At 37.9% G+C, this 41,054-nt stretch carries 47 protein-coding genes, 1 rRNA gene and 1 riboswitch (1 of these 49 only partly in view); of the genes, 16 read left to right on the top strand and 32 right to left on the bottom strand.

Features of this window, described 5'->3' with window-relative positions; translation table 11 throughout:
• A 16S ribosomal RNA gene (locus M3225_RS23670) occupies nucleotides 1-118 on the bottom strand; the annotation flags it as partial.
• Nucleotides 119-471: 353 nt separating this feature from the next.
• The gene (locus M3225_RS23665) at nucleotides 472-1,338 is read right to left on the bottom strand and encodes a nucleotidyltransferase-like protein (RefSeq protein ID WP_251398396.1); all 867 of its coding nucleotides are present in this window, start codon (nucleotides 1,336-1,338) and stop codon (nucleotides 472-474) included.
• 222 nt (nucleotides 1,339-1,560) lie between these two features.
• On the opposite strand from M3225_RS23665, the gene M3225_RS23660 reads away from it, so the two are divergent.
• Entirely contained in the window at nucleotides 1,561-1,920 is a 360-nt protein-coding gene (locus M3225_RS23660; protein WP_014461817.1) for a YgzB family protein, read from the top strand.
• Nucleotides 1,921-1,942: 22 nt separating this feature from the next.
• Here M3225_RS23660 and perR read toward each other — a convergent pair whose 3' ends face one another.
• The 6 genes from perR to M3225_RS23630 all read right to left on the bottom strand — a co-directional run bounded on the left by perR (nucleotide 1,943) and on the right by M3225_RS23630 (nucleotide 6,250).
• Nucleotides 1,943-2,377, bottom strand: coding sequence for a peroxide-responsive transcriptional repressor PerR (gene perR, locus M3225_RS23655; protein WP_013055172.1), 435 nt, complete (start codon nucleotides 2,375-2,377; stop codon nucleotides 1,943-1,945).
• Nucleotides 2,378-2,632: 255 nt separating this feature from the next.
• Nucleotides 2,633-3,103 (bottom strand): thioredoxin-dependent thiol peroxidase, encoded by a 471-nt coding sequence (bcp, locus tag M3225_RS23650; RefSeq protein WP_251398393.1) that lies wholly within the window; start codon nucleotides 3,101-3,103, stop codon nucleotides 2,633-2,635.
• Between the two features lie 69 nt (nucleotides 3,104-3,172).
• Complete coding sequence (locus M3225_RS23645) at nucleotides 3,173-3,565, bottom strand: ion channel (protein WP_045291958.1); 393 nt, start codon at nucleotides 3,563-3,565, stop codon at nucleotides 3,173-3,175.
• Nucleotides 3,566-3,657: 92 nt separating this feature from the next.
• A complete protein-coding gene (locus tag M3225_RS23640; RefSeq protein ID WP_251398423.1) occupies nucleotides 3,658-4,443 on the bottom strand; it encodes an ABC transporter permease in 786 nt (261 codons plus the stop codon).
• 9 nt (nucleotides 4,444-4,452) lie between these two features.
• The gene (locus tag M3225_RS23635) at nucleotides 4,453-5,244 is read right to left on the bottom strand and encodes an ABC transporter permease (protein ID WP_251398390.1); all 792 of its coding nucleotides are present in this window, start codon (nucleotides 5,242-5,244) and stop codon (nucleotides 4,453-4,455) included.
• Nucleotides 5,237-6,250 (bottom strand): ABC transporter ATP-binding protein, encoded by a 1,014-nt coding sequence (locus tag M3225_RS23630; protein ID WP_251398385.1) that lies wholly within the window; start codon nucleotides 6,248-6,250, stop codon nucleotides 5,237-5,239. Before M3225_RS23630 ends, M3225_RS23635 begins: the two co-directional genes overlap by 8 nt.
• Before the next feature lie 202 nt (nucleotides 6,251-6,452).
• On the opposite strand from M3225_RS23630, the gene M3225_RS23625 reads away from it, so the two are divergent.
• The gene (locus tag M3225_RS23625) at nucleotides 6,453-7,751 is read left to right on the top strand and encodes a glutamate-1-semialdehyde 2,1-aminomutase (RefSeq protein WP_251398376.1); all 1,299 of its coding nucleotides are present in this window, start codon (nucleotides 6,453-6,455) and stop codon (nucleotides 7,749-7,751) included.
• 326 nt (nucleotides 7,752-8,077) lie between these two features.
• The gene (locus M3225_RS23620; RefSeq protein ID WP_251398374.1) at nucleotides 8,078-9,166 is read left to right on the top strand and encodes an FUSC family protein; all 1,089 of its coding nucleotides are present in this window, start codon (nucleotides 8,078-8,080) and stop codon (nucleotides 9,164-9,166) included.
• Nucleotides 9,167-9,201: 35 nt separating this feature from the next.
• On the opposite strand, the gene M3225_RS23615 is transcribed toward M3225_RS23620, so the two are convergent.
• From M3225_RS23615 to fabL, 5 genes are all read right to left on the bottom strand, one after another.
• A complete protein-coding gene (locus M3225_RS23615; protein ID WP_251398372.1) occupies nucleotides 9,202-10,953 on the bottom strand; it encodes an ABC transporter ATP-binding protein in 1,752 nt (583 codons plus the stop codon).
• Nucleotides 10,954-11,124: 171 nt separating this feature from the next.
• On the bottom strand, nucleotides 11,125-11,661 hold the full coding sequence (gene ntdP / locus M3225_RS23610) for a nucleoside tri-diphosphate phosphatase (RefSeq protein WP_013055163.1): 537 nt from the start codon (nucleotides 11,659-11,661) through the stop codon (nucleotides 11,125-11,127).
• A gap of 195 nt (nucleotides 11,662-11,856) precedes the next feature.
• Nucleotides 11,857-12,117, bottom strand: a complete 261-nt coding sequence (locus M3225_RS23605) for a YgaB family protein (protein ID WP_251398370.1) — start codon at nucleotides 12,115-12,117, stop codon at nucleotides 11,857-11,859.
• Nucleotides 12,118-12,306: 189 nt separating this feature from the next.
• Nucleotides 12,307-12,600 (bottom strand): gamma-type small acid-soluble spore protein, encoded by a 294-nt coding sequence (locus M3225_RS23600; protein WP_045291963.1) that lies wholly within the window; start codon nucleotides 12,598-12,600, stop codon nucleotides 12,307-12,309.
• A gap of 97 nt (nucleotides 12,601-12,697) precedes the next feature.
• Nucleotides 12,698-13,447, bottom strand: coding sequence for an enoyl-[acyl-carrier-protein] reductase FabL (gene fabL, locus M3225_RS23595; protein WP_016762867.1), 750 nt, complete (start codon nucleotides 13,445-13,447; stop codon nucleotides 12,698-12,700).
• 116 nt (nucleotides 13,448-13,563) lie between these two features.
• Between fabL and M3225_RS23590 the strand changes: the two genes are divergently transcribed.
• On the top strand, nucleotides 13,564-13,788 hold the full coding sequence (locus M3225_RS23590; RefSeq protein ID WP_251398366.1) for a hypothetical protein: 225 nt from the start codon (nucleotides 13,564-13,566) through the stop codon (nucleotides 13,786-13,788).
• Between the two features lie 33 nt (nucleotides 13,789-13,821).
• Here the strand turns inward: M3225_RS23590 and mutY are convergent, their stop codons facing one another.
• Complete coding sequence (gene mutY / locus M3225_RS23585) at nucleotides 13,822-14,916, bottom strand: A/G-specific adenine glycosylase (protein ID WP_251398363.1); 1,095 nt, start codon at nucleotides 14,914-14,916, stop codon at nucleotides 13,822-13,824.
• Nucleotides 14,917-15,155: 239 nt separating this feature from the next.
• Between mutY and M3225_RS23580 the strand changes: the two genes are divergently transcribed.
• Nucleotides 15,156-16,136: a metal-dependent hydrolase gene (locus M3225_RS23580; protein WP_285885986.1), complete on the top strand. Its 981-nt coding sequence runs from the start codon at nucleotides 15,156-15,158 to the stop codon at nucleotides 16,134-16,136.
• Nucleotides 16,137-16,199: 63 nt separating this feature from the next.
• Here M3225_RS23580 and M3225_RS23575 read toward each other — a convergent pair whose 3' ends face one another.
• Nucleotides 16,200-16,469, bottom strand: coding sequence for a YfhJ family protein (locus M3225_RS23575; RefSeq protein WP_013055156.1), 270 nt, complete (start codon nucleotides 16,467-16,469; stop codon nucleotides 16,200-16,202).
• A 135-nt stretch (nucleotides 16,470-16,604) separates the two neighbouring features.
• Here M3225_RS23575 and M3225_RS23570 point away from each other — a divergent pair, with 135 nt between their 5' ends.
• Entirely contained in the window at nucleotides 16,605-16,760 is a 156-nt protein-coding gene (locus M3225_RS23570; RefSeq protein WP_251398357.1) for a small, acid-soluble spore protein K, read from the top strand.
• A gap of 79 nt (nucleotides 16,761-16,839) precedes the next feature.
• Here the strand turns inward: M3225_RS23570 and M3225_RS23565 are convergent, their stop codons facing one another.
• On the bottom strand, nucleotides 16,840-17,154 hold the full coding sequence (locus tag M3225_RS23565) for a YfhH family protein (RefSeq protein ID WP_129705912.1): 315 nt from the start codon (nucleotides 17,152-17,154) through the stop codon (nucleotides 16,840-16,842).
• Nucleotides 17,155-17,236: 82 nt separating this feature from the next.
• On the opposite strand from M3225_RS23565, the gene M3225_RS23560 reads away from it, so the two are divergent.
• Entirely contained in the window at nucleotides 17,237-17,890 is a 654-nt protein-coding gene (locus tag M3225_RS23560; protein ID WP_251398355.1) for an SDR family NAD(P)-dependent oxidoreductase, read from the top strand.
• Between the two features lie 28 nt (nucleotides 17,891-17,918).
• Here M3225_RS23560 and recX read toward each other — a convergent pair whose 3' ends face one another.
• Complete coding sequence (recX, locus tag M3225_RS23555; RefSeq protein ID WP_251398353.1) at nucleotides 17,919-18,728, bottom strand: recombination regulator RecX; 810 nt, start codon at nucleotides 18,726-18,728, stop codon at nucleotides 17,919-17,921.
• 97 nt (nucleotides 18,729-18,825) lie between these two features.
• Here recX and M3225_RS23550 point away from each other — a divergent pair, with 97 nt between their 5' ends.
• The 4 genes from M3225_RS23550 (at nucleotide 18,826) to M3225_RS23535 (ending at nucleotide 21,951) form a co-directional block, all read left to right on the top strand.
• Nucleotides 18,826-19,728, top strand: coding sequence for a TIGR01777 family oxidoreductase (locus M3225_RS23550; RefSeq protein WP_251398350.1), 903 nt, complete (start codon nucleotides 18,826-18,828; stop codon nucleotides 19,726-19,728).
• Between the two features lie 61 nt (nucleotides 19,729-19,789).
• Nucleotides 19,790-20,917, top strand: a complete 1,128-nt coding sequence (locus M3225_RS23545) for an amidohydrolase (protein WP_251398347.1) — start codon at nucleotides 19,790-19,792, stop codon at nucleotides 20,915-20,917.
• A gap of 255 nt (nucleotides 20,918-21,172) precedes the next feature.
• Complete coding sequence (locus M3225_RS23540; RefSeq protein WP_251398344.1) at nucleotides 21,173-21,733, top strand: GNAT family N-acetyltransferase; 561 nt, start codon at nucleotides 21,173-21,175, stop codon at nucleotides 21,731-21,733.
• Nucleotides 21,734-21,834: 101 nt separating this feature from the next.
• Nucleotides 21,835-21,951 (top strand): YfhE family protein, encoded by a 117-nt coding sequence (locus M3225_RS23535; protein WP_013055148.1) that lies wholly within the window; start codon nucleotides 21,835-21,837, stop codon nucleotides 21,949-21,951.
• A gap of 423 nt (nucleotides 21,952-22,374) precedes the next feature.
• Here M3225_RS23535 and M3225_RS23530 read toward each other — a convergent pair whose 3' ends face one another.
• The 6 genes from M3225_RS23530 to M3225_RS23505 form a co-directional block, all read right to left on the bottom strand.
• Nucleotides 22,375-24,516, bottom strand: a complete 2,142-nt coding sequence (locus tag M3225_RS23530; protein ID WP_251398341.1) for a PAS domain-containing sensor histidine kinase — start codon at nucleotides 24,514-24,516, stop codon at nucleotides 22,375-22,377.
• A gap of 332 nt (nucleotides 24,517-24,848) precedes the next feature.
• The gene (locus M3225_RS23525; RefSeq protein ID WP_251398338.1) at nucleotides 24,849-26,201 is read right to left on the bottom strand and encodes an amino acid permease; all 1,353 of its coding nucleotides are present in this window, start codon (nucleotides 26,199-26,201) and stop codon (nucleotides 24,849-24,851) included.
• A gap of 158 nt (nucleotides 26,202-26,359) precedes the next feature.
• Nucleotides 26,360-26,440, bottom strand: a riboswitch (glycine riboswitch).
• A gap of 266 nt (nucleotides 26,441-26,706) precedes the next feature.
• Nucleotides 26,707-28,092 (bottom strand): 23S rRNA (uracil(1939)-C(5))-methyltransferase RlmD, encoded by a 1,386-nt coding sequence (gene rlmD, locus M3225_RS23520; protein WP_251398335.1) that lies wholly within the window; start codon nucleotides 28,090-28,092, stop codon nucleotides 26,707-26,709.
• Between the two features lie 162 nt (nucleotides 28,093-28,254).
• Nucleotides 28,255-29,064 (bottom strand): delta-lactam-biosynthetic de-N-acetylase, encoded by an 810-nt coding sequence (gene pdaA, locus M3225_RS23515; RefSeq protein WP_251398332.1) that lies wholly within the window; start codon nucleotides 29,062-29,064, stop codon nucleotides 28,255-28,257.
• Between the two features lie 94 nt (nucleotides 29,065-29,158).
• Nucleotides 29,159-30,700: a fumarate hydratase gene (locus M3225_RS23510; RefSeq protein ID WP_285885941.1), complete on the bottom strand. Its 1,542-nt coding sequence runs from the start codon at nucleotides 30,698-30,700 to the stop codon at nucleotides 29,159-29,161.
• Between the two features lie 163 nt (nucleotides 30,701-30,863).
• Complete coding sequence (locus M3225_RS23505) at nucleotides 30,864-31,049, bottom strand: SE1561 family protein (protein ID WP_251398329.1); 186 nt, start codon at nucleotides 31,047-31,049, stop codon at nucleotides 30,864-30,866.
• Between the two features lie 203 nt (nucleotides 31,050-31,252).
• Here M3225_RS23505 and yfkAB point away from each other — a divergent pair, with 203 nt between their 5' ends.
• Nucleotides 31,253-32,371 (top strand): radical SAM/CxCxxxxC motif protein YfkAB, encoded by a 1,119-nt coding sequence (gene yfkAB, locus M3225_RS23500; protein WP_251398326.1) that lies wholly within the window; start codon nucleotides 31,253-31,255, stop codon nucleotides 32,369-32,371.
• Nucleotides 32,372-32,405: 34 nt separating this feature from the next.
• Here the strand turns inward: yfkAB and M3225_RS23495 are convergent, their stop codons facing one another.
• The 3 genes from M3225_RS23495 to cax all read right to left on the bottom strand — a co-directional run bounded on the left by M3225_RS23495 (nucleotide 32,406) and on the right by cax (nucleotide 34,703).
• A complete protein-coding gene (locus M3225_RS23495; protein WP_251398323.1) occupies nucleotides 32,406-33,206 on the bottom strand; it encodes a YfkD famly protein in 801 nt (266 codons plus the stop codon).
• Between the two features lie 188 nt (nucleotides 33,207-33,394).
• Nucleotides 33,395-33,529 (bottom strand): hypothetical protein, encoded by a 135-nt coding sequence (locus M3225_RS29690; protein ID WP_285885940.1) that lies wholly within the window; start codon nucleotides 33,527-33,529, stop codon nucleotides 33,395-33,397.
• Nucleotides 33,530-33,647: 118 nt separating this feature from the next.
• Nucleotides 33,648-34,703: a calcium/proton exchanger gene (gene cax, locus M3225_RS23490; RefSeq protein WP_251398320.1), complete on the bottom strand. Its 1,056-nt coding sequence runs from the start codon at nucleotides 34,701-34,703 to the stop codon at nucleotides 33,648-33,650.
• Nucleotides 34,704-34,903: 200 nt separating this feature from the next.
• Between cax and M3225_RS23485 the strand changes: the two genes are divergently transcribed.
• Nucleotides 34,904-35,317, top strand: coding sequence for a pyridoxamine 5'-phosphate oxidase family protein (locus tag M3225_RS23485; RefSeq protein ID WP_251398316.1), 414 nt, complete (start codon nucleotides 34,904-34,906; stop codon nucleotides 35,315-35,317).
• Between the two features lie 19 nt (nucleotides 35,318-35,336).
• On the opposite strand, the gene M3225_RS23480 is transcribed toward M3225_RS23485, so the two are convergent.
• The 4 genes from M3225_RS23480 to M3225_RS23470 all read right to left on the bottom strand — a co-directional run bounded on the left by M3225_RS23480 (nucleotide 35,337) and on the right by M3225_RS23470 (nucleotide 37,043).
• Complete coding sequence (locus M3225_RS23480; RefSeq protein WP_251398313.1) at nucleotides 35,337-35,720, bottom strand: OsmC family protein; 384 nt, start codon at nucleotides 35,718-35,720, stop codon at nucleotides 35,337-35,339.
• 70 nt (nucleotides 35,721-35,790) lie between these two features.
• Complete coding sequence (locus M3225_RS29685; protein ID WP_285885380.1) at nucleotides 35,791-35,925, bottom strand: hypothetical protein; 135 nt, start codon at nucleotides 35,923-35,925, stop codon at nucleotides 35,791-35,793.
• A gap of 148 nt (nucleotides 35,926-36,073) precedes the next feature.
• Nucleotides 36,074-36,562 (bottom strand): phenolic acid decarboxylase, encoded by a 489-nt coding sequence (locus tag M3225_RS23475; protein WP_251398296.1) that lies wholly within the window; start codon nucleotides 36,560-36,562, stop codon nucleotides 36,074-36,076.
• 25 nt (nucleotides 36,563-36,587) lie between these two features.
• On the bottom strand, nucleotides 36,588-37,043 hold the full coding sequence (locus M3225_RS23470) for a DUF3237 domain-containing protein (protein WP_251398294.1): 456 nt from the start codon (nucleotides 37,041-37,043) through the stop codon (nucleotides 36,588-36,590).
• A gap of 181 nt (nucleotides 37,044-37,224) precedes the next feature.
• On the opposite strand from M3225_RS23470, the gene M3225_RS23465 reads away from it, so the two are divergent.
• Nucleotides 37,225-38,409 carry an MFS transporter gene (locus tag M3225_RS23465; RefSeq protein WP_251398291.1) on the top strand — a complete coding sequence of 395 codons (1,185 nt, stop codon included), beginning with the start codon at nucleotides 37,225-37,227 and terminating at the stop codon, nucleotides 38,407-38,409.
• A 15-nt stretch (nucleotides 38,410-38,424) separates the two neighbouring features.
• Here M3225_RS23465 and M3225_RS23460 read toward each other — a convergent pair whose 3' ends face one another.
• The gene (locus M3225_RS23460) at nucleotides 38,425-39,351 is read right to left on the bottom strand and encodes a cation diffusion facilitator family transporter (protein ID WP_251398288.1); all 927 of its coding nucleotides are present in this window, start codon (nucleotides 39,349-39,351) and stop codon (nucleotides 38,425-38,427) included.
• Nucleotides 39,352-39,365: 14 nt separating this feature from the next.
• Nucleotides 39,366-39,683 (bottom strand): ArsR/SmtB family transcription factor, encoded by a 318-nt coding sequence (locus M3225_RS23455; RefSeq protein ID WP_251398285.1) that lies wholly within the window; start codon nucleotides 39,681-39,683, stop codon nucleotides 39,366-39,368.
• A gap of 208 nt (nucleotides 39,684-39,891) precedes the next feature.
• Here M3225_RS23455 and M3225_RS23450 point away from each other — a divergent pair, with 208 nt between their 5' ends.
• Nucleotides 39,892-40,041 carry a BH0509 family protein gene (locus M3225_RS23450; RefSeq protein WP_013055132.1) on the top strand — a complete coding sequence of 50 codons (150 nt, stop codon included), beginning with the start codon at nucleotides 39,892-39,894 and terminating at the stop codon, nucleotides 40,039-40,041.
• A gap of 224 nt (nucleotides 40,042-40,265) precedes the next feature.
• Nucleotides 40,266-41,054, top strand: partial view of a heavy metal translocating P-type ATPase gene (locus tag M3225_RS23445; RefSeq protein ID WP_251398282.1) — the 5' end (the start) only. The gene runs 1,131 nt beyond the window's last position; only the first 789 of its 1,920 coding nucleotides appear in the window; it begins with the start codon at nucleotides 40,266-40,268; its stop codon lies beyond the right edge, outside the window.

Here is a 41,054-nt window from a genome sequence, read left to right as displayed (position 1 = left end):
TTACTCACCCGTCCGCCGCTAACGTCATAGAAGCAAGCTTCTAATCAGTTCGCTCGACTTGCATGTATTAGGCACGCCGCCAGCGTTCATCCTGAGCCAGGATCAAACTCTCCGAAGAAATGTTTGACTTGCTCAATTAAAAAATAAAATTTAACGTTGACGTTTGTCGCTTTGTTCAGTTTTCAAAGTTCAACCGCCGCTCTTAAGCGACTTTTTAATCTTACCAGTTTACCTCTTTCTTGTCAACAACTTTTTTAAGAAGTTTTTTCAAGTTTTTGATAAATTTAGTATCGCTCATCAGCGACGTATATAAATTTACCACGGATATTTTAAAGCGTCAATAGATTTTTTAAAATAAATCTTGTTTTTTTAGAAAAACCTTTTATCAAGAATAAATCAAGGCTATAAAATCATACGTTAGGGTATCTATACGTCATAACCACACCGTATCAGATACCCCTTATCTCTCTATCATTTCGCCACATAGTGTCTATGGTACAAACTCTTTCCTTTTGTTTCTACTTTTTTTACCATAATGATGTCTTTTTCAATTAAAAACTCAAGCAGTATTCCTAAATCAATAGCATAAGGTCGTATGTCGGGATGATGAACAAGTTCATTAAACGTCCATTCCTGCTTTTCACTTTTCATAATATGAACAAGATGCTTCGCACCCAATTCAGTTTTTTTATTTACTAGAAATTCACTCGCTAAGAAAAGCAGCTCTAAACGCTTACTAACCTCTTCTTGGCTAATAATTAGCTCTTCGTAAAGACGATGGATTTCAGGTTCTATTTTTTTCACTTGGTTCCACACTGTCACTTCTGGGTGAAATCCGTTTTCCAACACAGACAGTCGTGCTAAATGATGAAGAGCATGAATGACATGATTGAATGCATCTAAATAATGATTAGACGTATAAAAGTCTTTTCCTTCTTTAAATCGGCGAATCAACTTAGCAAACTCGACCCCTATTCTCTTTGTCCGATCTTCTCTCGGGAAATCAATCAAGCGTTTCTTTAAGTTTTCCATATATTCATTTCGATCAAATAGCACTTTACCATTTAAGATCCAATCAATAATACGGCGGTTCGTCCCATTCATAATCCATTCACTCATTTGCTGTTCAGAAGCCATATAAAGTGCTGCACGCTCATTTTCATATTCGTATTGTTTAATAAAAAGAGAAGTTTCTGTAGTTTTGGTCACAATAAATAAGATAGCATCCAAATTATCCGTCACTGGAGATTCTGATTTCTTTTTTTCAATCAGTAAAATACCTAGTGTGTCTTTATTGCTAGCTCTTTCTTGATATATTGGCCGTAAAACATCTTCCATTTTGAGCTCTCCTAACTGTAATAGACAAATATTTTTCAAAAATTTAAAGGCTATGGACTAAGATTTCTTTTTTTATTATATACGATGTATAACGGATATCCCACTCAGAATTATAGAAATCATTCAGAAAGCTCAAAAACCAACGATAATTTTCCGAAGATTCATTTTTTATCAACATTCACTGTCTCACTCTGTGATATATTGGTAACAGGGGGGATACTGATGGGGATAAAGTATTCAAATAAAATTAACAAGATTCGCACGTTTGCACTCAGCCTGATCTTTGTTGGTTTCATTGTTATGTATGGGGGAATTTTCTTTCGGTCTTCAGTCTGGCTAATGACTATTTTTATGCTCTTGGGGTTACTGTGCATCGTAGCCAGTACCGGCGTTTATTTCTGGATTGGCATGCTTTCTACGAAAGCGGTTCAAGTAACCTGCCCTACATGTCAAAAGCAAACAAAAATGCTAGGGCGCGTAGATATGTGTATGTATTGCAACGAGCCGCTTACGCTTGACCGGTCTCTTGAAGGAAAACAATTCGATGAAAAGTATAATAGAAAAAAACAAAAAGAAAGCTGATAGTATCACTACTATCAGCTTATTAGTGCGCTTTTTTAGCTGTACAATCAGGACACGTTCCGTAAATCTCCATTCGGTGATGACTAATATCAAAGTCAGTAATATGAGCAGCCAGCTTTTCTACTTCGTCTAAACCAGGATAATGAAAATCTACAATTTTTCCGCAGCTTTCGCAAATTACATGGTAATGCTCTGTTGTAACGTAATCAAACCGGCTTGATGCATCACCGTATGTTAGTTCCTTTACAATACCTACTTCGCGAAATACTCTTAAATTATTGTAAACGGTTGCTACACTCATATTTGGAAACTTACCTTCCAGCGCTTTATAAATATCATCTGCTGTTGGATGTGTCATGGAATTGATTAAATACTCTAAAATAGCATGACGTTGTGGTGTAATACGAACGCCAGTACCTTTTAACGTTTCAAGGGCTTCTTGTAAATGATTTGACACGTCATGCACCCCTCTTCTGTAAGTATTATTACTTTATAATTCTTATAATTAGTCTACATGTTTTACCCACGTTTTGTCAACTTGATGCCTATTCCTATTTTATGTAATAAGTAAAAATTATTCATATATTTTATGTAAAAAAAAGAAGTGTGGAAATCTATCCACACTTTTAAATATATTAACATCTGAGGAGGTATGCCCTACACTGATATTGTATGTTCAAAGACAAAAACTGCTCTAGTTATCTGCCTGTTTTTATGCCATTTTTTCTTTAATAAATGATAAAGCTTCTTCTACATGCCCTTTCACTCGAACCTTGCGATACTCTTTTACGAGCATTCCTTCTTTATTAACGATAAAAGTGGAGCGCTCAATGCCCATATATTCTTTTCCAAAGTTTTTTTTCAGTTTCCATACTCCATACTCTTCAGCTACGCTATGATCTTCGTCAGCTAAAAGTAAGAATGGAAGGCCGTGCTTATCAATAAACTTATGGTGTTTGTCGATTGGATCAGGGCTCACTCCTAGAATCATTGCATCTAGCTCTTCAAAATTTTCATGCTGATCTCTGAAATCACAGGCTTCTGTTGTACAGCCTGGCGTCATATCTTTCGGATAAAAATACAGCACAACGTTTTTCCCTTTCATCGACGCGAGTGATACTTGCTCTCCATTTGTAGACATCAATACAAAATCGGGTGCTTTTTCTCCGACTACAGCTGTCATATTTATCTTCTCCTTTACGCTTTTCATTTTCTTTGAATAGCGTACCCAATATTAGATAAGATGACAAGTTTAAGTGCGGGTAACTGTTCGCATCACAAAGATTGCAGGCATAATATAGCCGATAAACGCTTCAAAAGTTGCAAATAATTTCCCAACTCCAACCGGATACATATCTCCGTATCCTACTGAAAATAACGTCGCTGCGCTGAAATACATGCTGTTAAACAGCGTGTAAAAATAATGACCTTCATGCTCAAACCCTCCGCTTAACACCGGAATACTTCCCATTTCACACACCGTGTAAATAAGGCTAAATCCCAATAAAACTGTGATATATGAATAAAACAAGACAAAGAAATGACCAATTGAGAAAAAATGAAATTCTCCAAGTTCTTTTTCAAAGAGAAACTTCATACTACCAATTACAAACACAATGATAACGAGGATTAGAAAAATAACCATCATTCTACTCCTTTAATTTATACTCTATTACCACTATACGCGCGTTCTTGTCCGTTCATTACTACTCCGAAGCCACGAAAAAGAGCAGGCATTTAATTACCTGCTCCTCTGTATTTTTTGACACCTGTATTCCATAAGAAAATAGAGATTACAAAAAAGACGATTCCCATCACTGGGGTTAAAAATGCATATCCGTACCATTCTGACCTTCCTAAGAAATAAGCAGCTGGATATACGCCTACAAATGCAAAAGGAAGAATCCACGTTAAAACATATCGGATGACATTATTATAAATATCTACGGGATACCTTCCGTAGTTTCCAATATTATAAATAGTAGGCATAATAGAGGTTCTTGCATCCGACCAGAAGCCTATGCTTGCTAAGGCGATGAAAATCCCTGCGTATACAAGCGCTCCTCCTAAAATAAATAACAGAAAAATAAAAACATCATACCACTGGAAATGAAGATGTAAAGAAGACGCAGCGTAAGCCATTACTGCAATCCCTGTGATACCACCAAACAATGATTCTAGTTCTATCCGCTCTAAAATAACTTGAAACAAACTATGAATCGGCCGCGTTAAAATTCGGTCCATTTCTCCTTTAACAATGTAGCGCTCGTTGAAATCCCAAATGTTAAAGAAAGACGAAAAAATAGCAAAAGGGACTAAAAAGAAACCATAAATAAAGATAATTTCCTCTCGTGACCATCCGTGCAGTGACTGAGTATGACCAAATACAACTAAAATAAAAATCAAGTTAACTGTTTGAAACAATAAGTCTGATATGATTTCAACTACCATGTCCGTACGATACTGAAGCCTTGTTTTCATATATTGACCAATGTATTGAAAGAAAATCGAAAAATAAAACATTTTCATAGACTACCCTCCTTGAATGACCATTTTTTTCTTCGCTATGCTCCACAAACATGCAATAGGAATAAATAGAAGTCCTGACCAAACTGCCTGTGTGATAAGAGCATTTATTACTTCCTGCCCTTTAAATCCATTTGTGAAAATCATGCTCGGAATATAACTAATGGCCTGAAAAGGGAAATAGCTCATAATATGTTGCGCCCAGAAAGGATAGAAACTGATGGGCAGAAGAAGTCCTGAAAACAAATCAATGACCACTCGCTTCGCTCGAATGAGCCCATCATTATTAAAGAGAAAGAAAGTCGTAATACCCGTTAATAAATTAATTTGTGTGTTAATGATGAAACTAAAAATTAAAGACAGTTCAAAATAAAGCCACGTTGCTGCATTTGCGGAAAACTGAACTGGAAATAAAAACGCGACAATAATCATGCCGGGCACTGAGAAGAACAGCAGCCGAAAAATCCCTTCTCCCAGTCCTTGCATTGTTTTCATACCAAGATAGCTATATGGCTTAATTAACTCCACAGCCACTTTGCCATCTTTAATTTCTGTTGCCATTTCACGGTCAATGTTATTAAAATAAAAGGCTCTTGCCATCCATGAAACTGCTACATACGTTGTCATTTGGGTAATGGATAACCCTTGAATATTCTCTTTTCCTCCATAAATAGCGGACCATAAAAAGTAGTAAGCACCAATATTAATCGCATAAATCAATATTCCACTGTAATAATTCGTCCGATACGCCAGCATCATTAAAAAGCGAATACGTATCATCTCTATATATTTATCCATTCACAACACCTTCTTCATAAATGTTGCGAATGATTTCTTCTGTCGAAATTTCTTCAATGTTAATATCACTGATTTCATGCTTTGCCACCACTTTAGCAATCAGCTGTGACATTAAGTCTCCTTTATTTTGAAGCTGCGCTGTCCACAAATATTTTTGATCACCTTCAATCCAGTTAACAGGCATCCCTTGCGTCAATAGCTTCAACTGCTCTTTATTTGGAGCAGTTCCAAATTCAAACGTAATTTGTTTAAGATCTCCCCAATTCGAACGCAGCTTTTGCAGCGATCCGTCATAAATAATACTGCCTTCATCCAGCATTACAACGCGTTCACATAAAGCTTCAATATCTGCTAAATCATGAGTCGTAAGCAAAATCGTCGTATTATATTTTTCATTAATTTCTTTTAAAAATTGGCGAATTTTTAATTTAACTAGCACATCTAAACCGATCGTCGGTTCATCTAGAAATAGAAGCGGCGGATTATGAATAAGAGCAGCAGCCAGCTCACAGCGCATTCTCTGACCTAGAGAAAGCTTTCGCACCGGCTTATCTAGTAACGGTCCAATATCTAAAGTTTGAATAACGTGCTCCATATGAGCGTTATAATCTTCATCTGACACTTTGTATACTTTTTTTAACAAGCGAAAAGATTCTTGTACGGCAATATCCCACCACAGCTGAGAGCGTTGACCAAAAACAACTCCAATCGTTTGGGCAAACTTCTCCCTTTCTTTATGAGGGTTCATTCCATTTACGGTAATGTCGCCTGAAGTAGGAGTTAAGATTCCCGTCAGCATTTTGATTGTGGTCGATTTCCCCGCTCCATTTTCTCCTATATACCCTACCATTTCCCCCTGTTTTACGGTAAACGAAATATCGTTCACAGCTTTCATGACTCTATAATTACGGGTAAATAAATCCCGGAACGCCCCTTTAAGGCCAGAGCGGCTAGAGTAGGCTTTAAATTCTTTCCGAAGTTGATTCACCTCAATAGCATTTTTCATTGTATTCCCTCCGTTACGTCGACGTATTAGTGGTCTCTTTTATTGTTTCCGGTGTCTTTGCTAGCAACTCCTCCAAGAGATGAGGAACTATTTTCTAGCAGTCAGCTCACAAATTTCTATCATACACGTTCTCGAATGTTTTTCAAGAAACAAATAAGTTTGATAGAATAAAGAAGTTGAACTTTTCATTAGGAGGCATAACATGCAATTTATAAAATCAGAACAATTACACGCTGAAGCGCTCGAACATATTGTAGGCGGCGTTAACAGCCCTTCACGTTCATATAAAGCCGTAGGAGGCGGAGCACCTATTGCAATGGAAAAGGCAAGCGGAGCTTATTTCTGGGACGTCGATGGAAATAAATATATTGACTATTTAGCAGCTTACGGTCCTATTATTACGGGACACGCTCATCCTCATATCACGAAAGCTATTACAAAAGCAGCTGAAACAGGTGTTCTTTACGGTACTCCAACTGCTCATGAAGTCACATTTGCTAAAATGCTCAAAGAAGCGATGCCCGCATTAGATAAAGTGCGCTTCGTCAACTCTGGAACAGAAGCAGTTATGACAACGATCCGTGTAGCACGTGCTTATACTGGACGCGATAAAATCATTAAATTTGCAGGTTGCTATCATGGCCATTCTGACCTTGTGTTGGTGGCAGCTGGATCTGGCCCTTCTACACTCGGAACTCCTGACTCTGCAGGTGTACCAAAAAGTATCGCTAATGAAGTAATCACAGTTCCTTTTAACGATATTGAGCCTTACAAGGAAGCATTAGAAAAATGGGGCGATCAAATTGCGGCTGTTTTAGTAGAACCAATCGTTGGAAACTTTGGAATTGTTGAGCCGGAACCTGGCTTTTTAGAACAAGTCAATGAATTAACTCACGAAGCTGGAGCACTTGTTATTTATGATGAAGTTATTACAGCGTTTCGTTTTATGTACGGTGGAGCTCAAGATTTACTTGGTGTAAAACCTGATCTGACTGCCTTTGGAAAAATCATCGGCGGCGGTCTTCCAATCGGAGCCTACGGCGGTAAGAAAGAAATCATGGAAAAAGTGGCGCCACTTGGACCCGCTTATCAAGCAGGTACAATGGCAGGAAACCCAGCTTCTATTCTTTCTGGGATTGCTTGCCTGGAAGTACTAAAGCAAGAAGGCGTTTATGAACAGTTGGATAAGTTAGGGGCGATGCTCGAAGAAGGTATTTTAAAACATGCTCGTACATATAACATGCCTATTACTATCAATCGATTGAAAGGCGCTCTTACTCTCTACTTTACAACAGAAACGGTTAAAAACTATGAACAAGCAGAAAATACAGACGGCGAATTATTCGCACGCTTCTTTAAACTCATGCTTCACCAAGGCGTCAACTTAGCTCCTTCGAAGTATGAGGCATGGTTCCTTACTACAGCTCATACGGAACAAGATATTACCGACACATTAGAAGCAGTGGAAAAAGCATTTAAACAGTTAAGTGAAGAACGCTAATTTTTACTCTAAAGCACTCGTTTAAAAATGAGTGCTTTTTGTCTTACCTTTGGGTTTCCTTATAGAACATTCCTATCTTTCATAACCATTTCTTACGCGTCATCTCCTTTTGGTCAGCCTGTCGAAAAATCCCGAGAAATACCCTTATTTTTCTGCTTGTTTTCTCTTGATATCCATTCTTAAACCTTGTATAGTATGTTATTGTTTATATTATTTCCAACAGGTTATGTAATAAAGAAGGATTGATTTTTGCAATTTATCATTTGTTTTGGGGAACATTCTTCATAACGAAAAAACTTTTTTACAGAAAGGAACTACGAACGCACATGAAACTTGGTGCCCGCATCTTAAAAACGGGAATTGCCATTACACTTTCATTGTTATTAGGTGAATTTCTAAGTTTACCATCTCCAATATTTGCGGCAATTGCGGCAGTTTTTGCAATTCAACCGTCTATTTACAGATCTTATTTAACGATATTGGAGCAAATACAGGCGAATGTGATTGGAGCTGCTTCTGCAGTTTGTTTTGGACTTATTTTTGGTACCCATCCCATCATTATTGGTTTTACCGCTGTTGTTGTCATCGCAGTCAACTTAAAATTACGTATTAATAATACAATTGGGCTTGCGCTTGTGACAGTAATTGCAATCATGGAAAATCCAGGAGATAATTTCGTTGAATATGCACTTATACGCTTTGGTACAGTGTTACTTGGAGTATTCTCAGCATTTATTGTCAATCTTATTTTTATTCCGCCAAAGTATGAAACAAGATTGTATTATAAAATTGTAAGCACAACGGAAGAAATTATTAAATGGATTCGCATGAATCTTTATCACGCATCTGAGCACACATTGTTAAAAGAAGATATTGAAAAAATGAAAGACAATGTGGCTAAAATGAATCAAATCTTTGATTTTTACAAAGAAGAACGCACTTATTCAACCAAAAAACGTTTTGTTAAGTCACGCAAGCTCGTTTTATTTCGTCAAATGATTACCGTAACAATACGAGCTCTTACAACCTTGAAACTACTCCACCGAGTAGAAAATGATCTTCAAGTCATGCCGCAGCAATTTCAAGATTTAATCAAATCTGAAGTTGAGTGCCTGTTAATGTATCATGAGCAAGTATTATTAAAATTCATTGGGAAATTACGCGTACAGCCAACCACTACTGTACCAAACGAAGCCTGCGTTGGAAAACGAGCTTTAATCGATAAATTTATGCAGTACAAAATATACGATAATGATGAAGAGAATAAGGTTATTTATCATATCTTCCCTTTAATTTCTGTCATCATTGAGTATAGTGAAGAGTTAGAGCATCTTGATAAGCTGATTGATACGTTCCAAAACTATCACAAAGATGATAACTCATTTGATATTAATCATCAGCGACAAGAAGATTAAAAACACCACCTATTGTTAAACAATAGGTGGTGTTTTTAAAATGTATCAAGCTGCTGAACGTTAAAGAGCTGATAGTAGTGACCTTTTTTCTTAATTAACTCCTCATGAGAACCTCGTTCGACTACTCTTCCATTTTCTAAAAGTACAATTTCATCAACATGAGTAATTGTAGATAAACGATGGGCCACAATGAAGGTCGTACGGTCTTTTGCCAGTTCAGCTAATGCTTCTTGAATATAGTGCTCACTTTCCAAATCTAGAGCTGAAGTGGCTTCATCAAAAATAAGAATAGCTGGATTTTTTAAAAATACGCGCGAAATGGAAATGCGCTGCTTTTGTCCCCCTGACAGCTTCATTCCTCGCTCTCCCACTTTTGTATCATATCCTTCGGGCAAATTCATAATAAAATCATGAGCATTTGCGGCTTTTGCCGCAGCGATTACTTCTTCGTCTGTCGCTCCTGGCTTTCCAAGCAGTATATTGTTTTTAACCGTGTCACTAAACAACACCGTATCCTGAAGGACGATTCCAATCTTATCTCGCAGGCTGCGTACTTTATAGGTTTTGATATCAATGTCATCAATGAGAATTTTCCCCTCTGTTACATCGTAAAAGCGCGGAATTAAGCTAATAAGCGTGGATTTCCCTCCCCCGCTCATTCCAACAAACGCAACGGATTTTCCTTTTTCTACATCTAAATTAATATCATGAATCACAGGTTTTTCTTCTTCTTCATAAGCAAATGAAACGTGCTCAAACTGAACTTTCCCGTGAAGCTCAGTACATTCTTTTGCATCTTTTTTATCTGTAATATCGTATTCTTCATCAATGAACTCAAATACCCGATCCATAGATGCAACAGACTGCGTGAGCGTAGTCGATGAATTGACCAAACGGCGAAGCGGATTATACAAACGATCAATGTAGGCAACAAATGCTACCATAGTTCCTACGCTAAGACTTTCTGTGATGACTTGATATCCAGCAAATGTAATCACGATTAAAGGCGCTAAATCGGTAATGGTATTCACTACTGCAAATGTTTTTGCATTCCAATTCGTGTGATTGATTGCTTTTTGTAGAAAATTTGAATTTTGCTTATCAAATTGTTTCTGCTCATGAGGCTCAATAGCAAAGCTGCGAATAACAGAGATCCCTTGAACCCTTTCATGTAAGTGACCCTGCACTTCCGCCAAAGCCTGCGAACGAACTCTTGTTAAATGGCGAAGACGACTGTAAAAATATTTTACAGAGAACGCATAAACCGGCAACAAAATAATCGATACCAGTGTTAAAGGTACATTCATCGTAAACATAATCACAATGGCTATTACAATCGTCATCATATCAAGCCATACATTCATTAAGCCTGTGATAACAAAGTTTTTTGTTTGCTCCACATCATTAATGACTCGTGAAATCACTTCGCCCGCTCGAGTATTCGTATAATAACGTAAGCTAAGCTTTTGAATATGGCTAAACAACTGATCCCGAATATCATATAATACTTTGCTCGATACCCACTGAGCATAATACTGCCTGTAATATTCAATGGGCGGTCTTAACACTAAAAATATAACAAATGAAATCCCCATAATCGTCACCATTTTATGAATTTTTTCAGAGGAAGACATGCCATGTCCATTTACGATATCGTCTAAAACATATTTCAAAAGCAGCGGAATTAATAAAGGAATAGCAAATTTAATAATACCAATTAATACAGTGCCGACAATTTGCCATTTGTATGGCTGTACAAACTTCATGTAGCGTCTTATACTTCCCATAAAATCTCCCCTTTCTATCTATGAGGGCAAGCTTTCTTAGTATATATACATGCGTCATTTTTTTAGTGCTTTTATCTCTTCTAAAAGATGGTGAGCATAACGCCAAAAAGAACATTATATCAAACAGTCAGCTTTAGACGGCCTAACATAATGTTCTCTCTAGATCATTCATCAAGAATGCCGATATGTTAAAAAGCGCTCATACCAAATGTCAATGAAATCTGGAGCAAACGGGCCTTTTCGCTGTCGAATCCAACCTTTTAACTCCTCTACGTGATTATGTAAAATACGGTCAATTACTTCTGGATAATTCATTTCTTTTCGATGCTTCTCATATTCATCTTCATCAAGAAGTGTGTATGTCATATCTGGATAGACTTTGATATCTAAATCATAATCAATATATTTGAGCGCTTCATTGTCATCATAAATGAACGGCGAACTGATATTACAGTAATAATAAATTCCATCTTCACGAATCATCCCAATGACGTTAAACCACTGCTGAGCATGAAAATAACAAATTGCAGGCTCTCTTGTGACCCATGTTCGTCCATCTGATTCTGTAACGACCGTACGATCATTTCCTCCAATCACTAAGTTATTGGTTGCTTTTAATACGGTTGTCCGATCCCACACGCGATGAATATGTCCATTATGCTTGTAGCTGTGTATTTGAATTGTTTCTCCTTCCACCGGAATTCCCATCTCCAATACCTACTTTCATTTTAGCACTTAAAAAAATTCATATAACGTCTCCATTTGTCTTATGTTTATTATAACGGTTTCTCTCTCATTTTAACACAAATGTGCTAACCTCCTTGAGTTCAAAAAAGTCACTTCCCCTACTTTTCCTTTGCTTGACAGCCTTAAAAAAGAGAGGAAGTGACACATCAATGTTCATTAAGCAAGTGTAGAGCAAGCCCCTTCACTTTTATATGTACGAATAATGTCTTCGGTTTGTGCTTCAAACGTCAATTGAATCTCTTTTAATTTTAGCTTCATTTTACTAATTTCATCTTGCACAGAATGAAGCTCTGCTTCTTCATGAAGTTTTATTAGTTCACCTTCGATTTCCTGACAGCGCTCAATCTCAGACTGCAAAAACAGAAGTTGATCCATGGTCTCTAATTGTTGAGTCACTAGCTGATCAAATTTTTTCATACGATAGCTCCTCCCTATTTGCTTTAACCATACACGCGGCACTTCTGTTAACATTCTGTTTAGATGATCCAGATTCCTTTGACGAGTTGTGTAAAGTTTCAAGAAGTTTTGTCATACTTTGTTGCTTTTTATATAAGAAAAAGCGAACTTAACATCGCCGTATAAAAGACGTTAAGTTCGCTTTTGTTATTAACCTTGGTATTTACCAGAGTTTTGGTTTTTCTTTGCTTCAGCTTGTGCGTTTTGTTGTCTCACTTCTTGAGCACTTGTTTCGCTAGCAAATTCAGTACCGAAGTTGTTTTTAGATGCTTGAGCATTTTGGCTTTTGTTTGCCGCAGCTTGTGCATTTTGTTGTTTCACTTCTTGTACATTTGTTTCGCTACCAAATTCAGTACCGAAGTTGTTTTTAGATGCTTGAGCATTTTGGTTTTTCACGTGTTGTGTGCTTGTACCAGATGCTGTTTTGTTTGTTTGTTTTGCCATTGTAATCACCTCCACGAAAATTAATATGCCCGGGAGGTAAATAGGGTATGCAAACTTTTTTCAGTATTTTAAAACGCAAGCACAAAACACATTTACCTTACATTAAAAGTGAACGCCCTCCGTCAATAATAAGCGTTTGACCGCAAATCATATTTGCTTGATCGGACACTAAGAACATAACTGCATCTACCATGTCTTTTGGCTCCACCATACGACCAGCTGGAGTATGCTTGCGTGCATCATCTAGAAGCTCATCGCGATTTGGGAAATGTTTTAATGCTTCCGTATCCACAGCTCCTCCAGATACGGCGTTTACCACAATATTCTTTGGAGCCAGCTCCACTGCTAAATAGCGGGTCAACGCTTCTACAGCAGCTTTTGACACGCCTACTGTTGTATAATTTTCCAAATAGCGAATAGACCCAAGCGAACTGATGGTAACAATCTTTCCTCCGCCTACTTTTTCCATACGTTTAGCTGCTTCTTGTGCACAGAATAAATACCCTTTACTATTGATGTCCATTGTCCAATTCCAGTGAGTTTCTTCTAATTCCATAATAGGACGTAAAACCCCTGAAGCCGCATTACTTACAAATACGTCTAAGCGACCGAATGCTTCATCAATTTGCTCAAACATTTCTTTAATTTTTTCTACTTTCCCTACGTTTGCTTTAACAACTAATGCTTCTCTGCCTAATGCTTTGATTTCTTCGGCTACTTCCTGCGCTGCACTTTTGCTTCGTGCATAGTTCAATACAATATCGTATCCTTCTTTAGCAAGACGTAAGGCAATTTCTTTTCCAATACCTCTACTGCTTCCCGTAACTAGTGCTACCTTTTGTGACATGATGTCATCTCCCTTATGTATCGTATTATCTTTACATTGTACTGATTTTATCGCATAAGAAACAAGTAATATAGGGAAAATAGATAAAACTTGATGAAATGAACGAGGTGAATAGAATGTATGTAGGTAGAGACATGACGGCTCTTTCAATGATTTCTAAAAGCGAGTGGAAAGACAGCGAGCTTGCGTTTTTCCATCACTCTTTACAGCAAATGACGCCGTATTTAAATGCTGAAGGACAAAGTATTCATCAGCAAATTATTAAAGAAATTGAAGGACGCGGCGGGTTACAGCGCCATGAAGCAGATTATACACACGGCACGCATGTATCATATGATTAAATAAAAGAAGCGCGGAGTTTATCCACGCTTCTTTTATTTAACAAGTAAATATTCTTTTAAGATTTTTTGATGGGAAACAGGAAATGCATATTGTTCTAACTCTTTTTCAGAAACCACTTTCAAATTTTTTAATGCACTGATATCACTTACAAGCTCTGCTTCATATACTGTGATGTTCCAGACGATATGAGAAAACACATGCTGAATTGTCGTAAACGGTGCATGGATTTTAATATCAGCTCCGTACTCATTTTGAATAAATGCCTGAAGCTGCTGATGATCTGGCGCTATACTAAGATCTACTTCTATATTTGGAAATTCCCATAGGTTAGCTAAAAGTCCTTTGCTTGGACGTTTATGAATCAGATAATTTCCTTCCTCGTCTTTAATCACCGCTGCAGCAAGCTGAAGAGCACGCGGCGCTTTTTTCTTTGATTTAACAGGAAGCTCATTCTGCACTCCTTCTTCAAACGCGCGGCAGTATTCGCGAACTGGACATAACAAACAGGAAGGAGAAGTTGGTGTACAGACAATGGCACCAAGTTCCATCATGCCTTGATTGAAATAGGAAGGATTATCTTTTGAAATAATTTCATGCACGATATCTTCAAACAGCTTTCTTGTTTTCGGTTTTGCAATATCATCCCAAACGGATAAAATGCGCGATAGCACACGCATGACATTTCCATCTACAGCAGGCTGCGGCACTCCGTAGGCAATACTTAAAATGGCTCCTGTTGTATAGGGACCTACTCCTTTTAATTTAGAGATTTCTGCTGGCGTATTTGGAACTTCTCCCCCGTATTGTTCGTGAACTTCTCGAACGGCAGTTTGTAAATTACGGGCACGGGAATAATAGCCTAACCCTTCCCACGCTTTTAAAACATCGTCTTCATTCGCATAAGCTAAGTCTTTGATAGTGGGAAATTTGCTAATAAAATTATTAAAATACGGAATGACCGTATCTACTCTCGTTTGTTGAAGCATAATTTCAGATACCCAAACTTTATAAGGGTCCTGATCTTGACGCCAAGGTAAAATGCGCTGTTCCTGCTCAAACCAAGAGATTAGGTCATCTTGAAATGCTCGAATATCGAAATTTTGTACAATATCTTTACTTTGTTTCACGTCATAGCCTCCGAGGTATTAACTATACATATACAATGTGTTGCTTTTTGAATCTTAGTAACTTTATGATAACCTTATAACAACTACAAATATGAATAGTAAAATGAATTGTTCAAATAATGAATAAAAACAGCTAATTTGCTGCGTTAGTAATAAAGCGAGATTTTTCGCCCTAAATCAAGCTTCCATGCTGAATTAGGATAATCTAAGATCGTCATTTTACAAAGGAGGAGTTCGCTCTGGATACTGGTACACACATTGCAATGGGAATCGCTCTAGGCGGCCTTGCAACATTAGACCCCACTGTATCTGCGAATACAGCCACATTGGATGCTGTAATGATTGGCGTAATGGCCGGGTCATTAGCACCTGATTTAGACACTGTTTTAAAGCTGCGAAACAATGCACAGTATATCCGCAATCACCGTGGAATTACACATTCTATCCCAGCCGTTATTTTATGGCCTTTGCTTATCGTGCTCATTCTTTCGCTTCTGCTGCCAGGAGCTAACTTACTGCATCTATGGATGTGGACCTTTGCAGGCGTCATTATTCACGTTTTTGTTGATATCTTTAACGCTTATGGCACGCAGGCTTTACGGCCTTTTACAAATAAATGGATTGCGCTTGGCGTAATCAACACGTTTGATTACGTGATTTTCTCAGCTCACGTACTTGCGATTCTAATCTGGTTTGTTGGAGCAGAGCCGGGACCAACATTCATTACGCTGTATGTGTTATTGGCGTTTTACTATGGATTGCGCTTTTATATGCGCCACCAAATCGCCAAGAAGCTTCGAAAACAGTTTCCTGATGTCATCAAGCTCAATATCTCTCCTACGCTGCGTTTCACTCACTGGCATTTAGCTGTGACGACCGAAAAGTATTTTCATGTAGGAAGAGCAATCGGAGAAGAAATTTTTATTTATGATACGTTTGATAAAGTTCCAATCCCCGAATCAGCCGTAATTGAAGTAGCGAAAAAAGATGAAAATTTATCTGCTTTTCTTTCATTTTCACCTATTTATAGATGGGAGCTGGACGAATATAACGACCACATTGAAGTGCGCTTTATTGATTTACGCTACCGCAGCAAGGACTACTATCCATTTGTAGCCGTAGTCCAGCTTGATTACAATTTAAATATCATTTGTTCGTACACAGGTTGGATTTTCAGTGAGAAAAAATTGCGTAAAAAGCTTGATTATCTCCCGCACTAATCATAACAAGAACAAATATGAAACCCAAAAACGAACCGTCTGCTCAAGACGGTTCGTTTTTATTTAATGTTTTAAATAGTCATCGTTATTTAATAAATGCTGATATTTAGGGTTTTTAACCGCGATTTCATGAAGTTTGTCACCGTAGCTGTTGATATACATCGTAACAACCTTTTCCGTCGCTTCTTTACCTTTATAATCATATCCGGCTTTTGCGTAAGATGACTCAAAATCTTCCCAGAAAAGTTCAACCCACGTGCGCGCTTGAGCGTATGAGAGCGAACTGTTTTTATTTAATAGCTGATTCGTTAATCTTTCAAATATATCGTTCATAAGAACACCTCGATTACCAAAATTCTTTATGAGTATGTTTGCACTTTTAACTTACACTATAAATGCGGAGTTATTCACTCCCTCATGTACTATATCATAACCGCAACGCTTTCTGTTGTAAAAGGAGAGGTATCGATGCGCAATAAAGCAAAAGATTTTCCAAACCAACATGGTAATAAGTTTGAGGGCGAACCTCGAGCAAAAGCTGAGTACGCTTCAAAACGTGCAAATGGAACAATTAACACGCACCCTCAAGAACGTATGCATGCTTCTAATGAGCGCGAAGAATAACCGCTTGCTCTATGTTTAAAAATAGAGTGAATATAGAAATCAAACAAGCAGCACTACTTCGTGCTGCTTGTTCGTCCCTTTATTTTTTCAACATGGAAATAGGTAATGCCTCTTCTTTTTGCGGTGCACCAAGCCTAAACCCCCATGCAAAAACTCCGTTCATATAATCAATTTTAAAATACGAACCCGGATCTCCTTGAATTTCATATACTTCCCCTGCTTTAAACGTTTCGGGATCCAATAAATACGATCTAGCCATTGTTACTTTTCTTTCTAATACTGCATACTCATTGACCATGCCAAGCTGTTCAGCTTTTCGTGCTTTTTCTTGAAGAGACCCAATTTCTTGTTGAAGTTCATACGTCGTCATATCGCTGTAACGTTTTTCAGACATGCTGTTTTCCCCCTTGTTTGCTTTCATTTTATTATAACAAAAGGTATAACTAAAGGGAGACTATGAAAAGGGAGTTTTGGGAATGAAAACAGTGCTAATCACAGGCGGTGCGACGGGTCTTGGAAAAGAACTCGCAAAACTTTACGCAAAAGACTACAACGTCATTCTAGCTGGACGTAATCAACAGAAATTAAATGAGGCGCAGCATGAGCTAGGAGATAACGTATATACGATGCCTGTAGATATTACAAAGTACGAAGAAGTAGGAAAATCTGTAGAAAAACTGCTGATGCAGCATTCAGTAGATATCCTCATCAATAATGCAGGCATTGGGCATTTTGGTCCGTTGACGGATTATACAAAACAAGCTATCGATGAAGTCATCGATACAAATGTAAAAGGAACTATTTTTTTAACACAAGCGCTTATGCCTCATCTCTTGACGAGACCTGAACCTAAAGTTATGAATATCATTTCAACTGCAGGACTTCGCGGGAAAGCTAATGAAAGCGTCTATGTGGCAAGTAAATTTGGCGTAAGGGGATTTACAGAAAGTTTAAAAGTGGAGTATCAAGATACCAACCTTCATATGATTGCAGCTTATATGGGCGGCATGAATACTCCTTTTTGGGATCACAACAACCATATTAAAGATAAAAGCCGATTGCGCTCAGCTTTAGAAATTGCTGAGATTATTTATAAACAGCAGAATGACTCAGAAGATATTTTGTTTTAAAAAAGAACCGTCCATTTTCACGGACGGTTTATTCCTCTTCCATAGAAGCTAAAAATGATTCAATTTGGTCAATAGAGAACCCTTTTCTATAAAGAGCCTGCTTCATTTTTTGCTGATACTCCCAGCCTTCATATTTTGAAAAACGACGATGAGCTTTCATCCCTTGATATTGCAGAGCTTCCCAAACCTCATCACTTTCTTTTTCTGTGTCCGTGCGCTGAAACGCTTCTTGAATAATAGAAAAAGAATAGCCCTTCACTGCCAATGCTTGTTCCATTTTTTGTTTCATCATCACTTGAGATAATTTCTTGTATTTCCCTTTTAACTTTTCAATTAATTTCACAGCAGTTTGAATTTGCTGTTCTTCAGGGTATTCACATAAACTAAGGGTAATAATGGAGTCAGAAATCCCCTTTTCTTTTAATTCTCTTTGAATCACATTTGGTCCTTTTGGTGTCGTATTCATCTGAGTTAACACAAATGCTTTCGCAAACTCTTCATCATTTAAATAACGGTGGCTCACTAATTTCTGAATAACTTGTTGAATAATAGTAGAGTTAATTTCTTTTTTCTTTAAATAATCATGTACCTCTTTTTCAGAGCGCATTCGATAAGATAAGTAAGTGATCGCTAAATTATAAGCTTTTTTCTCATCATCTGCGTACTGAATTTCCGTTAATTCAAACTCATCAAGCTCACGACCTTTTTTTAAGCCGTATTTGATGAGGACATTTTCGTCAACACCAAAGCCAAACTCTTCACCTTTACCGTAATCTAAATACACATTATAACGTTCACCGCTATTCTTTTGCGTTGTGATCTTTGTGACAACAGGCATTCACCTTCACCTCATATTTCTTATTAAATTGATGGCTGAAGAACCGCCAATCGTATCATACACATTTTTATTTATCTCAATAAAGGAGGAAGTTCATATGAAAATTGTTATTGCTGGAGGAACTGGATTCGTAGGTAAAGCTTTAACAAAACATTTCTTAACACAAAAACATTATGTATATATTTTAACACGCAATGCAGATAAAGCCGCAAGAGATCCGAAACTTAAATATGTAGAGTGGATGCAAGAAAATAGCCAACCTGAAGAGCAAATAGAAGGAGCAGACGTTTTTATCAATTTAGCTGGCGTTTCACTTAACAGCGGCCGCTGGACGGACGAGCGCAAAAAAGCTATCGTGGAAAGTCGCCTTTCTTCTACTCAAGAAATCCTTCGCATTATGGCTGCCTTACCCGAAAAACCATCCCTTTACGTAAATGCAAGCGCTGTTGGTTATTACGGGACATCAACTAAAAAAACGTTCACAGAAGCTTCTCCATCCATCGGTACAGACTTTTTAGCTAAAACGGTAAAAAAGTGGGAAAACGAAGCGCTAAAAGCTATGGAACTCAATATTCGTACTGTCTTAACAAGATTCGGCGTTATATTAGGTAAAGATGGCGGCGCACTTCTTTCTACTGCCCTTCCTTATAAATTATTTGCAGGAGGAACAGTCGGTTCCGGAGAGCAGTGGATGTCTTGGGTGCATCTTCAAGACGTCGTCAAAATTATTGATTATTGTATTCATACCGAACAAATAGAGGGACCTGTTAATGTAACTGCCCCAAATCCCGTTCAAATGAAAGAGTTTGGAAAGACGATTGGAAAAGTATTGAATCGCCCTCACTGGATGCCCGTACCTAGCTTTGGCCTTCAGCTGCTGATGGGAGAAATGAGCATGATTATTTTAAAAGGACAGCGCGTTTTACCTGAAAAATTGATTCAACAGAATTACATTTTTACATATACTGTATTAGAAGATGCCTTGCGAGATTTGCTCTAGTTATTCTTTGTTGTTTCCCTAAAACAGGTGACTAAGCTGCCGATAGATAGGAGTATCCTTTATGAAAACCATTCTCTTGAAAAATGCAACGCTCTATCCTATTACGTCAAAACCTATTTATAATAGTGATGTGCTCATTCAAGGTGGAAAAATTGTTTTAATTGGACCAAACTTGCAGCCTCCTCTTCAAGTAGAAGTCATTGACTGCAAACAGCGTTATTTATTCCCTGGATTTATTGATGTTCATACACATCTAGGATTATATGATGAAGGAACCGGCTGGGCCGGGAATGATGCTAACGAAACAATCGAGCCTATGACTCCCCATATCCGAGCTTTTGACAGTGTACATCCTTTAGATCCTGGGTTTAAAGATGCCATTGAAGCGGGTATTACGTCTGTACACATTATGCCGGGAAGTGCAAATGTGATTGGAGGTACAACATCCGTTATTAAAACAGCCGGAACAAGTATTTCTCAAATGTTGATTCAAGAGACAGCTGGACTTAAGATTGCGCTAGGAGAAAATCCAAAACGAATTCACAGCCATGGCAATAAAGAATCAATTACACGAATGGGTATTATGGGCATGCTGAGAGAAGCCTTTTATCATGCAAAAAGCAATGACAATAAAGATGATTTGCGAATCAAACCGCTCATTCAAGCCCTGAATAGAGCGATTCCAGTTCGAATTCATGCTCACCGAGCCGATGACATTCTATCAGCTCTGCGCTTAGCAGATGAATTTCATTTAGACGTTCGTATTGAACACTGTACAGAAGGCCATTTAATTGCTAAAGAGCTGGGTGGAAGAAATTTAAAAGTAAGCGTGGGACCAACTTTAACACGCCGCTCAAAAGTTGAATTGAAGAATAAAACGTGGAAAACCTATCAAGCTCTCTGCAATGAAGGAGTAGAAGTTTCCATTACAACAGACCACCCTTATACACCCATTCAGTACTTAAATATTTGTGCATCCATTGCCGTACGTGAAGGATTCGAAGAGCAAAAAGCATTGGAAGGCATCACGATTGCTGCTGCTCGGAATCTCCGTATCGATCATCGAATCGGCAGTATCGAAGCAGGAAAAGACGCTGATTTAGTGCTATGGAGCCATCATCCCTTTCACTACTTAGCAAAGCCCATTTTCACCATGATAGATGGTAAAATATTATTTAAAAAAAATTAACATTTTACCTATTTTCTTTTTTAATTTTTTTTAGTATGATACGTTTAGAAGCATGTGAATTTCACAAAAGCATAAACATCACACGTTGACTTTTTATGTTTGTTGACTTGTAATGGGAAGGCAAATGGTGCGCCACCAGGTAACTGGTTCTAGTGGGTTCGATTCCCACCCCGAAATTTTTTTAATTATTAAAAAATTTCGAGGGTGGGGACTTGATTGGAGTCTGTATATACCCTCGATCAGGAGGGAAAAGTTATGTTAAAAAAACGTGACCTAAATGACTGTCAATCTCTATACGAACTCATGGTACATCCTGATGTCTTCCCTTTTGTTCGTCATAAAGCCCATTCCTATGAAGAATTCTTATTTGTGACTAAACAAACGATGGAAGCAGAAGAACATGGAGAAATTATTTCTCGCACGATTTTAGATGAATGGGGTAATCCTATCGGCACCATTAATTTATTTGATGTACAGGACCAAGCTGGTTTTTTAGGCACTTGGCTTGGCAAACCGTTTCATGGAAAAGGATATAATCAAATTGCAAAAGAAGCGTTCTTTAATGAACTGTTCTTTGAGTTAAATATAGAGCGAATTTTTATGCGAATTCGCAAAATCAATATTAGGTCTATTAAGGCTGCAGAAAAACTGCCTTATGCAGTACTTGCGAATGAAACGCACAAAGCTTTATACGATGAAATTAATCAACATGAAGTCATATATGATTTATACGAAATTCCAAAAGACTTGTATACATTATACTACTTGCGTCACGAACAAGACGTTCAAGAAGATCATCAGCTTAAAGAAGCGTAAGAGTCTCTCCGTTACACGGAGAGCTTTTTTTATGATTAAAAACGAGAGGTTCTGGAAAAAATAAGTAGCATGATCGAAAAACGTTAATTGGAGGTTTTTTTATGTCTGAAAAGAAACGAAAAGAAAACGCAAAAAATACGTTAAGTAGCGCTCAAGAAATCTATTACGGCCGCGAGTTTAAAAAAGCAGACCGTGCAGGCGGCTACACGAAAAAATAAGTGAGGCAAAACATCTCTATCCAACGCTTGATCATACCAACGTCCTTTCTGTACAGTGTGTATCGGAAGGACGTTTTATATTATGTAAAAATAATAACACGAAGATTTTATGCGTATGATTTAAGTTTTTTTAATACTCTAATATATCCACAAAGTTTACCCACAATTATGTGGATAATGTGAATAACTTTATTGAATATGTATATTACCGCTTTCATAACTTGAAATGACAGTGGGTAGTTTTTATGTAAATTTTCTGAAAAAATGTGAATAGTGTGGATAAAGTTGTGAATATCCTATATAATTCAGCAGTTAACTTCTTGTTAACTTGTGGATATCTCCTTTAGCAATTTCATTTGTTTTAGTAATATCAAGGCTTTTGATATATTATAAGTATAATAATAAAAAGTAGGGGAAGTTCCCCTACTTTTTTATGATTGGAAACAATATATCCACACTTGTTCCTTGATTTAACTGACTAGAAAATGTCATCTGCGCATGGTGAGCTTTAATAATCCGATAGCTGACCATCAGCCCTAAGCCTGTACCTTTTTCTTTTGTACTATAAAAAGGCTCGCCTATCTTCGCTAACCGTTCAGGAGGAATACCTTGTCCTTCATCAGCAAGCTGCAGCCAAAGGTGGTTTTCTTTTGCTTTAATAGTAATATGAATATCCCCTCCTTCAGGCATTGCTTCGATAGAGTTTTTAATAATATTAATAAATACTTGTTTTAACTGATTTTTATCTCCATACACCTGTGGTAAATGGTCGTCCCTTTCAAATATGAAAGCTACCTTTTTTTCTACTGCTTCAGGTTCAAGAAGTGAGCACACTTCTTGAACAAGCGCTTGCATATTCAAAGGTTCAACATTCATGACCTGAGGTTTTCCTAACATCAAAAATTCTTCTACAATTCCATTCATTCGTTGTAATTCAGTTTCCATGATATCTATATACAAAGCATCTTTGGGATGTTGTTCTTTTAATAAGTGAACAAAACCTTTTAAAGAGGTCAAAGGATTTTTGATTTCATGAGCCACTCCAGCTGCAAGTTCTCCTACAACGGCAAGCTTCTCAGAAGTTCTAAGCTTCTCTTCTGCTTTTTTACGCTCCGTAATATCCGTCGATACGCACAGCATTTGAATCACTTCCTGTTTTTTATTCACAATAGGAAGTTTTGCTGTTTCGACCCAGCGCCAGTTTCCTTTCGAATCTTTAAACTGTTCTTCTAATACCATCCCTTTTTGCGTACAATTTGAAAACGCCCCTTTATATAAAAGGTCTGATTGAAGGTTGAACTGATATTTATCAATTGATTGTCCAATCAAGTCATCAGATTTTTCACCTAGCAGCAACGCAAAAGATTCATTAACGAGAATGAACTCCCTTTTTTGATTGATAGCATAAATATAGCTTGGATTAATGTCAATGACTTGTCTTAAAAACGTTTTTTGTTCCTGCAGCTGATTTTCTTTTTGCTGTAAATTTGCTTTAGAATGGCATATATAGCTAATCATTTCATTAAACTGTTTAGATAAAATACCGATTTCGCCCCGCTCAATTTCTCGTTCCGGAATTTTTTGATTAAAATTCCCGCGCGCTACTTGTTCCGCCAATTCATATAGTTTACGAATAGGATTCACAATTTCCCTTGCATATAACGCAGTAAAAAAAGAAAGCAGTAAAATTGTAATACCTGAAACGGTCCAAAGCGTTTTTTCAAACATTTTATAAGGCCTGTAAATTTCTTCAACGGGTAATTCAGCAATAATTCCCCAATCCAAAACAGGAATATATTCGAAAGACGCAAAGAAATACTTACCTTCGGTGTTCACAACGCGCTGATATCCTGATTTATGATTCATCGTTTCCTGGACGATTTCATTTCCCCTGGCATTTTCACCGATTCTCTGTTTCTCAGGGTGAGAAATAATTCTACCATTGCGGTCTACAATAAACGTATAGCCGTTCTCTCCTATATCGAACGTTCGAAAAATGGATTGAAAGCTTTTATTTTCTTCAATGCGCAGCGCTAAATTTATGACCTTTTTTACATTTTGCTGCCCATCCAAAATAGGAATCGCCATCACCACAATGTAATGCTTTGTATCTGCTGAAACGACATCGCTTAAATATATTTTTTTGGTTCGCAGCGCTTCTTGAAAATATTTTCTTTTACTTAAGTTCACATGTTTCATACTCTTTAAATCATTCGGGTAATAATGCTCAACATACCCTTTTGTATTAAAAATGGTTCCGCTATCGATATACGGTGAAATATTGACTATTTTCTGCAGTTCTTTGTCTATCTCTTGTTCATCATCCGATAAAAAAATAGGATCTCGCTGTACCTCGTCGCCCAGGCTCCAAATATCTTTAATGACGACGTTAATTTGCTCTTTCATTCTCTTGACGGTTTTATCAGTTACCTGTCGATATTGATCTTGAGAAATATTAGGCAGCATAACTCTTGAAACAATAAACATTAGCGTCAGTACGGTACAAATAAGAAGCACATTAATCGTGAAGATTTTCCAAAACGTATGAGATTTAAACCATTTCATGTTTGTTCACCTTAATCTAATGAAGTCTACCTCCATTGTACTGCAAAATGAAAACTTTTCCATATAAATGACGGAATTCCACCTTTAGACACAGAAGAATAGCATTTTGTTCTACATTGCTATAAGAAAACTATGAGCTTTATCACTGTGTTTTCTGTTAGAACAATTTCTTTAGGGTTCTTATATAACCTTTGCTTCCTGCATTTTCTTCATGCAGTAGAAATCAATTATTTATCCTCCAATAAAAAGACCCCATCACGGAATGATGAGGTCACAAGTTTACTATTTCTTTTATTAAAAAACAGGTTCATTTACTGCTGATTTTCTTGCCTTTAAAGATTTATTTTCTTTCTCCTTCTAGTCCAGTAAAAACCAAATAAGAGAATAAACCAAACAGGCGTCAACAATAAGGATGGACGCGTAGCATCAGAAAACATCATAATAACAAGAATCACTGCAAACAACGCTAGCACAACATAGTTTATAAAGGGTGTTAATGGTGCTTTGAATGTTGATGTTGCATGCAGTTGCGGGCGCGTTTTTTTATATCTTAGATGGCAAATCAGAATGAGACTCCACACCCAAATAAAACAAATAGCGCTAATGGTTGTTACAATGCCAAAAGCTTGGTCTGGTATAAGTTTGCTTAACAGAGCTCCCGCTGAAATGACCAGCGTAGATACAAACAATCCATTACTTGGTACGTGATTTTTGTTCAGTTTTGCAAACTTAGATGGCCCTTGGTCATTTTTACTTAAATTATATAAGATACGGCTTGTTGAAAACATCCCGCTATTACAAGCAGAAGCGGCTGAAGTTAATACAACAAAATTAATAATTCCAGCAGCAAGTGGAATTCCGACTAAACTAAACGTTTTAACAAACGGGCTTTCCGCTGCATTTAATTCCATCCACGGGTTAATAAATAAGAGAACGATAAGCGCTCCAACATAGAAAAATAAGATTCTCAGCGGGATTTTATTAATGGCCGATGGAATATTTTTTTCTGGATTTGATGTTTCTGCTGCCGATACCCCTACTAATTCAACCCCTACATATGCAAAGACAACCATTTGGAATGAAAGTAGGAAACCTGAAACTCCATTTGGAAACAGTCCTCCATGATTCCAAAGATTTTGAACAGTAACGGATCCTGCATCTGTTTTAAATCCCATTACCAGCAAAATAACCCCAATAACAATTAACACAAGAATCGTAATAACCTTTATTAAAGCAAACCAAAACTCTAATTCTCCAAATAATTTTACGGTTAATAAGTTAAGCCCTAATAAAATGATTACACAAATAAGTGCAGGAATCCACTGAGGGATATCGAACCAATATTTTACATATACACCAACTGCAATCACATCAGCCATAGCGGTCATGATCCAACAAAACCAGTAGGTCCATCCCGTTACAAATGAAGCCCACGGTCCAAGATACTCTTCAGCAATATCTGTTAACGATTGATAACCTGCTTTAGACAGCAGCAGTTCTCCTAGCGCTCTCATCACAAAGAAAAGCGCAATACCAACAATTAAATAAGCAAAGATGATAGAGGGACCTGCAAGCTGTATTGCTTTACCAGAACCTAAAAATAACCCCGTACCAATGGTTCCCCCAATCGCGATTAGCTGAACATGACGATTGGATAAATCCCTCTTTAATTCTCGTTGTTCCAACTCTAACTCCTCCTAACAATAAAACCTTTGATGCAATCGTGCGGACTACAAATAAAGTCCAATAAAAAAAGAGATTGGATGCGCTCCAATCTCATGGTCATAAGAATAACAAATATTATAGTATATGCTAACAATTATTAACATGCCAAATAAATATCCGGTACTCTTCTGTCCTTTTGCCTGAGATTGTGAACCCTTCGGCGTCGCGAAACTCTCGCGATCTCTCCAGAAGCTGCTCCTGCTATAGTGTGATCCATAGCAATCATAGCTTTCTACGTATTAAATTTTTCGATCAATATAATGACTGTCGAATAGTTGTTTATTCTAATACCAGTCGCATGCTTTGTCAACAGGAAAGATCAGTTTCATTTATTTTCCTTTTTCAAAAGAAGGGAATAAAATGTATTCAATCATAAAAACCTTATTCCTTTACTTGTGATAAGGCTCACCCTACCCCAAGCAAAAAAGAGCAGAAACCCAGCCCTGCCCTCCACTTCTCACCTATTCACTTCTTCAACGTCAAACTCACCACATTCTCCACATGCGCTGTATGAGGAAACATATCCACAGGCTGAATGTAATCAACATTATAAGCCTTCGACAGCTGTTGCACATCTTTCGCTAATGTGGATGGATTACAAGAAACGTAAACCACTTTCTTTGGCTTCACTTGTAAAATTGTTTTTAGAAGCTTATCATCACAACCTGTTCGCGGTGGGTCAACGACGATAACGTCTGGCTTCCAGCCTTCTTTTACCCACTGCGGCATCCATTTTTCAGCCGGACCCGTTACATATGTGGCATGTTCGAACCCATGATCTTTAGCATTTTTTCGCGCATCTACAATGGATTCTTCAATCGTGTCCATTCCGCGAATTTCTTTGGCATCTTTAGCAAGCCATAAGCCAATTGTACCTACTCCGCAATAGGCATCTACAATTTTTTCATTGCCTGTTAGCGCAGCTGCTTTTTTTACTTCGTCATATAGCTTCACTGTTTGAAGAGGATTCAACTGGAAAAATGCACGTGCTGAAAGTTCGAACGAGATATCTCCTAACGTTTCTTGGATCACCGACTTTCCAGCGAGTGTAAACGTTTCGTCTCCAAAAATAAGCGATGTTTTTTGACCATTTACGTTTTGTACGAGCGATTTCACTTCCGGTAGACGACGCTGAATTTCTTTAATCAGCAGCTCTTTTTTCGGAATTTCTTGTTTAGCCGTAATCAGGACAATTTGCACTTCACCCGTTTCAAATCCTACTCGAGATACGATGGTACGTACAATCCCACGGCGTTTGCGCTCATTGTAGATAGGAATTTGAAGATCTTGTAAAATTCGTTTTATTTCTTTTGTCACGTGATTCGTGGCTCCATGCTGAATAGGACAGTTTTCAATGTCAATCAGTCGATGAGAATTCAGTCCATACAAACCAGCGATGACTTTTTGTTTATCCACACCTACTTGAAACTGAGATTTATTACGATAGCCCCACGGATCTTCCATGCCAATTGTTTGGCGTGTTTTCGCTTCTACTTTTTTTAATGAACTGTGACGTTCGAACGCTTGCAGAACAATATCGCGCTTGGATTCTAACTGACCTTCATAGGATAAGTGCTGAAGCTGACAACCTCCGCACTGTTCATAAATAGGACAGGGTGCTTCTACGCGATGAGGGGATTTTTTACGAATTCGCTTAATCTTTCCTTCGGCAAACTTATGCTGAACATTTGTTGCTTCTACAACCACTTCTTCATTTGGTAATGCTCCCGGCACGAAGACGACTTGGCGCTTAAAATATCCTACGCCTTCTCCATTAATACCGAGTCTTTTTATAGTCAACGGAAATGTTTGTCCTTTTTGAACTTTCATTTCAGTTTTTGGTTTATTCATGAGACCAACTCCGATTAGTTTAAATTCTTTATATAGTTATTAACGGTCCTTAGCTGCTTAAAACCTATTAGACCGTATAGCTTTAAAAAAGACATCAACGCATATTATAACACTTCAACAGCAAAAAACCGACAGGAGAAACATTCCCGTCGGTTTTTATCTTTATTTCTTTTTAGAAGGACTTTTCTTTATTTGTTTGCGTTCGTTCATTAAATCATCAATACTTTTAAACCTATAGCCCTGCTTTTTTAAATCCACAATCGCTTTATCTAACGCATCCGCGTTATCCTTTGAAACGGTATGCAAAAGCATGATGGCACCTGGATGTATTTGAGCCATCATGTTGTCGTATGAGTAGCGCCAGCCTTTTTGTTCATTCACTTTCCAGTCAACAAAGGCAAGTGACCAAAATACATTCGTATAGCCCTCTTGCTTTGAAAGAGCTAGCGTTCGTTCGCTAAATACCCCTCTAGGTGAACGAAGATATTTCATTTCATCACGACCTGTAATGTGCTTGTATTCATCTTTTACTTTTTGTAATTCCTCTTTAAAACGTGCATCATCTACTTGAGTTAAGTCAGGGTGATGCCATGAATGATTCCCGACAATATGCCCTTCTTTTACCATTCGCTTAATCAGCTCAGGCTCTTCTTTTAAATAGTGTCCTGTTACAAAGAACGTCGCAGGAACCTTTCTTTTTTTGAGCACGTCTAATACCTGGGGTGTATAACCATTTTCATAACCGTTATCAAACGTTAAATAAATATTTTTTTCATTTGTATCTCCGAGGTAAAAAGCATCATACTTAGCAAGAATTTGTTCATAAGCTGTACCTGCGGATGCGGGCTTGTGATTTTTACTTTTTTGAAACCCCCAGCTGATAGGAGTGTTTGGATACATTTGTGCTTCAACAGATGCTATGCCTGTTGACATCACGAATAAAAAAACGAGAAAAAAGGTGAACCGGCGCATAAGAAGCTCCTTTCGGAAGTCATTTTACGCTTAGTATCCACTCAATTTTCTCGTTCATGAACGTTACTTTTTACCATACGTTCCGGACGTATGATTATTTAAATACCGGCTCTTTAAATTGCTCAAGCTTTTCGAATGAAGATTTGTCTACGTCTGCATGCAAGCTGTTTCCATGTGAATCCATCGTCACTACAGCTGTAAAACCTTCTACTTTTAGATGCCACATTGCTTCAGGAATACCGAACTGCATCAAATCGACGCCTTCTACGCTCTTAATGCAGTCAGCATAATACTGTGCAGCTCCGCCGATAGCATTTAAGTATACACCGCCGTGCTCTTGAAGAGCAGCAAGCGTTTTAGGACCCATACCGCCTTTACCAATAACCGCGCGGATACCAAATTTCTTCATAATATCCCCTTGGTAAGGTTCTTCACGAATACTTGTTGTTGGTCCTGCAGCGGTTACGTGCCATTTTTCATCTTCATCTTTTAACATAACCGGACCACAGTGATAAATGATTTGTCCATTTAAATCAATTGGCGCATCGTGATCTGTTAAATGCTTGTGAATGGCATCGCGTCCTGTATATATCATACCGTTGATGCGTACCACGTCGCCAACTTTTAATTCACGAATTTGTTCTTCTGTAATAGGTGCTTGTAATACAACTTCTCTTGTTTCATCTGCATTTTGTTTCTCTTCTGCGCCTGCATTTTTATTAAAATCTACTTCTTCGCCTTCTTGATACAGCCACTCTTGAACGCTTCCTGTATCGGCATTGATTTTAACGCCTAAACGGCGGTAAGCCCAGCAGTTATAAGCAACTGACACATAGAAGCTAGCAGGAATGCGGTGAATAACGCCGACTTTACAGCCAAGCAATGTCGTTTCTCCGCCAAATCCCATTGTACCAATTCCTAACTTATTGGCATTTTCCATTACATACTCTTCTAATTCTTTCAGCTGAGCGTTTGGATTTTCGTCATCTAAGTTTCGGAACAGCTGCTCTTTTGCTAATTCATAACCTGTTGTACGGTCGCCACCGATTCCAATACCAATGACGCCGGCACTACAGCCTTGACCCTGTGCTTGATACACAGAGTGCATCACACATTTACGAATGCCGTCTAAATCACGACCAGCTCTACCTAAACCTTCTACTTCACAAGGTAGGCTATACTGAATGTTTTTATTTTCACAGCCGCCGCCTTTTAAAATAAGACGCGCATCAATATAGTCATTTTCCCACTGTTCAAACTTAATAACCGGCGTGCCTCCGCCTAAATTATTACCGCTGTTTTCTCCAGTTAACGAATCTACGGAATTAGGGCGAAGCTTTCCGTGCTTTGTTGCTTCCTCAATTGCCCAATAAATCGCTTCTTTAATTTGAAGCTGATTCACTCCTACAGGGGTTTTAATTTTAAATGTTGGCATACCTGTATCTTGACAAATTGGCGATAAGTTATCGTCCGCCATCTTAATATTATTGGTAATGGTCGCTAAAGACATTGCTGCACGTGTTCCTGCATTTTCACGCGCTTTTGCCTTTGCAATAGCACGTCGAACGTCTTTTGGCAATTTTGTAGATGTTTCAACAATTAAATCGTACATGCTTTGTTTTAAAGCTTCAATCATCACTTAATTCCTCCCATATCCCGCTAATGTATGTATTTATCTATCTGTCGTACAACTTTCAAAATTTATTATACTCCTTCAAAAATTGTTTCGAAAGACCTTTATAGGAGGATTTCCACTTCAAGCAAAAAAGCGCTAGTTTTTCTAGCGCTTTTTCCTTTGTTCATTCTTTATCTTTTTTAAACTGTTCACATTTTGCTTCGAGGTCATCAATCATATTAATTAAACGGTCAATGTCTTCTAGGTCTGTGTTTTCAGGCTCCATTGAGTCTAATACGTGTACAAACATATTCAAACGATCTTTTAAATAACGTACTTGTGAATCTTTATCTCGAACGGCGTTTCCCATTTTAAACCCTCCTGATATAGCTTTTCATTCGTATTTCTTTATATCCTAACGAATACTTTCATATTTGACAACTAAAAGCAATAAAATCCATAATAGTCACTGGTGTCCGTTATGAATGAGACGTATAATTTAGTCTAGCAGGACGGACCGTGAGATGCTTTCATAATCATTTCACTTTACGGAAAAATAAAAGGAGTTTTTTTATGGCCACTTTACAACGAATTACCCCGGAGTTCGATCCGTGGGAAGCGTATTTAGATATGAAACAATATGGCAAACCGACGCTCACAAACGTTGAATTTACAACAACGACCCTTTGTAATATGCGGTGTGAGCACTGCGCAGTTGGATATACACTGCAGCCAAAAGACCCAAACGCACTTCCGCTTGATTTAATTTTAAAACGTCTCGATGAAATTCCAACTCTTCGGGCGTTAAGCATTACGGGGGGAGAGCCTATGATGTCTCTATCTTCTGTGAAAAATTATGTGGTGCCTTTATTAAAGTATGCACATGAACGAGGTGTCCGTACACAGATTAATTCAAATTTAACATTAGATCTTTCTCGTTACGAACAAATCATCCCTTATTTAGATGTTTTACATATTTCTCACAACTGGGGAACGATGGACGATTTTGTAGAAGCTGGCTTTGCAATGATGGAACGAAAGCCTACTTATGAGCAGCGCGCAAAATATTTCGACCGAATGATTGAAAACAGCCGCGCTCTTGTAAAAGCAGGTGTAACGGTATCAGCTGAAACGATGTTAAATAAACGTACACTTCCTCATATGAAAAAGATCCATCGTCAAATTGTTGATGAAATGCTTTGTCAGCGTCATGAAGTACACCCTATGTATCCAAGTGACTTTGCCAGCACCCTAGAAACATTATCTCTTCCTGAAATGCGTCAAGCTATTCATCACCTTCTTGATATTCGAGATGAAAATGTCTGGATGCTATTCGGCACGTTACCGTTTTATGCATGCACTAACAATGAGGAAGACTTAGCGCTCTTACAGCGCTTGTATAGCAGTAAAAATGTAACCGTTCGAAACGATCCAGACGGGCGCTCTCGCCTAAATGTAAATATCTTCGACGGAGATATTATCGTAACGGATTTCGGTGATACACCTCCTCTTGGCAACATTCAAGATACAAAACTTACAGACGCTTTTGATACGTGGCAACAAAGCACTATTTCTAAAGAACTTAGCTGTCATTGTTCAGCTGTGTCGTGTTTAGGACCTAATATTTTGGTGAAAAACAGCTATTATCGAGATACTGATTTTAGCAAACTTGAAGCGAACATTACAAAATAACAAAAAGAGATTCCATCGATGGAATCTCTTTTTGTTATCTCGGCTGATCGTAAGCACCAAAGCTTAAGGAGACATAATCTTGTACAGGAATCCATGCTCCAATTCCTTGAGACGTTACATTTCTCACTACAATTGAACGCTTGCTGCCTTTTACCGTTACATACACTTCTCCATACGTTACTTTTCCCTTTTCACTTACAGCAGGCGTGTACGCATACAGATAACCTACTTTTTTGGGAGCTACGTTATAGACCTGGTCTTTTTTCGTTCCGGCACCTACAAACGTTTGAAATGATAAAGTTAGCTTTGTTTTTTTAGCTGCTTCGATTAGCATCATTTGTTTAACATGATCAGGCTGAGGCACTTTTGCTGTTAATCCGCCTTTTACATGGCTTTGATTTTCTTGGCTGTACATCATTTTGTACTGAGTTTTTCCTGCTCTGTTATCATAATGATTTGTATTGATTCGCTGGTGCTGCCAGTTAACATTTGTTTCTGTTGATTCATAATTCAATGGCCACTGCCCTAAAAAAATGGTTGCTCTGAACCCAATTGCCCATGGAGTTTTAGAAATGTTTGATTCATTTAATATACGAATTAAATCAGGGTTTTCAATTTTTACATTTGATGTTTCAATGAGCTCTTTTGTGAACTCACTCGGCTGCAAGTATGGCGTATCTTGAGTAGCATTTGGATAGGTATTTTCTTTTGAAATATTTAAAGCTGAAGAAGGCACGTTGATGGTAGGCTGAGCTGTTTTAGCAATGGCGATCTTCGTTGAACATGAAAATGAAATAATGATGGTAAACACAAATAAAAGCAATTTACGTAACATCTAGAAACTCCTTTCAACATCGTTAATGAATGCAACCATAGTTTTTTCAAACATCTCCTGTTTTATCCTGAATAATAAAAGGGAAATTATTCCATTTACTTACACAAAAAGAAGAGATTAAGACATAACTAAATCAATCCAATCTAAAGACGAACAAATTGGATAAATGCGCTAGTATGGGTCACTTGTTACACCGCTGTTGATTTCCGTGCAAGACTTCGCTTTCCGCGGGCGGCCGATGAGCCTCCTCGTTGCTTACGCTCCTGCGGGGTCTCATCTATTTCGCTTCTCCCGCAGGAGTCTTCGCCTTGCTCTCCAATCAACAGCTAGAAGCAACTAAACACATGAAACCTATGTTCACCATAACCATAAAAAAATCCGAACGATTCATCGTTCGGATCTTCCTTCAACTAAAACACTTTTGTCCCAGCCTCTTCTTTTTTAAATAAGATAAAAACCAATTCCCATAATAATATAAGCCCCTAAAAGAGTTGCACCTTCGAACCAGTTTGTGTCTCCGTCATTAGAAATAGCAATCGTTAAAAATACGGCTGTTACCATCGCAATCAACTCAGGCCAAGTAAAAACAAGAGACATTTGGCTTTCGAACATCAGCGAAACTAACACCAATATCGGTGCTACAAACATCGCTACTTGTAAAGTCGATCCAACAGCAATTTCAACAGCTACACCCATGCGATTTTTAACGGCCATAATAATAGCCGAAGCATGCTCTGCCGCGTTTCCAACAATCGCTACAATGATGACCCCGATGAATAGCTCACTCCAGCCAAAGCTTTCTGATACAATTTCGATTGTGCTAACCAAGCTTTCAGACACATATGCTACAGCTAACGTAGACAAAAAGAGAACCGCAATCGCTTTCCACATTGACCACTCTGGCTCCTCATGTTCTTCTACGTCTTCACTTTTATGCTGATACACGCCTCGATGCGTTACCAGCTTAAAAAATAACGCCGCTAAGTACAAGATGATGAGAATAATGGAGATTCCGACACTTAGGGACATGGTCTTCGCTTCGTTCATCTCGCTGGCAAACACTTCAGGAATGACAAACGCAACAATAACGGCAAAGATCAATAATCCAGAATTGTGTCTTGCATCATAGACATTAAATTCTTGACGCTTAAATTTTAACCCCCCGATAAAGAATGAAAGACCGCCTACAAGAAGGAGATTTCCTAATACAGAACCAGTTAACGATGCAAGCACCACAGCTGTAAGACCTTCTTTTAAGGCAAAAATAGAAATAATTAATTCTACAGCGTTGCCAAACGTAGCATTTAATAGACCTCCTATTCGAGGGCCAGCTACAACAGCTAAGCTTTCTGTTGCTCTCCCCATAAAAGCTGCGAGGGCAATGATTGTTAAACAGTAAATAATAAACATAAGAACATCTGACCAGTGCATCATGTGCCCAATAACAGATAGCGGTACCCCAAGAATAACCGCTATAAGAAAAATCCGATTGATCATCGTTATGTACACCTACCTTATTCATTTTTTGACAACAAAATCAATCATATCAAATTAATGGAATTTGTATAGACTCACCGTCAATGTTAGTATTTTTAACCTATTTTTATAAATGATAAACCCCTAATTTATTTTTGATTAAGATATTTAAAAATTAGCCAAACTACCAAGGATAATGAGATAGGATGAGGAGTGAAAAAATGAGTAATGATGTAAAAAATCAAATTTTATCCGTACTGGATGACTATACAATAGGAACGTTAGCTACGATTCAAGATGGAAAACCTTATTCACGCTTTATGATGTTTTTTCATGAAGATCTTGTGCTCTACACCGCCACCAATAAAGACACCCATAAAGTTGAAGAACTAGAAAAAAACCCTTACGTTCATATTTTGTTAGGCTATGATGGGCAAGGTTGGAGTGATCCTTATGTAGAGGTAGAAGCCAAAGTAAATGTGGAAACAAACGAAGAGTTAAAAAAGAAATTTTGGAACGCAAAGTTAAAAGAGTGGATTAAAAGCCCGGATGACCCAAATTATTTGCTTCTTCAGCTGACTCCTGAACGCATGCGCTATTTTGATAAAGCCGGAAGCAAACCAAAAGAAATGTAAAAGTGGACATTGTCCACTTTTATTTTAATTCGAAGGTTTCTGTCACTTCGATACTGCCAGCAACCGATTGTAGCATCGAACAATTCTTTCGGGCTAGCTCAATCGATTTTTTAATTTTATCTAATGGAAGGTCTTCTCCTGTGATGATATAGTGCAAATGAATTTTTTCAATTCGCCCCGCTTTTTCATCATTGCGCATCATATCAGCCTGGATGCGTAAATCCGAAAAAGAGATTCTTTTTTTCTCTAGAATCTTTCTTAACACGCCTCCGCTGCAAACGGCAATGGACGATACCAATAGCTGATACGGACGAAAGCCATATTCTTCATCTCCGGCGATATGTAGCTCTCCATAAGGAAGATTTGTCGTAAACCCCGCCTCTTTTTTCATGTTAAATTCCATTTTCTTCACTCCTTCACTTCATTATAAACCGCTTTTTATATAAACAACTACTCTCAATATGGATCACTTGTTACACCGCTGTTGATTTCCGTGCAAGACTTCGCTTTCCGCGGGCGGCCGATGAGCCTCCTCGTCGCTTACGCTCCTGCGGGGTCTCACCTATTCCGCTTTTTCCACAGGAGTCTTCGCCTTGCCCTCCAATCAACAGCTAGAAGCAACTATATACATTAAACCTATGTTCATCGTCACCATAAAAAATCCGAACGAGTTTGATTCTTAGTCAAGAATCAAACTCGTTCGGATCTTCCTTCAACTAAAATACTTTTGTCCTAGCCTCTTTTTATGACTCCGTGTTAAATTAATTTTCCGGCGCGAATATCATCCGTCATTCCTTCGTAAGGTGCTTGAGCTACAGCTTCCTCATTGTTCGCTCCGACATTTTTGATAAACGTAATATCAGCAAATTCGGGCACAACGTATTTCGGATATGTTTCATATTTTTCACGAGATTCATGCATTAAATCAAGATGATCATTCTGGTAGCACACTGTAATCTCAGGATGTTCGTGTACCCATTTTGGAAAGAAAATAACGCCGTGCATGCGTTTTTCATCGGGCATAAAGTTCAAAGATACATCTGTTCCAGTCGGTTCAGTCCAAGATACTTTATATACATCTTCTGTTAATTTCACAATATCTACTTTTTGGTCACGAACCCATCGTCCTGCCACCATTCCACTATGAATACGGTAATCGATTGTATTTTCGTTTTTGATATAAATTTCATATTCCCATCCGTTTTCGTATGTGTAAATCATATGATTACCAATAAATTTTTCCATTTTTATATCGCTCCTTTGATTTGATTTATAAAACTTCGTATATGTCTAACACAACGCTGTCTGGGTGTCTCACAGCAGCTCCTAGAAAAATGCGGTCTTGTAACCACTTATACTTCGCACTTCCTGTTTCAAAGACAGGAATCGTACGAAAATAAACATGCTCTGGAGGTACAATTTCACCTTCAGCAGCCTGTTCTCTAAATTCTTCACTAACCTGACGTATTCCGTTGTTTTCAGTATAAATAAGTTCATCATCTTCTGTTTGAATCACATACCGGGCAGATAAATTGACGCGGCCATCTGAACGAATAATTTGAGAATCCGCTCCGCTTGGAAGGATTAAGCCTTTTATCTCTCCATCTGCAGTACCTGACTTAATAGGTATAAACTGTTTCTTTCCCAATCCTGTATGACCAATGACAATCGGTGTACCGACATTAATTGTGAATGTTGCTATTTTCTTAAGCACTGGTTCCATCATAACGATCACCTCTTAATTGTAAATAAAAACATGTAACTATTTACATGTTTTATTGTACTCCCCTTACATAAAGATGTCAAACGGACAGCACAGCACGTTTACATCCTTGTCAATAAAGCGTTTTCCTTGTACGATTAAACAGTTGGATTGACAAAATATAGATAAAAAGAGGTTGAATGCTATGAGTACTACTCATCAACAACGTTTTTGGATTTTAGTTAGCCTTGTCGCTATTTCTGGATTTAGCCAAGGCATGCTGCTGCCTTTAATCGCTATTATTTTTGAGAAAGACGGTCTTTCCTCTACTATAAACGGATTAAACGCGACTGGATTGTACCTGGGCATCTTATTTATTTCTCCTTTCATGGAAGCGCCGCTTCGTAGATACGGATATAAGCCAATTATCGCAGCAGGAGGACTTTTAGTTATCGTATCTTTAGCTTTGTTTCCTTTGTGGAAATCTGTTGTTTTTTGGTTTGTGCTTCGTTTATTTATTGGAATAGGAGATCACGCCCTGCACTTTGGAACTCAAACATGGATTACCTCGTCTTCACCTGCCGATAAACGAGGTCGAAATATTTCATTGTATGGGCTTTTTTTCGGTATTGGTTTTGCTGTTGGTCCTTTAATGACGCCGTTAATTGAGATTAACCTAGCGCTTCCTTTTATGATTTCTTCCGCTCTATGCCTCATAACCTGGGTATTTTTATTTTTGATAAAAAATGAATTTCCCCTACAAGAAGTTGAGGTTAATTCATTAAAAGAAACGGCTAAACGATTTTCTAAAGCGGCTAAATATGCTTGGATTGCTTTTTTACCGCCTTTTGGATATGGTTTTTTAGAATCCTCACTGAACGGAAGCTTTCCTGTATATGGTTTACGAATTGGTTTGCAAGTAGAGTTTATTTCACTCCTGCTGACTTCCTTTGCAGTTGGAGCTATTGTATTTCAGCTTCCTCTCGGAATACTGAGCGATAAATTCGGACGGAAATTGGTATTAGGATGGATTTTATCAATTGGAGCCGTCACGTTTTTCACAGCAAGTCTATTAGAAGAAACCGCTATTCCATTGATAGCATGTTTATTTATAGCGGGCATGGTTGTAGGTTCTACGTTTAGTTTAGGCATTAGCTATATGACAGATTTGATTCCTACTCGTTTACTGCCTACAGGCAATTTACTATGCGGCATTGCTTTTAGTATTGGAAGCCTTGCCGGTCCTTACATAGGCGGTACTTTTATTCAGTTCTTTCACCATGTCAGCTTTTTTAATATTATTAGCGGGATGCTTGGCCTTATTTTTATCGTTCTTTTTGTGTTCGGACAAAAAATGCCTATACAACAAAAAACAAGCGAGAACTTATAAGTTCTCGCTTGTTTTTTAGACTTTTAGCATTCGGTGTTGAAGAGCCGATTTTTCAATTTGAATCGTCGTATGCTCAATGCCGCAGTGATCGTGTACTAAATCAATGGCTTTTTGCAAAATCTGCTGACAATCTTTTTCATCTTCTACGCGCATATGACAGCTCAATGAGTCCAGTCCTGAAGTAATCGTCCAAATGTGTAAATCATGCACATCTTTGACTCCTTCAATGTTTTCAAGGAGGTTTTTTATTTCACTGTGCTCCACTCCTTCAGGAGAGCCTTCCATCAAAATATGAACACTATGAGCAAGCACTCCCCAAGCGCTTTTTAAAATTAATACAGACACAACTACAGAAATAATAGGATCAGCAATATACCATCCAAACAGCATCATAAGAAGTCCCGCTACAATAGCTCCAATGGATCCTAAAGCGTCTCCCAATACGTGTAAGTAAGCGCTGCGTAAATTTACATTTCCTTTTACATCGCCTTGTCTCATAAGTGACCATGCGCTGATTAAATTAGCGAGTAAACCAACAGTAGCAATCAGCATCATGCTGCCGCTTGCTACAGGCTGCGGCTCTAATACGCGTTGATAGGCTTCATATATGATAAATCCTGCTATTACAAACAGTGCTACTCCGTTAAAAAGAGCCGCTAATATTTCAAAACGATAATAACCATACGTTTTTTTAGCCGATGCAGCTCGGTTAGCAAACCATATCGCTACAAGGCTAAGAGCAAGTGAGCTTGTATCAGACAGCATGTGTCCGCTATCGGATAATAACGCTAAGCTATTTGTAAAAAGTCCTCCAACAAACTCAAGAACCATAATACCCGCTGTGATAATCAGTGCAATTAGCAGACCTTTTTGGTTACCTTCACGCTGTGTATCGAAATGGTGATGGTGACCATGATGGTGGTGATGATGATCATGACTCATGTAAACCCCTCCTTTTATTCGTTATGTGCGCATTCTACGTGCTGAATCACTTGATGCAAAATTCCAACCACGTGTTCATCATCATACGTATAGAAATACGTATTCCCTTCACGGCGATATTTTACCAAGCGCAAATGACGCAAGTGAGTTAACTGATGTGAAATAGCTGACTGCGAAACACCAAGTACTTCAACCATATGACCGACTGAACACTCTTCTTGAAATAACAAATAAAGAATTTTCATTCTCGTAGGATCTGAAATAGCTTTTAGTATTCTTGACGCGTCTTCTACTGTTTGAGGCGATAAAAACGAATGTTCATCTTTTTTCATAACATCTCTCCGTTCATTATATGCAAGTATATGAGCATATGTTCATATATAAATTGTAAAACATATTCTTCTATATAGTCAATTATTTACGTCTATCTAAATTTTTTTGCCTAATTTTAAAAAAAATCCACACAAAATACTTTTTCTGTTATATAATACAAATAAATATAATAAACTGTATTAAAACAGAAGGAGAGGAGAATAATAAATGAGCAGACAAGAACGTAAAAACATGATTACATTTATTGAAACAATGAAGGGGATTGACCGTGAAACCTTAATGTACATGACGGATGCTGATATCGAGCACATTTACACTTCCGCTTATAAATATTATGAAGAACATTTAGATATGTAGTACGGTTTTTACAGAATGCAGACGTCCAGCTGCATTCTGTTTTTATTTTTTAGGCATTAGTCGTTACCTCCTTGCTTGTTCCGTGCTATACTATACTAAATATCCCAATTTAAAAGACAATAACTGAAAAAATGTGCTGCTATCGCTGAGATGGCAGCTTTCGTGCTTTTTTAGGGGTAATGATTGTGATTATTCTTCTCAATTATCGTTCAAGGAGGATTTGTATGGAAAATGCGTTACCTAAAAAACAAGAACAAACGCAGCAAACATCTTCTGCTGTCAACGTATTAAAAACACATGGTGAACTCATTGCTGCACTGTTAAGCGGAGTGCTTATTTTAGCCGGCTGGCTGCTTTCAAAACAGCAGGATACAGCAGTATCTATTACGCTCTTTATATTAGCTTATGTGATAGGTGGATTTGCTAAAGCAAAAGAAGGCATTGAAGAAACGATTGAAAATAAAGAATTGAATGTGGAAATGTTAATGATTATTGCAGCCATTGGAGCGGCTGTAATTGGCTACTGGACAGAAGGTGCTATGCTTATTTTCATTTTTGCATTAAGCGGTGCATTAGAAACGTACACCATGAATAAAAGCAACCGAGAAATTAGCGCCTTGATGAATCTGCAGCCGCAAGAAGCAACGCGTCTGATTGGGGATCAAGAAGAAATTGTATCCATTTCAGATTTACAGATCGGAGACTTGCTGCTAGTTAAGCCGGGTGAACGAGTACCATCCGATGGTATTGTTGTCTTAGGTCAAACAACGATTGATCAGGCTGCTATTACGGGGGAATCTGTTCCTGTACTAAAACAGCTCGATGATGAAGTATTCGCGGGCACGGTGAATGTAAAAGGCGCCATTACCATTAAAATGACAAAGCCAAGTGCCGAGACGCTGTTTCAAAAGATTATTCAGCTTGTTCAAACGGCTCAAAGTGAAAAGTCTCCTTCTCAATTGTTTATTGAACGATTTGAAGGCACATACGTAAAAATTGTCTTATCAGTTGTG

The sequence above is a fragment of the Priestia aryabhattai genome (genome assembly GCF_023715685.1).
In the GTDB taxonomy this organism is placed as follows: domain Bacteria; phylum Bacillota; class Bacilli; order Bacillales; family Bacillaceae_H; genus Priestia; species Priestia aryabhattai_B.
The sequence above is the reverse complement of the archived record's forward strand: the minus strand, read 5'-3'. Positions and strand labels throughout refer to the sequence as shown.

Bases quoted from the DNA above. Each gene is read 5' to 3' on its own strand.
- M3225_RS23635 (WP_251398390.1), bottom strand. From the start codon at position 5,244: ATGGATAAATATATAGAGATGATACGTATTCGCTTTTTAATGATGCTG.
- M3225_RS23660 (WP_014461817.1), top strand. From the start codon at position 1,561: ATGGGGATAAAGTATTCAAATAAAATTAACAAGATTCGCACGTTTGCA.
- ntdP (WP_013055163.1), bottom strand. From the start codon at position 11,661: ATGGGAATTCCGGTGGAAGGAGAAACAATTCAAATACACAGCTACAAG.
- M3225_RS23465 (WP_251398291.1), top strand. From the start codon at position 37,225: ATGAGTACTACTCATCAACAACGTTTTTGGATTTTAGTTAGCCTTGTC.
- rlmD (WP_251398335.1), bottom strand. From the start codon at position 28,092: ATGAATAAACCAAAAACTGAAATGAAAGTTCAAAAAGGACAAACATTT.
- pdaA (WP_251398332.1), bottom strand. From the start codon at position 29,064: ATGCGCCGGTTCACCTTTTTTCTCGTTTTTTTATTCGTGATGTCAACA.
- M3225_RS23475 (WP_251398296.1), bottom strand. From the start codon at position 36,562: ATGGAAAAATTTATTGGTAATCATATGATTTACACATACGAAAACGGA.
- cax (WP_251398320.1), bottom strand. From the start codon at position 34,703: ATGATCAATCGGATTTTTCTTATAGCGGTTATTCTTGGGGTACCGCTA.
- M3225_RS23625 (WP_251398376.1), top strand. From the start codon at position 6,453: ATGCAATTTATAAAATCAGAACAATTACACGCTGAAGCGCTCGAACAT.
- M3225_RS23540 (WP_251398344.1), top strand. From the start codon at position 21,173: ATGTTAAAAAAACGTGACCTAAATGACTGTCAATCTCTATACGAACTC.
- M3225_RS23495 (WP_251398323.1), bottom strand. From the start codon at position 33,206: ATGTTACGTAAATTGCTTTTATTTGTGTTTACCATCATTATTTCATTT.
- M3225_RS23570 (WP_251398357.1), top strand. From the start codon at position 16,605: ATGCGCAATAAAGCAAAAGATTTTCCAAACCAACATGGTAATAAGTTT.
- M3225_RS23480 (WP_251398313.1), bottom strand. From the start codon at position 35,720: ATGGAATTTAACATGAAAAAAGAGGCGGGGTTTACGACAAATCTTCCT.
- M3225_RS23575 (WP_013055156.1), bottom strand. From the start codon at position 16,469: ATGAACGATATATTTGAAAGATTAACGAATCAGCTATTAAATAAAAAC.
- yfkAB (WP_251398326.1), top strand. From the start codon at position 31,253: ATGGCCACTTTACAACGAATTACCCCGGAGTTCGATCCGTGGGAAGCG.
- M3225_RS23645 (WP_045291958.1), bottom strand. From the start codon at position 3,565: ATGGTTATTTTTCTAATCCTCGTTATCATTGTGTTTGTAATTGGTAGT.
- M3225_RS23565 (WP_129705912.1), bottom strand. From the start codon at position 17,154: ATGTCTGAAAAACGTTACAGCGATATGACGACGTATGAACTTCAACAA.
- M3225_RS23620 (WP_251398374.1), top strand. From the start codon at position 8,078: ATGAAACTTGGTGCCCGCATCTTAAAAACGGGAATTGCCATTACACTT.
- M3225_RS23590 (WP_251398366.1), top strand. From the start codon at position 13,564: ATGTATGTAGGTAGAGACATGACGGCTCTTTCAATGATTTCTAAAAGC.
- M3225_RS23450 (WP_013055132.1), top strand. From the start codon at position 39,892: ATGAGCAGACAAGAACGTAAAAACATGATTACATTTATTGAAACAATG.
- bcp (WP_251398393.1), bottom strand. From the start codon at position 3,103: ATGACAGCTGTAGTCGGAGAAAAAGCACCCGATTTTGTATTGATGTCT.
- M3225_RS23640 (WP_251398423.1), bottom strand. From the start codon at position 4,443: ATGTTTTATTTTTCGATTTTCTTTCAATACATTGGTCAATATATGAAA.
- M3225_RS23560 (WP_251398355.1), top strand. From the start codon at position 17,237: ATGAAAACAGTGCTAATCACAGGCGGTGCGACGGGTCTTGGAAAAGAA.
- M3225_RS23550 (WP_251398350.1), top strand. From the start codon at position 18,826: ATGAAAATTGTTATTGCTGGAGGAACTGGATTCGTAGGTAAAGCTTTA.
- M3225_RS23615 (WP_251398372.1), bottom strand. From the start codon at position 10,953: ATGGGAAGTATAAGACGCTACATGAAGTTTGTACAGCCATACAAATGG.
- M3225_RS23470 (WP_251398294.1), bottom strand. From the start codon at position 37,043: ATGATGGAACCAGTGCTTAAGAAAATAGCAACATTCACAATTAATGTC.
- M3225_RS23545 (WP_251398347.1), top strand. From the start codon at position 19,790: ATGAAAACCATTCTCTTGAAAAATGCAACGCTCTATCCTATTACGTCA.
- M3225_RS23485 (WP_251398316.1), top strand. From the start codon at position 34,904: ATGAGTAATGATGTAAAAAATCAAATTTTATCCGTACTGGATGACTAT.
- M3225_RS23665 (WP_251398396.1), bottom strand. From the start codon at position 1,338: ATGGAAGATGTTTTACGGCCAATATATCAAGAAAGAGCTAGCAATAAA.
- M3225_RS23505 (WP_251398329.1), bottom strand. From the start codon at position 31,049: ATGGGAAACGCCGTTCGAGATAAAGATTCACAAGTACGTTATTTAAAA.
- M3225_RS23605 (WP_251398370.1), bottom strand. From the start codon at position 12,117: ATGAAAAAATTTGATCAGCTAGTGACTCAACAATTAGAGACCATGGAT.
- M3225_RS23510 (WP_285885941.1), bottom strand. From the start codon at position 30,700: ATGATTGAAGCTTTAAAACAAAGCATGTACGATTTAATTGTTGAAACA.
- M3225_RS23535 (WP_013055148.1), top strand. From the start codon at position 21,835: ATGTCTGAAAAGAAACGAAAAGAAAACGCAAAAAATACGTTAAGTAGC.
- M3225_RS23530 (WP_251398341.1), bottom strand. From the start codon at position 24,516: ATGAAATGGTTTAAATCTCATACGTTTTGGAAAATCTTCACGATTAAT.
- M3225_RS23460 (WP_251398288.1), bottom strand. From the start codon at position 39,351: ATGAGTCATGATCATCATCACCACCATCATGGTCACCATCACCATTTC.
- M3225_RS23455 (WP_251398285.1), bottom strand. From the start codon at position 39,683: ATGAAAAAAGATGAACATTCGTTTTTATCGCCTCAAACAGTAGAAGAC.
- M3225_RS23600 (WP_045291963.1), bottom strand. From the start codon at position 12,600: ATGGCAAAACAAACAAACAAAACAGCATCTGGTACAAGCACACAACAC.
- fabL (WP_016762867.1), bottom strand. From the start codon at position 13,447: ATGTCACAAAAGGTAGCACTAGTTACGGGAAGCAGTAGAGGTATTGGA.
- recX (WP_251398353.1), bottom strand. From the start codon at position 18,728: ATGCCTGTTGTCACAAAGATCACAACGCAAAAGAATAGCGGTGAACGT.
- M3225_RS23630 (WP_251398385.1), bottom strand. From the start codon at position 6,250: ATGAAAAATGCTATTGAGGTGAATCAACTTCGGAAAGAATTTAAAGCC.